This window comes from Chryseobacterium gambrini, assembly GCF_900156825.1.
GTDB lineage: Bacteria > Bacteroidota > Bacteroidia > Flavobacteriales > Weeksellaceae > Chryseobacterium > Chryseobacterium gambrini.
In genome coordinates this window covers 519,043-576,713 of sequence record NZ_FTOV01000002.1, presented here as the reverse complement: position 1 = coordinate 576,713, position 57,671 = coordinate 519,043, and the positions used below count along the sequence as shown (strand labels likewise).

Sequence of the window (57,671 nt, the reverse complement as noted above, 5' to 3'; positions counted from 1 at the left end):
AATAAAGAGGAATATTTACATTCGCTGAGCCTGAAGATAACGAAATAGGTTTATCAATATATTTTCCTAATGAAGCTACGTCAGGAGATTTAGGGATAAAATCAAATTTTTTATCCTTTATCTGTTGATTCTGGCTATAAGCATTGAAGCTTATCAACATTAAAACACTTAACGGCAATGCGCTAAGTATACTGTTTCTTTTAATTTTCATCTTGTGTTACTTTTTAATCAATTTGGCATTCGCCGTTTTGTCATTGGTTTTCACCACCACCAGATACGCCCCCTGAATCAAAGGCTGGGTATTGATTTTGGTGATCTTGTTTTTTGTTTTTACCGTTTCAAGCTTTCTTCCGCCCATATCATACACCGCAATTTCAGCCTCAAACGCGCCTTCTCTTAAGTCCTCAAACCCAAGTTCCACATATACATAATCCGTTACCGGGTTCGGATAGATCTTAATATCCTGCTTTTCGATCAGTTGGTCAACCTGTTTATCCCCAAGCTTCACGATCTTCCAGTTTTCTTTACCCAGTTCCTCTGCGCTGGTTCCTGCGAGTATGATTGATCCGTCACGGTTCAGCTTAATATCAGATAACCGTTCCTCTTTTTTTCGGGATTCTCCTTTTACGTGCTTTCTCCACTGCTCGTTTCCGTTCTGGTCGAGATACAGCATCCAGAAAGTCTCATCATCATTTTCAATCCTGCCTTCTGCCTGTGTGTAACCGCCTAAGAGAATTCCCTTAGACTTCCCGCCTCCGTCTTCCTGCTTCCCGGCAATGACACTCATCCCCATCAGAACATCCCTGTTTTTAAAGCTGTAGGACTTCTGCCAGATTTCTTCGCCTCTTTCATCAATGGAGATTAACCAGAGGTCTGTACCTTCTTCAATACCGACTGATTTATTTCCCGATCTTTCCGATCTAGACTCCCCACCGATCAGGTAGCCGGTTGAAGTCAGCGTCAGTGTTCTTACATGATCGTCGCCTTTTCCTCCGAAGTTCTTTTCCCATTCCACTTTTCCGTCTTTCGAAAGCTTAACGATCCAGTAATCGCCTTCACCAAAATTATTGCTTGTTTTTGGTTGATAGTTGATGGTTTTACTACTTCCAGCCTCCGTCTTCCCGCTTCCTGCCAAAGCTGCGCTTCTTGAGTAGATCCCTAACAAAGCTCCACCATCTTTGGTGGGAATCATCTTTTCCACTTCATCCAGACCTTTTCCGCCTAAAATCAATTGGGATAGTTCCTTCCCGTTTTTATCCAGTCGTACCACCAAAACATCTTTGGAGCCGTAGCCTTTCGGTGAGTTCTGCACATTACCCGCAACAAAAAATCCAAAATCTGTTGTTTGGATCACCGCCCTTGTTTCTTCATCTGCAGCACTGCCTATGGTTTTCTGCCATAATTCATCGCCGAATTCGTTGATTCTGATCAGCCAGAAATCACTGCCGCCTTTGGAATCGTCCTTTTTATCCAGTCCTTTTCCTGAATAGCTGGAACCCGCCAGAAGGAACCCTCCTTCCTGCGTATTAACTGTTGCCGACAAAAAATCATGGTTTTTCCCTGAGAAATATTTTTCCCAGACCTCTTCGCCCTGCTGGTTCAGCTTAACAAGATGGAAATCGTAACCGTTGTTCTGCTTTTTGTTGTCAGATGCTGGTTGATTGTTGTCAGGACGGATGCTGCTTCCGGTAATTAAATACTGTTGATCGATGGTGGTAGTGACCTGCGAAAGGAAATCCTGCGTTGAAGACCGGATGTCTTTCTGCCACACCACTTCTTGGGCGGAAACACCCAGAATGCTGCACAAGGTGAGCATACTCATGCCGAGTTTTTTCATGTGTCGTGTAATTTTAAAAGTTATTATAAGGTGAAAATTAAGAAAGGGAATGCTTAGAAAAATCTGGAAATCCGCATTCTTAAAGAATTGATACTGAATTTGACAGAATCTGTCCGAAATTTATTTGTTTTAATCATGGTTTTTTTAGTCTTTTTATGAGCTTTTAGCAGCTTGTTTTTATTAATTTTTTGTTCAGAATAATAAAAATAAACTCCTGTCTTTTTTACTTTTCTGCAAAATTACATTTCATTAACGACAAAACATGTCGCTTTATTTTAAAGGATGCATTTTTTTTCAAACAGGTTGGAAATCATGATGAAAAATATCTTTTATGGGTGTGTTTTAATGTACGCTTCGGCTCCGCTCAGCGCACGGTGATGGTTTGGCTTACAATGATTTGTTTAAAATGGAGTCTTATTGATGTGCGCTTCGGCTCCGCTCAGCGCACGGTGAATGTTTGGTTTACAATAATTTGTTTAAATGGAATCGCACTAAAGTACGCTGAGCGGAGCCGAAGCGTACAATGAAGCAGAAATACTTTCATAAAATTCTTCGGGAATCCTTCGGCTGTTGTTCGGTCATCCTTCGGAAAAAATCCCATTTTTCCGAAGCCGATCCGAAGAAGACCCGAACATGATCCGAAGAAATGGGTTTTCAAACCGGTCAAAACCGGTCAAAAGCAGTCAAAACCGGTCAGAATTTTTTATGGTGGTGGAAAATGGACATTTCTGTGGTAATTTTAACCCGTTCATCAAAAAACATCCTTCAAAAACAAGCAAAAAACAGATTTCATAAATTCAGTCATTCAAACAAATCAACCCAGCAGTACGCAAAGCGGAGCAGAAGCGTATGGTTACCTTAGAAATATCTTCATTAAAATTTTATCGGAGATAAAATCTTTGCGCCTTAAACAGATAGAGCATGTTAAAAAATATTGCGTCCTTGGCGGGTTTAAACAACTTTAGGAATAATTATTTACGATGATGTGCGCTTCGGCTTCGCTCAGCACCCATGGCGGATTTGTGTTATAATGATCTGTTTAAAATGGGATGGCAATGATGTGAGCTTCGACTCCGCTCAGCCCACGGTGGTGGTTGGGTTTACAATGATTTGTTTAAAATTTTATAAGAAAATAAATTTGAATCTGTTGCGCTTACATTACGTAAGTTCATTCACTTAAAAAAATAAAAATAACTATATTTATAAAAAACATGAAAAAAGTAAAAAGACGATGAGTGAACTGGTTAAATTCAAATTTTACGAAACGGCGCTTCAGGCGAACCGGGATAAACAGATTCTGGCTGAAAGCGGCATCAATAGCTTTATCGCCAATGAACAGTTGATTCAGTCGGACTGGCTGCTTTCTCAGGCGGTTGGCGGAATTCAGCTTCAGGTTTTTGAAGAGGATCTTGAAAAAGCAAATCAGGCATTGAAAGATTACAAGGAAAACGAAGAATTTTCTCTGGAAGTAGAACACACCATTGCAGATCCTGAATTTGATTTCGTTTGTCCGAAATGTGGTTCTAACCATATTTACAGGGACGACAGTGCCACAAGTTTTTTCGGAATTTCGATTTTAACGAGCCATAAATTTGTCTGTTATTATTGCGGGAATGAGTTTACGCATTAATGGTTTTAGAAAGTGACGTAATGTTTTTTTAACGCAATGATCGCAATATTTTTTTGAAGGTATTGTGGATATTTTCCGTTCGCAAGGGCGCTTCACTCAGCTAATGAGCTGTATATTTGTATTCCTTATTTATATAACAAAGAGGATATTGAAAGAAAAACAGTACAATTCCCCTTCTTCGGAGGGGTGGCGAAAATTCGGATGAATTTTTGACGGGGTGGTCTTTTAATATGATTGATAAATGATGAGAGATAAATGATGAGAGATAAATGATGATTGATAAAATACAGTTTACGCATTAAATTTAGAAAGTGAAATTGATATTCTTTTTAACGCAATGGTCGCAATGTCTTTTTTGAAGGTATTGTGAATATTTCCGTTCGCAAGGGCGCTTCACTCAGCTAATGAGCTGTATATTTGTATTCCTTATTTATATAACAAAAAGGATATTGAAAGAAAACAGTACAATTCCCTTCCTCCGGAGGGGTGGCGAAAATTCGAATGAATTTTTGACGGGGTGGTCTTTTAATATGAGTGATAAGTGATGAGTGATAAAATACGGTTTACGAATTAAATTTAGAAAGTGAAATTGATATTCTTTTTAACGCAATGGTCGCAATGTTTTTTTAAAAGTATTGTGGATATTTTCCGTTCGCAAGGGCGCTTCACTCAGCTAATGAGCTGTATATTTGTATTCCTTATTTATATAACAAAGAGGATATTGAAAGAAAACAGTACAATTCCCCTTCTTCGGAGGGGTGGCGAAAATTCAAATGAATTTTTGACGGGTGTTTTTTTATTATGATTGATAAATGATGAATGATAAAATACGGTTTACACATTAAATTTAGAAAGTGAAATTAATATTCTTTTTAACGCAATGGTCGCAATGTCTTTTTGAAAGTATTGTGGATATTTTCCGTTCGCAAGGGCGCTTCACTCAGCTAATGAGCTGTATATTTGTATTCCTTATTTATATAATAAAGAGGATATTGAAAGAAAACAGTACAATTCCCCTCCTCCGGAGGGGTGGCGAAAATTCGAATGAATTTTTGACGGGGTGGTCTTTAATTATGATTGATAAGTGATGACTGATAATTGATGATTTATAATCGATGAGGAATGAATTTTCTTTTACAAATAAAATATTATACATTGGAAAATTCATGATTAACTTGTAGAAATTAACCGTTTCACTTCACATAGCCACGATTGCAGCGGCATCCTTTTGTGAAGCGAAGCGGAACAAAAGATACAGCGGAAAGCGGGAAAAAGCTCCTAAAAAAGAAAGGAAGATTGAGGATGGAAGTTTACGATCGTTGAAAATAAAAATTTATTAAATAATGGGAGACTGAGATTGCTTTATCGCATTCGCTTCTCGCAAAGACAAAATAAAAGAGTATGAAAATAATCTGTATTGGAAGAAATTACAGCGAACACGCAAAAGAACTGGGCAACGAAATCCCGGAAAGACCGGTCATTTTTATGAAGCCGGACACAGCGGTTTTGAAGGGAAATGATTTTTACATTCCCGAATTTTCAGATGATGTGCATTACGAACTGGAAGTTGTTATTAAGATTTCGAAAGGCGGAAAATACATCCAGAAAGAAACGGCACACAAACATTATGAGGAAATCGGGCTGGGAATTGATTTTACCGCGAGAGATCTTCAGAGTGAATTAAAATCCAAAGGATTGCCCTGGGAACTGGCGAAAGGTTTTGACGGTTCTGCAGTAGTGGGAAATTTCTTTAAAAAAGATAATTTTAATCTGGATTGCCTGAATTTTTCTTTACTGAAGAACAAGGAAAAGGTACAGGACGGAAATACGAAGGACATGATGTTCACCATTGATGACATTATTGCTTTTGTGTCGCAGTATTTTACATTGAGAGTGGGAGATCTTATCTTTACAGGAACCCCGAAAGGCGTAGAAAAAGTGGAAGAAAATGATATTCTGGAAGCTTATCTTGAAGATAAAAAGGTTCTTGACATCCGAATATTATAAGTAATTTAACATAACTTTTGGCATAATTTTCCTATCTTTAGTAGACAAAATTAAAGGTTATGGTAAATATTGTATTACCCGTAGATTTTGGGGACAAGACAGAACAGCTTTTGGAAGGAGCTGTAAAATTCGCTAAGCAGGTAAACGGCAGAATTTATTTAATTCATGTGGCACCTTCGGATATCGGCTTTGCGATCGGAGATATGGGATTTCAGTATTTTCCGGAAGTAGAGGAAAACGAGATCCGGGAAGAACTTGTTCAGCTGAACAAAATTCAGCAGAGAATTCTCGCGCATGAGGTAGACTGCGAACATATTCTGAAACAGGGAATTGCAAAAGATATTATTTTGGAACACGCAGAAGATAAAAAAGCCGATTTCATAGTGATGGGATCTCACGGAAGAAGCGGAATTTATGATGTTTTCGTGGGAAGTTTAACAAAAGGGATCACGAAGGATTCTAAAGTTCCTGTTCTGGTGCTTCCGATACATGACTAAAAAGTGAAAATTTTAATCGTTAATAAAAAAGCCGACCAAATAAAAATTTGATCGGCTTTTTACTATATAACCAATTAATTAACCTTCATTTTTGTAGATTTTCGGATCGTAGTAAGGGTTCTTACCTTCTGTTGGAGAATAGTAGTCTTTATCTTTATCACCTCCTAAAGTAACTACCAAAACGTAGCACCAGTAAGTGAATAGTACGCAACAAACGATAAACAGAATCCAGTTCAAAACATTACCGAAAGTATCAAAGAAACCGAAAGACCATTTGAAAACTTTGCTTAAGAATAGAAAGAAAGACGTCATTATTTTCCTTTTTTAAATTAACTTTGTACAAATTTATAAAAAATGTTTAAATTACTTTCAAAAGAAAGCAATATTTTTTCAATTCCTGTTTATATTGGTTTTCTTCTTTTAATAGTAATAACTTTTAATTTATTGAATTTCAACACTTATGAGGGGATTATTGCCGGGATTACTTTTCTGGGAATTGCTCTGGGATATTTCTGTTTTCACAGTATTGCACTCAATTATCAGACGCATCTTCCATTATTCTTATATACATTTTTTGTTTTCGGGCTGTATCCCGGAAATTTAGACATCGGAATTGCTGTCGCGCTGCTTACCAATTCTTTTCTTTTGCTGCTTTTGACAAGTACCAATGAAGACATCCGAAAAAAATCTTATGTTCTGGTAGGCTCCATTGTTGCCCTGAATTTTATTTTTCTTCCGACAACATGGCCCATGGCGGTTTTTGTGATTATCCACGTAATTGCCACTTCCGAAAGAATCGGGCTGAATATTTTCAGGTTTTTACTGGGGATTATTTTAATTGTTTTCAGTTATTTTTCAGTGATGTTTTTTATTGATTTTAAAAGCTGGAATATCGATTATTTTCCGTTCGGAAAGATGAAACCGGTGACAGATTATACAGAACTTCTGCCTTTGATCCCTGTAATTGGTATGCTGATTTATGCTGTGTATGACCATTTCAGAAATTACAATAAAAAAAGCCCGATAAGCAGGTACAAATATACTTTCCTGCTTGTCTTTTCGATGGCACAGCTTATTACGATTATTCTTTACATGAATAAAAATTATGAATATTTACTTCTTCTTGCATTTCCCTCTACTATTATCATCAGCAGAATGCTCAGATTTCTGCCGAAATACTGGATGCAGGAAGTCGGTTTGTGGATGCTTATTTTCAGTTTAATCGGTTTTAAAGCCGGAACTTATTTTAATTTATTTTAAAGATTATGATTCAGATAGACGATAAATTGATCTCCGAGGATATTTTTTCTGAAGAGTTTGTGTGTAACCTTTCTAAATGTAAAGGTGCGTGTTGTGTGGAAGGAGATGTAGGTGCTCCTTTGGATAAGGACGAACTGGAAATTTTAGATTCTATTTTTGAGAAAGTGAAGCCTTATCTTACCGAAGAAGGCATTAAATCCATCGAAAAGATCGGAACATGGACAACCGATCCGATGGACGGAATGTACGTAACACCAATGGTAGAAAACCGCGAATGTGCATACGTAACTTTTGATGAAAAAGGAATTACGAAATGTGGTATTGAAAAGGCATATGAAGATGGCGCAGTAGACTGGCAGAAGCCGATCTCATGCCATCTCTACCCAATCCGTATTAAAGAATATTCTACTTTCAAAGCACTAAACTATGATGTTTGGAAGATCTGCAGCGATGCCTGTACTTTAGGCAAAGAATTGCAGGTTCCCGTGTATAAATTCCTGAAAACGCCTTTGATCCGAAAATACGGTGAAGAATTTTACGAAGTTCTGAGTGAAGTGGCTGAAGAATGGAAGAAGGAGTACGGATCTTAATTTTGGGTAAAAGGCTTAAAGAGTGATAGGGTTTGAGGATTTGAGGGTTTAGAGTTGTAAGATTTTTAGGTTTTAAGATTTTTTTCAACTTTAACTGAATTGCATTCAGCCTTATCAGTAAAGATGGACTTGATAGAAGGACAAGATAATTATGTCAACAGGAATTGGCTTTAGCCAAAACTAATCATCAATAATGTCTTAAGCTGATTTTTGTAGGTTTTACATCAGATTAAAACTTAGGTAATTGACAAAATGCAATAATTTGATGATCTAAATTATCTAAATCAACTTCACGTTAATAAAGCAAAACCGTTCTGTAAAATCTACAGAACGGTTTTTAATTGAACTTTATATCGAAAATTATTTTGCTGCTCCGGCTTTTATAACTGCTGTTTCTGCTTTAGCTTCCTCTTTTTTGGCTTTTTCCCAGCCGTCTTCCGGCATCAGAGTTGCCACGATTCTGCCTTTTGTAAGATATTTCTTAGCTACATCCTGAAGGTCTTTTACGGTTAAAGCTTTTACTTTTTCCTGATAGTTAAGGATTTCATATTTATCGCTTCCGTCAAGCTGATTTTTGGTAAGCGCGTTCATCCAATACATATTGTCTTTCATATTGGTTTTATCATCATTGTATTCCCCTTCCTTGTATTTATCAAGATCCTTTTGCTCTGGTCCTTTATCAATTAACTTCTGAAGCTCTGTAATCGCACTTTTCGTTAATTTCTCAGCATTTTCCGGTCCGCAAGGGAAATTGATGCTGAAACTGTAATTACTGAACGGTACTTTGTACATTCCACCTCTTGCTCCGCCACCGTAAATTCCGCTTTCATCTTCTCTCAGTTTTTCAATTACCTTAATGGTTGCCACTTCTCCAAGAGCCTCTAAAGCCAGTGCTTCTTTTTCGTTGTAAGGCGCTTCTCCGCTGTACGCGATAGTAACCATACTTTTAGGATCTTTTCCTTTTTTGTAAACCTTAGAATAATCTCCGGTTATCTGTCTGTATCCTGTATCTTTAAAAGTAGACGTTTTTCCGCTTGAAGGAAGACTTGCGATATACTGTAACACTTCATTTTTAAATGTTGCCTCATCAATATTTCCTACAAAATAAAACTGGAAGTTTCCGGCATTGGAGAATTTCTCTTTATAAATATCGTACGCTTTTTTATAATCTGTATTTGCCCAGTCTTTCTCCACCGGGATAATTCCTACAAATCTCGGGTTTTTCTGATTCATGAATTTCGCATGCTCACTGGAGAAATAAAACTGAGGATTGGACAACAGGTTATCCATCATCGCAGACTGCTTTGTTTTGTAAGCATTAAATGCATCAGGATTGTAATTCAAACCTGTAAAATAAGCATACATAAGCTCCATTGCTGTTCCGAGATCTTTTCTGGTCGTTCTTCCGGAAAGTCCTTCTGTTACATTTCCGATTGACGGATTTACGTTTACCTGCTTTCCTGCAAGATAATTGGTAAGGTCTGCTTTGGAGAAACCATTAACTCCGGCTTCCGATAAGGCAGGAAAAGCAAACTGGGTTTTAATAAAGTCGGCATCATTAATTACTGAGCTTCCTCCCAGACTTCTCGCTGCAAAAACAATTTCGTCATCTTTAAAATCTGTCTTCTTAAAGGTTACTTTTGCGCCATTGCTCAGCGTCCACGTTGTGGTTCCTAATTTGGCATCGTTTTCCGTTTTAGCAATTGCACCTTCAGATTTGAAAGGTTTTACTAAATTTTTAATGGTAGCTTTTTCCTGATACGGTTTAAGATCTGCCATCTTCACTCCTTCAAAAGTATTCAGTACCATGGCTTCAGTCGGCATCTGAATGTTGTCTTTTTTAGGACCGGTGATTACCACTACCCTGCTGTCGTCTTTTACCAGTTTTTTAAAAACTTCATTGGTCTGAGCCAACGTTACAGAAGGTAAGAATTTTTTGGTGTCTTCATATTCCCATGCAATTCCCGGCATTGGTTCCTGCTCAAGGAAATTTCTTACATATTCGTCTACAAGAACATCACTTTCCGTTTTATCTCTGTTGTTGTAGGTTCTTTCAATATTAGACATTACCTGAGCTTTAGCCCTGTCTAATTCTGTTTGTGTAAACCCGAATCTTTTCGCTCTTTCCGTTTCTTCCAGAAGAACTTTTAAAGCATTAAGCTGGTTTCCGTCTTTCACCATTGCCATTCCCTGAAAAGCTTCCTTACTTCTTGCATAGGTTCCGCCGTGATAAACATAACCGTACGTAAAAGGAGGATTATTTGAGTTTACCAGCTCTCCTAATCTGTTATTCAGCATGGTGGAAGCAATCTGTTCTACAAGACTCTGGTTGTACTGCTCTACTGTAACATCCGGCTGGTAAGATTCAGAATCTTTCATGATGAACTGTACCATAGATCTTGTAGCATCCGGATCTGTTTCGATAGCCACCAAAGTTTCCTTATGGTTCGGAAGATCGAAGCTCTTTCTTTCTCTTGGTTTGGAAGGATTTTTATATTTGCTGAAATTATCTTTAATTTTCTTTTCAACTTCATCCACATTAATATCTCCCACTACTACAATTGCCATCAGATCCGGTCTGTACCAGTCTTTATGAAACTGTCTGATAACATCCGGTTTGAAGTTTTCCAGAACATCTTTCTTCCCGATCGGAAGTCTGTTGGCATACTGAGAGTTGTACAGTAATTTCGGAAGGTATTTATCCGACATTCTTTTGTCTGCTCCCAAACCAAGTCTTAATTCTTCCAGAACAACGCCTCTTTCTTTGTTGATCTGCTCATCAGAAAGTGTTGCATTGAATGCCCAGTCTTCCATCACTTTAAGACCTGCATCCAGATTTCCCGGCTTGTCTAAAGGAACAGGAAGCATATAAACCGTTTCGTCAAAGCTGGTGTAAGCGTTTAAATGCTGTCCGAATTTCACCCCGATAGACTGTAGAAAGTCGACAAGTTTATTATCCGGGAAATTTTTTGTTCCGTTGAAGTTCATGTGCTCCATGAAGTGAGCCAGACCTCTCTGGTTTTCATCCTCAAGGATAGATCCTGCATTAATTGCAAGTCTGAAATCTACTTTCTTTTCGGGTAATGTATTTTTTCTGATATAGTACTTCATCCCGTTCGGAAGAGTACCGGTCTTTACAGAAGGATCCATAGGAATATTCTGTGCAAATGCATTGGCAGACATCAGAACGACTACTGCAAGCGACGAAAACATTTTTTTCATAGTTGTTTCGATTATTAATTTTTATGGTTCAAAAATATAATTTATTCACTTAACGAGGAAATGTTCAAATTATTATTTAAAGTTAAATTTGAGTTAATTATCGTTAATATTTTTTAAGAAAAAAGATTTGAATTTCAGAAAATGAGAACAGCTTTAAAAGGGAAAATCCCAAGCCAAAGTAATGCAATCTTTTCTCATCAGTATGTTTTTGTGTTATAATAAGCAAAATTAAAAATTCAGAATATAAAGAATCTATTTTTTTAGTTAAACTTTAGTTAAAAATATTATATCAGCAAAAAAGTCGGGCAAAACCCGACTTTATTATGTTAAATAACAATTATTTTATTTAAAATCCGCATCCGTAACTCCTGAATTAACTGTTACTTTTGTCGTTTTAATAGTCATGGTCTGTCCGCCACCCTGCGCTTCAATTAAGGAAGGGAATTTAATTCCGTCTACCGTTAAATAATCTTTTGTAAGCGCTGTTCCCTCTTTTGCATCCGCTTTATATAAAAGACCTGTAGAAGCATCGAAATAGAATTTTCCTTTATCGGAAGTTAATACATTATAATCTTTTCCGTCGATTTTTTCTGTGGTAACATCCTTGAATTTTGTATAATCGTATCCTAACGCATCAATAATTTTTCCTTTCTTTAAATCTCCCAGTTTATCTGCCGGAATTTCGCTTTTGTTCCCCATCTGCTCCATATATCCTTTTTCGCCGTCAAAATACTGAGAAGCCGCTTTCTGTCCCATAAAAAACTGCTCAGACTTGAATTTGTTGCCCAGTTTTTTCGTGGTCATCGTAATTTCTCCCGGAAGCGCAGCTCCCGAAATCGTATTTTCTATTACAATTGAATTTACAGCTTCAAGTTTATCTTTTCCTCCAAGTGCCGTAAGATATTTATCGATAACTTCTTTTGGAGTAAGTTTAGATTTTACAGCTTCCGTTTTAGCGGGAGCAGCAGTAGTTTTTTGTGCAGCTACCGAAGTGGAAAAAAGCACAGCGCAAAAAAACAGAATGATGATCTTTTTCATAAATAAAGTTTAGTGTCGTAAATATAGGAATATTAAACAAATAAATGCAGATGTTTACTCAATAAAAAAACCACTGCAAAAACAGTGGTTTTCAAATATTTATAGCAAAATAAATTACTTTTTAAGCTCTTCTAAAAACTCGTCGTGAGAAATTGCAGTTTCTTTTTTCGTTGCTTTTTCAAGGATTACATCCTTAAGCTTCGTCATCGCAACTTCAGAAGAAATCTGTCTTACCTGCTCCTGGTCTTTCAACATTTCAACCGCATATTTCTGGATCTCCTCATCTCCTAAGTGGTGGATTCCGTAGATAGCTAATTGATTTCTTACCAACTGTTCAGCCTGTCCTAAAACATCAGCATAGTCTAATTTAATGTCGTTATCCGTCATTAATTTACCTTCGATAATCTGATATTTCAACTGGTTTTTCTCAGATTCAAGGATTTCTTTTGCCTGCTCTTCAGACTGGATGTTCTGGTTAGAGAACATTAACCATTTTACAAGGAACGTTTCAGGAAGTTTTACTTCTTCTTTTTCAGAAACCTGCTCCAATACTTTATTCACAAAGTGAACATCAGCATTTTGCTGGAAGTATTCGTCTAATTCAGATTTTACTTTTTCTTTCAGTTCTTCTTCAGACTTGATGTTTCCTTCTCCGTAAACTTTATCGAATAATTCCTGATTAAGTTCAGCTAAGTTAAGACCGTAGAAATCTTTTACTTTTACTTCCACTTCGTTGTGGTGTAAATGCTCAACTTCTTCTTTAGAGAATCCTAATTCTTTAGCCAGTTCTTCGTTTTCAGCAAGCGTTTCTTTAGAAACTTTTACAGAACCGTCCATTTTCAAAGATTTTACCAGTTTGAAAGCTTCTTTGTTTTCAGCAGTAATGGTAACGTTCTTTGGATGATGGTGGTGCTCTCCTTCTGCATCTTCTTCCACAACCTGAGAAATTTCTAAAGCGATGTAAGAATCTTTATTGATTTTTTCTTGAGGAGCCTGCTCTGCAAAACGCTTCTGCATGTTCTCAATACTTTTGTTGATTTCTTTTTCAGAAGCCTCTACTTTGTAGTGAGGAGCTTCATATTTAGCCAGGTCAATAGTGAATTCAGGCTCAAATCCTACTTCAAAAGCAACTTCAAGCTGATCCGCATTGTAATCGAATTCGTTTACTGGCTGTGGAACCGGCTGACCAACTAATCTTAGTTTGTTTTCGTTTACGTAGTTGTTTAAAGCATCAGAAACCTGCTTGTTGATTTCTTCAAAAGCAATACCTGCTTCATATTGTTTTCTAACCATACTCAAAGGCACTTTCCCTTTTCTGAAACCAGGAACTTGCGCATTTTTAGCATAATTAATCAATTGCTTATCAACTTTTTCTTTATAGTCAGATTTTTCCAATGTCACTGTAAGCAATGCACTTACATCATCATGGTTTTTTGCAGTAACCTTCATTATTGATTAAAATTTTAGGTTGCAAAAATATGAAAATTTTATGAAAAAATATCAATTAAAATTAACTTAAAAAGCCAAATAGTGTTAAATAGAAAAACCACCGGAAAAATTCCGGTGGTTTTAGTAACAAGATTAAAGATATTAAAAGGTTATTTTAATTCGTGATGGTATAGTTTGCCTGTGCATCTGTTTCTCCTCCTACCTGCGTTCCGTAGATCACTCCGTTTCCGGTTGTCTGGGAATCTTCAGTTACACTTGCCGGTTCGTGGTATAAAGTAAAGATTAGCTGGCTTGTTGCAGAAGGGTTTTTAACGGCTTTGTTTACTACCCATTCTGTTTTTAGTCCTACACGTTTTCCGTCTGCTCTTGTAGAAGAAGCATCATCTGTACGTGTTAAAGTAATATCGGAATTCGGGAAATTGAAGATTAAAAAATGTTCGTCTTTTGCATCCTTAATTTCCTGAGTGGCATCTTCGTTTCCGTTTTTAAACTGTGCAGTTACCTGATAGGTTTTTCCGTCGGTTAATTTAATCGCCTGAGCTCCTCCCGCTCCCATGCTGTAATTGTACGTTTGGGTAGTTCCCGCCGCAACATCTTTCACATTCAAAATAATGTTGGTAAGATCTTCCTGAGGCAGGTCGTCTTCTGCCGCAGATCCGTCTCTCTGACAGGAAACTACGGTGATGGCGATGAATAAAACAGCTAATAATTTGATGATATTTTTAGTATTGAATAATTTCATTTTTTTAAATTTTAAAGTTGATATTTTGTCTGATGGTTTTAAAAATCTTTAGAATTTGTATCTAAAGTTGAGAATAAAGTTTCTTCCTGCCTCATCCGAGAAAAATCGCATCCTGTTCAGATAATCTCTATACGAAACATTGAAAAGATTGTTCACGATAAGTCCCGCAGAAAGATTTTTGCTGATGTTGATTCCTGTCTGGATATTCCAGAGAGAATAACCGTTTGGCGGAGTACTGAGATCCACCGTTTTTTCCACTTCATCTCCGTCTATATATATTGGTATGGTTGCATTGTACACCGGAAATCTGTTCTGCTTAAGAAAAGTCTGGTTTTCTACCGTAAAATAAAACTGCTTCCAGTTTTCCTTTTTAAACTGTAATGCATTGGAAAAATTAGGAGGCATCATTAAAATCAACGGAACATTGTTTGTATCGTCCTGTCCGTAAACATAACTTCCTTTTCCTACATAAGTAAGGTGATCCGTAAGTTTAAGATTAACATCCAGATCTACCCCATACATTTTGGCATCGATCTGCTGATAAGACCACACCGGAAATACTCCTCTGATCGTATTCTGAACTCCTGTAGGAACTTCGTTGATGAAATTCTTGGTGATAAAAAAGTAGGGATTTACAGAAACATTCAATCCTTTTAAAACATTGAATTTTGAATCAACGGTAAGATTAAACTGATGTCCCTGTTCATTTTTCAGTCCCATATCACCAATTTCGATCACAGAAGCAGAATGATGCAATCCGTCTGAAAACAATTCAGCAATATTCGGTGTTCTTCCTACTTTAGCATAATTGAATTTCAGATCAAAAGATGAATTCGGACGATATTCAAGACCAGCATTCAACGAGACATTGTTATAATTCAGTTGAGGACGCGTAAGAATCCTGTTCTGGTCTGTTTTTACATAAAACTGAGGATAAGAATCTGCATATCTCCTCTCCCAATCGCTTTTATCATACCATTTCGTAACATCGTAACGCGTAAAATCGTATCGCGCTCCTGCCTCCACATTGAAATTGCCGGAGATTTTATATTTAAAAATAGAATAAAAACCTGCCGCATACTTATCATAGTTCGGAATCAGACGTCTTGCTTTTGTCGCCGGATCCGAATAATTGTTCTGAAAACTCGCATCAATTCCCGTTTCCAGAGAAAACTTTCCTCTTTCCAGCAAATCATTAAGATTAAACTGATGCGTCATCAGTTCCAGATCCAGAGAAGGCGTATCTTTCAACTCTCCTCTTCTGATGTCATATTCCTGTCTGTGGTTGTACTGATAACTGTACGTTGCAGAAACTTTCCCGATGTTTTCAAATCTTTTGAAAGCCGAAACTTTCGCGATATGATGCTCGATCACCTGTCTCGGATTATCAATATCATAACTGAAAGTTCCTGTATAAATCGGAATTTTCGTGGTGGTTGCGTTGTAAAAATCTTCATTGTTTCCCACATGAGAACCTCTGTAGATTCCAATATTCTGGTTCGTTAAATAATAATCGAAAGAAATTCCCCTTTCATACGTATTATTCTGAACGGTAAAATTAAAGGAAGAAAAATCCATTCCCGTATTCATCAGGTTATAATCCGGAGCGTTCTGATCTCCCAATTTTTTGATGCTTCCTCCGGTTTTTACCGCCCATCCGTTTTTCCAGATTTTCGCAACATCCGCATCCAGAGCCATTCCTCTTCCATTGGAAATTCCGGTAAGACCTACTGATCCTTTTAAAGTATCTTTTTTAGGGAAAACTTCCGGCTCCATAATGACCACTCCGCCAATCGCATCACTTCCGTACTTCAATGCAGAAGCTCCTTTGATGACGTCGATATGCTGGAAATTATTAATATCCACATTCGGAGCGTGTTCCACTCCCCACTCCTGCTCAGCAAGCCTCACTCCATTGTTTAAGATAGAGATTCTGCTTCCGTAAAGCCCGTGAATAATAGGTTTTGAGATATTATTTCCCGTTTTCAAAGCACTGACTCCCGAAATCTTCGTCAGTAAATTCCCTAAATTATCTGTGGAATTTCTTTGAATTTCAGATTTATCAAGCGTTTTGACAACCAGAGATCCGTTGTTTTTATGATTTCCGTGAATGGTAACCGTTTCGATATCCTGAACGTGATGTTCAAGCGTAATTGTTAAATGCAAATCCTGTGTAACTCCTACATTTTCAGTATAATCATTACAATCAGGATGTTTAGCAATGAGTATATATTTTCCCGCAGGAATTTTATTGATTGAAAACTTACCGTTTTTATCGGTTTTTGCAGAAAAATCTCCAATTTTCACGGATGCATTTTCCAGCATGGTTTTGTCGTGAAAATCCTGAACTGTTCCTTCTACCGTGTAAGTCTGCTGTGCGTTTGTAAATGCAAATCCGCAAAGGATCAGCATAAAACTATAGATCAATTTCATTGTTAAATAGATTGATTGTGTACTTTTCAGGGTACTTTTTCGTTAAAATTTGAATTGGATTTTTTTAGCTTCAGACGATGAATCTCGATGCTCAATTTTGAACCGTTAAGATTTGTTTTAAGAATTTTAGTGTAATTAAGTTTAACCTTGCTTTTAAGGCACACAAAAAATCTATATGATTTTTCTTAATAAAACTTAATTCCTAAATTCATCTTAATGGTTTAAAAAAATAGATTAGTTTAATTAAATACATTATGTATCTAAAAATTATTTAGCAAAAATCCGAAAAAAATCTATGAATTATGAATTGCGGGCGGACCGCGAAGCTGAAAGGTAAATTTGGTCTGAGACCATATTTTTTCCTGAACGGTAATGATCTGCTTTACTTCATGCGTATAATGCGCAAAAGAAAAACTGAATTCTTGAGGAACTAAAGTATTTCCGGTAGCTAAGAAATGACAGGCAAGACAGTCTGCTGATTTTTCCTTCGCTATATTTTTAGTAACTGTATTTTCCGATTTTTTGAAGCTGAAGTTTTTAAAAACATCTTCGGAACTGTGACTGTGGAAATTCTGGGAAAACAGCGCAAGAAAATAGATTCCAAACAATAATTTGGAAATAAAATTCTTCAGATTTCTGTTTTCTTTAAAAATCATTCCTCAAAATTATAAAAATAATTTAAAAATTAAGATTAAAGTTTTCTTAAAATATTTTGATAGATGAGTAATTAGAAATGAGATTTTGTTACAAACTGTAATCAAACCTTATAGGTTTTAAAAACCTATAAGGTTTATTTTATGTATTTCTTAGAAATTAATCCAACTGAGTGCCCAAATATTCCCACTCCTGCAAAGCAAGATCCAGCTCTTCTTTGATACTGTTGTATTTTTCCAGTGTTTCTTCAGAAGGATTTGCTTTGGTGAAAGAAGCTTCAAATTCCTCAACTTTTGTTTCCAGTTCGGTAATTTTTTCTTCTACCTTTTTCAGTTTATTCTGAATATTTTTCTGCTCTTTGCTTACAATGGTTGATTGTTGAGTTTCTGTTGCAGGCTTGTCCTCTTTCTTTGCTTTTACTTCAACCTTCGTCTCTTCTCCATGAAGTTTTGCTTTTTCAGCAGAGATTTCTCTGATGGATTCTTTTTGTCTGAATTCAAGATATTCATTGATGTCTCCTAAGAATTCTTTCATTTTACCATCACGGAATTCGTAGATCTTGTCACAAAGTCCCTGTAAGAATTCCCTGTCGTGCGAAATCACAATTAATGTTCCTTCAAATTTCTGAAGAGCCAGCTTAATAATTTCCTTAGACTGAATATCCAAGTGGTTCGTAGGTTCGTCCATAATCAGCGTGTTGAAAGGACGAAGCAACAATTTACAAAGCGCCAAACGGTTTCTTTCCCCTCCGGAAAGTACTTTTGTTTTTTTGTTCACCGCTTCCCCCTGAAAAAGGAAAGATCCTAACAAATCGCGGACTCTTGGTCTCGTTTCTTCGGTTGCCGCATCTTCTGCTTCTTCCTGAACCGTTTTATTCGGAGTTAAAACTTCTTCCTGATTCTGTGCGAAATACCCGATGTTTACGTTATGTCCGAGATTCCATGTTCCTGAGTAATCTTTAATGTCTCCTGCAAGAATTTTCGCCAACGTTGTTTTTCCCTGTCCGTTTTGTCCAAGAAGTGCAATTCTGTCTCCTCGCTGAACGATAAAATCCACATCATCAAAAATCTGCTTTTCTCCGTAAGATTTTCCAAGATTTTCAGCTTCGAAGATAATTTTTCCGGGAACCTGCGACTGTACGAAACGGATATTGAATTTAGAAACGTCTTCATTATCTACTTCAATACGTTCAATTTTGTCTAATTTTTTAATCAAAGACTGTGCGAATGATGCTTTTGTAGCACTTGCACGGAACTTATTGATGTTATCTTCCATCTGCTTGATCTCCGCATCCTGATTCTTTTTAGCCTGAATCAGTTTTTCGCGGCGGTCTTCGCGCATCACAAGATATTTGGAATAATTGGCTTTATAATCGTCAACTTTTTTGTTGTTGATATCGAAAGTACGGTTACAAACCGCGGTCATGAACTGCTTATCGTGACTTACCAGAACAATTGCTCCGGGATAATCTTTCAAAAAGTTTTCCAGCCACATGATGGATTCCATATCCAGGTGGTTCGTAGGCTCATCGAGAAGCATGATGTCGTTCTTTTGCAGCAACAGTTTTGCCAGTTCGATTCTCATTCTCCAGCCTCCGGAAAATTCATCGGTAATTTTCTGGAAATCATCCGCTTTAAAACCAAGACCAAACAATACTTTTTCCATATCGCCTTCCAGATTGTAAGCGTCGTGGTTCATTAAAAGGTCGTTCAGTTCCGTCATTTTATTAATCAGATCTGTGTAAGAATCGCTTTCATAGTCGGTTCTTGTCGCCATCTGATGATTCACATCCTCAAGCTCATTTTTCCATGCGTTGATCTGTTCGAAAGCCTGCATTGTTTCTGCCCAGACCGTTCTTCCTTTTACGAAATCGAGATCCTGTTTTAAGAAACCAATGGTGATATTTCCTTCCGGAACCACGTTTCCTTCGTAGAAATTAATTTCTCCGGAAAGCATTTTCAATAAAGTGGATTTCCCCGCTCCATTTTTACCGACCAAACCAATTTTATCATCCTTTTTAATCGTGAAATTCACGTTTTGAAACAGATATGTTCCTGAATGATGTAATCCTAAACCTTGAACCGAAAGCATGTGTTAAATAATGATTAATAGTGAATAATGAATTTTCGGGTGCAAAAATACGGAAAATAAAGCAATTGCAAACTTGTTAAAACTTTAATAGAGATGAACATTAATTTTAATTTTTAAATTTGAAGGAAATTACACTCAAATTTCAGCACAGAAATTGCTGAATGAAACAAAACACAAACTTCATTAATGAATGATACTCAATTTCTTTGGATAAAAGCAGGCTATGAAACTTTTGCCACTCATGGTGAAAATGCACTGAAAATAGAGAAGCTTGCGAGAGAAACCGGAAAAAGTAAATCTTCCTTTTATCATCATTTTGCAGATACAGAAGGATTTATGGAAGAATTATTAAGTTTTCATTTAAATAGATCTGAAATTATTGCAGAAAAAGAAAAGAATGCCCAAAATATACATCCTGAACTTATTGAAATCTTGGCTGAACATAAAATCGACCTTCTTTTTAACCGTCAACTACGGTTTCAGCAGCAGAAGCAAAATTTCAAAACAACTTTGGAAAAATCTAACCAGATTGTCGGAAACCAGTTTGTAAAAATCTGGGCTAAAGATCTTCAGCTTAAACTTTCTCAACGGCAGTTGGAAAGTCTTTTTGAATTGGCACTGGAAAACTTTTTTCTCCAGATTAATCCTGAAAATATAACTAAAGAATGGCTTACTGCCTATTTTGAAAATTTAAAAAGAATTGCAAAAAACTTTGAATAAGAAATCCTTCTCAAATACTTTTTATAAATCTTTTTACATTGTACGGAAGCGTCTAACATTAACATTGTTTCCTGAGTAATTTTGCAAAAAAAATTATTCGTTCCATGACGCAAAAATTTCATCATTTCTATTTAAAAATAACCGCCATTGTCATAGGTTCTTTTGGTCCTGTTTTTTTCTTAGGAACAATGTTACCTACTTCCGAACCTGCAAGATGGTCTTTGGATCTTCTGAGTCTTCCTTTGGACGGATTGCAGACTTTTTATGATCCTACCACACGATTTTTGAGTGCTTTAACAGGAGGTTTTCTATTCGGTTGGGGAATTTGTATATGGTTTCTGCAAAAATGGGTTTATCCAAAAGCTCCCGATGAAGTCCGAAGGTCTGTTTTAGCCGGACTTTTAGCATGGTTTTTTCTAGACAGCGCAGGTTCTATAGCATCCGGAAATTCAAGCAATGCTTTTATCAATATTATTGTTTTACTCATTGCTGCAGGACCTCTGTGGAAAAAAGTTAAAAATTAAAATTTTTACCCATTTCTATCAAAAAATTCATCAATGAAAAATTCAAATTTTCTTAAAATTCTTTTAATTGTTCAATCTTTAACACTGTTTGTGTACACAATATTCTGTTTTCAAAAGGAAGGCGCAGATTTGCTAAGTGTTTTCGTTAATAACATTGCGGCTATTGGCTGGAGCGGACAATTTAATCTGGATTTTTCCTGTTATCTTATGCTTTCAGGATTATGGATCATGTGGCGAAACAATTTTACTTTGAAATCTATTTTCATTGCTATTACAGCAAGTATTGTGGGAATTATGGTTTTTGCTCCTTATTTTTTATTTCTGTTGATAAAAGAAAAAGGAGATCTGAAAAGAACATTAACAGGAAATCATTAAAAAAGAGCAAATACAAATGATAAAAAAACTGAGCTGCCTAACCAAGACAGCTCAACACCTAAATTTAAAACTGAAAATGTACTAACATTTATTATAAAAATTTTCTTTGATCAAAATGGTACGGCTCCAATTATCGTTATTGGGAATATTGGTTCCGTAGGCGTAATCCACGACAGAATCTTCAATATGATGGATCTCAGACTGTAATCGTGATTGGTTTTTATTGAACTGATCATCCGAATGGCTCGGAACATTCAGTCCGTTATTGATGAATTCTGTATTGGCTCCTGATTTCAAATCCATCGGCAAAGCCGGATGATATAAGCCGAAATTTGCCGAAATATGGGTATAATCTGCCAGTTTTTCATAACTGTAATCCGGCTTAAGGTCTGATGAAAGGTTTTTAATATAATTTTTAAGAGCCTCCGATAATTCCGTTAAATAAGGATGTTTTTCAGGATGAATTTTAAAGGTAGTTTCATCAAAATCCGTATTAAAGACTGCTTGTCCAGCATTGGTTTCCATCAGCATCAGTTTTCCGTAAATCTTTGAAAGCTCGCTGTACACCAGATCTCTTGCCACGTAAGCCTGAGAAAAAACATCGCCTTTATCTATTTTATAATCTTTTAAAACAGAACTCCAGATTTTATTTTTTTCTGAATCCAAAGCTGTTCCTTTGATGTTTTCTATATAGTAATACAGTTCCGTATTTTTAATAAAATTCGGTGAGATGTAAACCGATTGGGAACCTTCCAAATATCCTCCTCCGACATCTGCATGCGCTCCGGGAACAAAAATTTCTTTCCAGACCAAGTTTCCGCTCTCCCATTTTGCATCTGTTCTTTCTTTTGACTCTTCGAAAATGCCTGTTAAAGGAAAAAAATACCTGCATTCATTAATTGCGCAAATATGCAGAACCCTTTCCGTTTCGGGCAAAACCGCCACATCATAATCACTGAAAGCAGCAGATTCTACGGTATCAAAAACTCCCAGAAATTTAATTTTAACTGTTTTTTCTGAAAATTCTGACGTACGGTGTATTACTTTATTACAAAAATTCCTTGCGAGCATTGCTCCACGGCTGAAACCATAGACATACAAATGATATTCTTTGGTATCGTCTTCAATTGTTGTTTTAATGAAAGAAAAAGCCTCTTCCAGTTTATCATCTGAAGAATACCCGTGATATCCCGCAGGATTTTTACACGTAGCCATCGCAAAATCACTGTCTTCGTTTCCCGTAACAGTTCCGATTCCTCCTACATATTTTTTCTCATCACTTTTAAACAGCTTAAATAATTTATAGATATTGGTAACATTACCGTAATAGCTTTCGTTATTCCTAAGTGGTTTTTTATGAGAAGTGGCATTCATCCCGTTGTTTCCTGTTCCATCGAAGAAAATTCCGACAGAGATGATGTTGTTTTCCATTACACTTCGTGGTTTTATCTGGTCTTCATTCCTAAAAATGAAGCACTTATTATATGAACACTCCAAAGTAACGATGAAAAAAACCGGGATAATAGAGTAGAAAGTACCAAATAAAAAATTCCGTATTTCTACGGAATCAGATTCTTTCTAAGGGATGGATATTGTTGATAATGGCATAAATTACAATTCCCACTGTATTTTTAGCTCCTATTTTTTCGACGATTCGCTGTCTGTGACTTTCTACGGTTCTGGGACTAATAAATAATTTTTCGGCGATTTCGTTGTTGGTGCATTCCTGACAGATGAGTCTTACCACATCTTTTTCACGATCGGAAAGTTCATCGTCCATTTCAAAAAGTGTTCTTTTCTTGGTCGGGCTGTTCATGTACGAAAAAATCATCTGATGATCTTCCGGAGTGAAGAAAATTCCGTTTTTATACCCCATCGTAATGGCTTCGATAAAAGCATTTCTGTTTGAATTTTTCGGAAGAAATGCTGAAACACCCAGCTTCACCATATATCCCAGAATGGTTGTTTTGTAATGGGAAGAAAGGATAATGATTTTAAGATTGGGGTATTTTTCTTTTAGAATTTCCACCAGCTCAAATCCGTTCATGGGCTGCATCTGTACATCTACCAGTGCGATATCGGGAAAATCTTCTTCGGAGGTTTTTTCTAAAGTTTCTAAAAAATCCGGTCCGTTGGTAGAGGTAGATCCTACCGAGATGTTCGGTTCCGAAGACAATAACATTTTTACGCCTTCGAGAATCAGTTGTTCATCATCAATTAATGCTATTCTGATCTGGGAGTTCATTGTATGGAATTTTTATAATTAATCGGCTGCCTTTACCTAAAGTATTTTTCCATTTGTGCGCCGCGTTCATGGATTTTATTCTGGATTCGATATTTTTGATACCCATTCCTTTTTTCACCTCATCATATTCAAAGCTTTGTCCGTTATCGGAAATGATAACGGCAAGATTTGTTTTATTATCCTTAATATAGATCCAGACTCTTGATGCTTCCGAATGTTTAAGAACATTGGTGGTAAATTCCTGAATAATCCTGTACAGCTGAACTTCCACGAAGATTTCTTTTTTCTGAAACTTCGGACTCACGTTCAGTGAAATGTTTATTCTTCCCGATAAATTGGCAATCAGCTCTTCAATATAAAGAACGAGACCTACGGATTCCAGATTCACGGGATATAATGAATGAGAAATGCTTCTGGCTGAATCTATGAGAGAAGACATTTGTGTGGTTATATTTTTTTTGATGAGTTCATCGCCTTTCGTATCTAAGTTATTCAGCCATAAAGAAAGGATATTCAGACGGTTTCCGATGTCGTCGTGGATCATTACGGCAATCCTTTTCCGTTCCGATTCCTGCGCTTTTATATTTTCCAGGGCAAGATTTTTCTGGTGCTGAACTTCTGCTTCGTACTGTGCATTTTTCTCTTTAATGATTCTCTGGATGAAACTTCTGTAAGCCAACAAAATAAATGTCATGATGATCACCAGAACGGCAATCAACGCGACAAAAAAAGTGATATTTAAGGTTATTTCTTTAATCTTAAAAAGGTATAGATGATTGATATATATAAAAAGCTGCAGAGAACATTATTGATACTCCAGATCATCCCTGCCTGCTTTACTCCAAAATCCGCAAGCTGACGAAGAAGGAAGAATAAAAAGACCGACAATCCATAATACAGAAAAATAAGACTGTCTACCGCCATGAAACGGTCATTTACCTTGGTGTTTTTAATTTCCATAAGCAGTGCATAGCCGGCAAAGCAGATCACAATAATATTTGAAACCACCTTCTTTACCTCATTGGTTACAATTCCGAAATCCAGCCAAAAGCAAAGCGCCAGTAATCCTACCGGAATATAACAATACCACGGCAATGCTAATTTTTTCACGAAAAGAATTCCTAAGATGAGAAATTCTCCTGCCACATAATACGGAAACAGGAAATTAAGATCCTTTACATGAAAAAAACTTATAGAAACTCTTCCTATCGCCTCTATCAAAAAAAGAAAAATGATATAATATACATACCATTTTTCTGTGTTTCTAAGAATTTTGTACTTTAAAATTCCGATTAAAGCACAAATAACAAGTAAACTGTTATTAAGATAAAGTATTACCTGGTAAATATCCACAATATATTTTAGTTAAAAATTACGTAAGCTGGCAGACAGGCGGACAGGCATTTGACCAATCGTATGTATTGGAGATTTTTTCAACGCTTACACCGTTTTCACTGCCTTCCAGATCTGTATAAAAAGAAATGAAAATAAGTGTAGGCAAAACTCTCTGATACACCTGAGAAAACTTCAGTCCGAATGAGCAAACCATATGGGAAAGCCCTGCTTTCGGCGGATTAAGATTTTCTGCAGGTACATAAAACTGTCTGAAAATTCTTGCTCCCTGAAATTCTGTACATTCTCTGTAGAACCACATCATCGCATCGTTTCTCCACGACTCGATTGCCTCGATTGCTTTATCCTGCTCCATCATCGGCTTGTTTGCAATGGGCCAGAACATATCCGAACTGTTATCCACTGTTTTAAGATCTTTGGAAAGAACCGCATTTTTTACAAGCGTATATTCTTCCGTTTCTACCAGATTAAGGTCTTCCTTCAGTTCAGCTAAAAAGCTGTAAGGATAGTCCTGTACTTCTTTTTTATGTCCTCCTTCATCCATCGGGCAAAGAACAGCAACCATTTTATTCTCGTAAATACCGATCTGAGCACAAAACTCAGTACATTTATTTTCGGTCTTCATCCAGTTGATCTGTTCAGCATCAAAATCAAAAACATAATTGGTAGGAATCAGATCTTTAATGGCATTGTAATTTCCACGGCAGTTATCCCACTCTGCAAATGCTATCTCGCATTGTTCTCTGTTGAATGTATTCATATTTTCACGGTTTTTCTAAGGCATAAAATTATAGAAACTAAATTATCTATGCAAGTATCTCACGCATAATTGAAAATTAGTTAATAATTCTTTACCGTAATATGATAACAGCTCTGTTGTTTTTCTTTGATGTAATAGATCCTTCCCAGATCAAAATAATACTTCAGAACCTTCTCCAAAGCAGCTTCCATCTTAGGATTATGCTTCAGAACACCGTTAAAGCGGACATAGGAAATATCAAAAGAATTTCCGTAATTATGAGAGCTTATTCCCAGTGCCGCGTTAGAATTCACCCTTCTCAGTCTGCACTGGTCTTCCAGTGTTCTGGTAATGGAAGAAACCGTAAAAACATTTCCTTTCGTTTCTTTACTGAAACGCGCCCCTATTTTCTCCAGCATCGACTTTCCTTTGGAAACCATATAGGCTCTGCTGTAATCAAGCTTTTCAACACGATATCCGGTTCCCGTTTTTTTTATTTTGTGAAATTTTCCTTTGTTGATGTAATTCTGAACAGTCTTTGAGTCCTTCAAAAGCTTTACCCCAAAACTTTTTGAGGCATCCAGATGCGGCTTATAAATAAAAGTGGGTTCTACTCTTAAAACTTCTGTAAGATCATAGCATGGTAATGTTTTTTGAGCCGCCTGTGAAGAAAATATGCCATGAAGAAGAGAAGCAAAGATCACACACAAAAACTTTTTCATGAAAGAAATTTTAAAAATTATAAACTAAAATAATCATTTATGAAATAAATATAAACTCTAATAAACATATATGTGAAAATAATTAACTATTATTTTTATTTTAAATTATTAAATCAACAATAAAATTAAAATTTAATTTACAATAAGTTTAAAATTATACTTTTTAATTCAATATATTAATGATAAATTTGAAATACTTTTTAAAAATAAACAATATGATAAAAAAACTTTTTGCTGAATTTTTCGGCACATTCTGGCTTGTTTTCGGAGGTTGCGGAAGTGCAATTTTCGCCTCGCAGATTGCATCGGCATCTAATGGACAATTAGGGATTCTTCTTCTTGGGGTTTCTTTAGCTTTCGGGCTTACCGTTCTTACGATGGCGTATGCTGTAGGACATATTTCCGGAGGACATTTCAATCCGGCTGTTTCTGTAGGACTTCTTGCAGGAGGGAGATTTTCTGCTAAAGATCTTGTTCCTTACGTAGCCGCACAGTGTGTTGGAGCGATTGCAGCCGCAGGAGCATTGTATACAATTCTGAGCGGTTCCGGAACTCCGGATTTTTCAGGACCGGGAGCTTTTGCCACCAATTTCTACGGTGAAGCGGTCTATTTCGGAAAAAGCTACTCGATGAGCGCTGCATTTTTAACGGAATTTTTATTGACGGCTTTCTTCCTGATCATCATTCTTGGTGCGACAGATAAATTTGCCAACGGAAAATTTGCAGGTATTGCGATTGGTTTGGGATTAACGTTAATCCATTTGATTTCTATCCCGATTACGAATACTTCCGTGAATCCTGCGAGATCACTTTCTCAGGCAGTTTTTGTAGGCGGAAACGCAATGTCTCAGCTTTGGCTGTTCTGGGTTGCTCCGATTTTGGGAGGAATTGCGGGAGGATTGATTTACAGATTCCTGCTGCAGCGAAACGGCATGGAAGAATTAGATAGTTAACCACAAAATCCTGTCAGCCGACAGGATTTTTTTATGTTTAATATTTAAAGTAAATTATTTCAACTTTTTGAGATCAAAAGGATTTTTGAAGATAAGTTCTTCATGCTTTCCTTTGATCTCCATTTTCTTATATAATAGATTTAAAGCCATTTTCCGGATGAAAAGATCTTTATCATTCAGTTTCCAGTAAGAATCTTCGTGTACTTTTCTGGGTTTTCTTACGATATAAAATTCCGTTTCCCAAGAGTCTACGTTGTGGTAAAATTCGATAATTCCGCAATGTTCGGGAATCATTTCATGATCTACCATTCCCATCGGAAGCAGAAAGCTGAACGCATTGCAAATATAATCTCCGCAGGAAATCTTATCATGTTTCAAAAATTTTTCGCCGGTATTAGAGTTGGTGTAAGATTTTTTAAAATCATTTTTAAAATCGCTTTTCGAAAGCTTGATTTCAATTTCGTGGCTGAATCCTTCGGAATCAACAATCAGAATATCGGCTTCCCAGTCTGCCTGAAAATGATTGGTCAAAACAATTTCCTTCTCAAAATTGCATTGAGAATGAATAAATGCGTGAACCAATTCTTCTATTTTTAACACTTTTTGTTTTTTTGTTTTTTTAACGCGGAAGTCGCAAAGATTTTATTTATTATTTGCTCTGCATAGTTCGTTCGCAAAGGCGTTTTCACTAAGCTAATGATAGCAGAATTTTAAATTTAAACAAAAATCCTGTTTTGATAAAACTCTTTGTTTTTAACGCGGAAGTCGCAAAGATTTTATTTATTATTTGCTCTGCATAGTTCGTTCGCAAAGGCGTTTTTACTAAGCTAATGATAGCAGAATTTTAAATTTAAACAAAAATCCTGTTTTGATAAAACTCTTTGTTTTTAACGCGGAAGTCGTAAAGGTTTTATTTATTATTTGTTCTGTATATTTTCGCTCGCAAAGGCGTTTTTACTAAGCAAATGATAGCAGAATTTTAAATTTAAACAAAAATCCTGTTTTGATAAAACTCTTTGTTTTTAACGCGGAATTCGTAAAGGTTTTATTTATTATTTGTTCTGTATATTTTCGCTCGCAAAGGCGTTTTTACTAAGCAAATGATAGCAGAATTTTAATTTTGAGCCTGAAAATTCTACGATTCTAAAATACTTCAACTACAAAATCAATCAACTTACAAGCAAACTGCATCCACGAATATCTGAATGGTCGATTCTGCCTAAAACCTGAAATTTATCGCCGACAATCTTTCCTAAATCTTGTGTTGCGATGAATGCACAGGAATGTACATTTGCTAAGTCTATAATATTAATCGCTCCTGTTCTTCCCTCTTTTTCATAATTAAAGGGATCTTCTGCATTTCTGATCATGATGCGCATCCAGTTCGGACATTGATATTCGTTATTTCCTAAAGAATATGCCTGTGAAAGAAGCTCCGTCATCGAATACTCTGAATAAATTTTATCAGTTTTAAAACCTTCCTTCAAAATCTTCAACAGCTCATCTTTGGTCACTTCTTCTTTTCTGCCTTTCATTCCTCCGGTTTCGATTACGGTTAATGAATCGGAGAACTGAAGAGTTTTTGAACTGCTGTCACAGAAGTCTAAAAAATCCAGCAATGCAAAGGAAACACCGAACAGAATAACTTTTTTACTTTGCAATTCATTTAAAAGTGTAAATAAATCTTCATTATTGTACAAGAAATATCCGTTTTCAGGTTTTCCGGATTTTTTCATCAGGTAATCTACCATGTAAATCAGCGAAGAGTTTTGTCTTTCCAGATAACTTGGCAAAAGTCCGAGAAAAATGAAATCTTCCGGTTTTCCGATAAACTGTTCAAAGCTTTTATAGATGCTTTCTTCGTACAGTTGAGGATTGGAAATGAAATGTTTCGATAAATTCATCTGTGTGGTTCCGGAACTTTGAAAAAAAAGATCAGTAGCTGCATTTTTATCCAAAACCTGATGGTTTTTAAACATTTCAATGGGCAGAAAAGGAATTTTTATCAGTTCATCCACATGATCAAGGTTGATATTGAGATAATCTACAAAACGTCTGTAAACTTCAATATTTTCATACTGATAACGGAAGGTTTCCAGTGATGCAGCCAAAAAATCCTGCTCTGTCTGTATGCCGAATATATTTTTCACTTCTAAAAATATTTTTATTCTTTCAACCTCATTTATAATTACTTATCATAAAAAAGATTGCTTTTTAATCATTTTTAATCTTAAAATTAAAAAATTGGTCAGGTTATTGCAATGAGTAATGTGGAATATGGATTAAAACATGAATGAATTTCGGTTCATTCTGAAATTACCTCAGCTTTTGGGGTAATTTTTTTTGTACTGTCTCCAAAGGTTTTCAGTTCAAAATCATGCTCAAAAACACCATAGGTAAAATAAGAGATCCAGTCTCCCAGATTGATGTATTTTGCTTTTCCTTCAAGATCCAGAATCATCGGAAGGTGACGGTGTCCGTAAATAAAATAATCGATTGGCTGAGTTTTAAGCTTTTCTTTTGAATAAATGATCAGAAATTCTTTATCCTCTCCCAGAAATTCTTTATCCTCATCTCCCGAAATCATTTTATTTTTCTGAGACATATACAATGCAATCTTCATCGCAATATCGGGATGCAGCCATTTGAAGAACCATTGCGCGACAGGATTGGTAAAGACTTTTTTCATTCTTTTATATCCTTTATCTCCCGGTCCCAAACCGTCGCCATGAGCAAGCAAAAACTGCTTTCCGCCCATCTCAAAATACTGCTTTTTATAGAAAACCGTGCATCCGATTTCTTCTTCAAGATAATCTTTCATCCAAAGGTCATGGTTTCCCACAAAGAAGTAAATGTGGATTCCACGGTCTTTCAGTTCGGCAATTTTTCCCAAAACCCGAACATATCCCTTCGGAATTACGTGCTTCCACTCGTGCCAGAAATCAAAAAGATCCCCCATTAAAAAAAGAACCTGTGCATCATGCTTTATTTCGTCCATCCAACGGATAAACCGCTCTTCGCGCAGTTTACTTTCCTTTGGATTCGGTGCGCCAAAATGCTGGTCTGAAGCGAAATATACTTTTTTACCGGGTTCTAAATTAATGGTTGTTTTTAACACCGTTCTGAGTTTTTCTGAATAAAAAAATTACTGATTATCTTCCGCAAACCATTCTCCGTAAGAGTTTTCGGTTTCATGAAGTTTAAGATATGCCAAAGAAATTCCTTCCAGAAGTTTCGATTTTATTTTCGCTGCGATGGCATACAGCATATTCTCGCAGGTCGGCTGAAATGTACAGTAGATCACTTTATGACCTTTTTCCTCAAGATCTTCCCCAAGTTCTCTGTGCGGCGAAAGTCCGTTGATGAGAACCGCATGATCCCAGACATCTACAATTTCAGACTTTACGATACTTTTAATATCACCAAAATCCACCACCATCCCATTCTTAGGGTTTTCCAAATCATTAACAGGCTTTCCTTTCACTGTTACAAACAGCTTGTAGGAATGTCCGTGCATATTTTTACATTTCCCGTCGTAATTGTATAAAACGTGAGCGGTTTCGAATGTAAAAATTTTTGTAATACGTATCATCCTGCAAAGATAAGGAATTTGGTTTGTTCCGTTCATGTTCTTTGAGTACAAGAAAATAATCTTCATGAAATAATATTGAAGATGAACCGTTACTTCATCATGAAAACAATAACCTTATTATTAATCTTTTTCAGCGTAATCTTTAATGCTCAAAAGAGACAGTTTTGGACTTACCCCGATCTGGAAAATAAAATAGGAACCCATTTCCCGATTGAAAACTATAAAAATTCTGAAGGAAAAAATTTCAATTCCAATGATTTAAAGGGGAAAATCTCTTTTATCAATTTTTGGTCAACTCACTGCGAACCCTGTCTTGAAGAGCTTCCCTATCTTAATAAACTGAAAGAACTTTCAGGAGAAAAAGTCAATTTTATAGCCATTACGTATGACAGTAAAGAAAAAGTTGATCAATTTTTAACCAAAAAACCTTTCAATTTTCAGCACATTACAGATTCCGGACAGGAGCTAAAATCCTACTTTACACTGCTGAGAAATCCAATGACTTTTTTGGTTGACAAAAACGGAAATATTCAGGAAATCACTGGAACCATCGAAGAAACAAAGTTTGAAATCCTGCAAAAAATTGTAAAGGAATCATTTTAGCTTTTCCAGCCAGTCACTTTCCAGTCTTTTGATTTTCTGCGTTTCGGCATCTACCAAAACCCACAATGTGGTAGAATCCACCACCAACTGATCGTTACAGTAAAACTCCACTTTTCTGGGCTGACGAATTCCTTCAGGAGCTTTCGGATAGGTTTTTACGGTAATGATGTCGTTAAGATAGACCTGCTTTTTGTATTGAATATGATGATCCAGAAGCATCCAGATATCTTTCGGATATTCGGTTTTATGTTTTACAAAATCCCAGTGCGCTGCTGCAATTTCTTCCACCCAATGCACATACTGAACATTATTTACATGATTATTTCCATCAATATGCTGCTCTGTAACCTGTATCTGTTTTTCAAAAATCAAACTCATCTCCTTCAAATATAAATTCAAAATTAGCACATAAAAAACAAAACCTTCCCAAAATCGAGAAGGTTCTAACAATTAAATTTAATTAAAACGAAACTTTTTAGTGAAATTGTGCGGTCTCGGTAGAATCTTTCATGGCAACCGTTGCAGAAGAGCCGTTGGTAACAATATTCTGTACCTCATCAAAATAGCCTGTTCCTACAAACGACTGATGTTTTACTGCTCTGAAACCTTTTTGCTGCAACGCAAATTCCCGCTCCTGCAATTCAGAATATCCTGCCATTCCTTTTTCTTTATAAGCTAAAGCCAGCTCGAACATCGCCGTATTTAATGCGTGGAAACCTGCTAAAGTAATAAACTGGAATTTGTACCCTAATTTTGCCAGTTCTTCACGGAAATTCTGCATTTCTTCCACAGAAAGCCTTGCTGCCCAGTTGAAGGATGGAGAACAGTTGTACGCCAACATTTTATCAGGAAATTTCGCATGAATACCTTCTGCAAATCTTCTTGCCTGTTCCAGATCCGGATTAGAGGTTTCCATCCAGATCAGGTCTGCGTAAGGAGCGTAAGATAAACCCCTGTCGATTCCCTGCTCCACTCCGTTTTTTACGACATAAAAACCTTCGGAAGTTCTTTCGCCTGTTACAAATTTTTTATCTCTGTCATCAATATCAGAAGTCAGCAAATCTGCTGCATCTGCATCTGTTCTTGCAATAATTAAACTTGGAACTCCCAAAACATCCGCCGCCAAACGAGCAGAAATTAATTTATTGATGGCTTCCTGTGTAGGAACCAAAACTTTACCTCCCAAATGACCGCACTTTTTAGCAGAAGAAAGCTGGTCTTCAAAATGCACTGCTGCAGCTCCGGCTTCAATCATCTGTTTCATCAGTTCATAGGCATTTAAATTTCCGCCAAAACCTGCTTCTGCATCGGCAATAATCGGAACCAGATATTCTTTTTCTCCGCCTCCGTTCACAGACTGGATCTGATCTGCTCTCAATAAAGCATTGTTAATTTTCTTTACCACAGAAGGAACTGAATTGGCGGGGTATAATGACTGATCCGGATACATTTCACCCGATAAATTGGCATCTGCTGCAACCTGCCATCCGGAAAGATAAATTGCCTGCAAACCTGCGTCCACTTCCTGAACCGCCTGATTTCCGGTTAACGCGCCAAGTCCTGCAACGAAATCCTGAGTGTTCAGTAAATTCCAGAATTTTTTAGACATTTCCGTTGCAATGGTGTAATCCAGTTTGTAAGAACCGCGAAGTTTTAAAACATCTTCCGCTGTGTAAGGACGTTTAACACCGTTCCAGCGTGGGTTTTCCAGCCAGTCTTTTTCGATTTCCTGAATTTGGTCTTGTTTTGTTTTCATACTATTTTTTGTTTAGTTAATTGTTATTTGTTGACGGTTGATAGATAATTGATAGCTGATAATTGATATTTGATGATTTATGATTGCAATCACTAAAACTCTCCCACTATCATTACTCTCTCACTTAAATAAAAGGATACGCTTTCAGAGTTAAAAATTCATCAAATTTCTCACTGAAAATCAGTTCATTGAAAAGTTCTTTGGCAAGATTGAATTTCCCTTTACGGAAACGTTCTTCACCAACATACTTTTCAATTCTTTCCAGTTCCTCAAATTCCCACTGAAGAATCATTTCTCTGGTTAAAGTGCGGTCGTCATTTAAAACCGCATCATTTTTCAGCCATTGCCAGATCTGGGTTCTGGATATTTCTGCGGTTGCCGCATCTTCCATTAAATGATAAATGGCAGCAGCTCCCGTTCCCATTAACCACGATTCGATGTAAAGAATTCCGACGTTGATGTTTTTTCGGACCCCTTTTTCGGTGATTTCACCTTTCGGAACTTCCAGTAAATCTTTTTCGGTGATATGGTATTGAACTTTTTTATCGATCTGATTTTTGGAAGGCATATATTTATCAAAAATATCTTTAGCCACAGAAACCAACGCAGGATGAGCCACCCATGTTCCGTCGTGTCCGTTTTTTACTTCCCGTTCTTTATCGCTTCTTACTTTTCCGAAAGCAATGCTGTTCGCTTCATAATCATTTTTAACAGGAATCTGTGCCGCCATTCCTCCAATTGCATGAACATTTCTTTTGTGACAAATTTCAATAACACGTTTAGAATACGCACTCATAAAAGGAGAAGTCATGGTTACCTGATCTCTGTCGGGAACGATAAACCGGGGAAGATTTCTGAATTTTTTAATGAAAGAGAAAATATAATCCCATCTTCCGCAATTGAGCCCGGAACTGTGGTCTTTCAATTCAAATAAAATTTCATCAATCTGAAAAGAAGCGGTAATTGTTTCGATTAAAACCGTTGCTTTAATGGTTCCCTGCGGAATTTCTAAGTAATTCTGTGCAAACACAAACACATCGTTCCACCATCTTGCTTCCTGATAATGCTCTAATTTCGGGAGATAAAAATACGGTCCGCTCACATTTTCAAGTAATTGTTTAGCATTTCTGAAAAAATAAATTCCGAAATCGATTAATGACGCTGAAGCCTGTTCCCCATTAATTTCAATATGTTTTTCATTTAAATGTAAACCTCGCGGACGAACCAATAAAACAGCCGTTTTTTTATTTAGCTGATAAGATTTTCCCTGTTCAGTCGTAAAATCTATTCTCCGGTTCACCGCATCAGAAAGATTTAACTGACCTTCCATACAGTTCTTCCAGGTCGGAGAATTGCTGTCCTCAAAATCTGCCATAAAAGTGGAAGCTCCGGAATTTAATGCATTGATGATCATTTTCCGGTCTACCGGTCCTGTAATTTCCACTCTCCGATCCAGTAAATCTTTCGGAAGCGGAGCGCAGATCCAGTTTCCGTTTCTTATTTCCTTGGTTTCTTCTAAAAATTCCGGAAGAATTCCTTTATCAAATTCATTTTGTCTGATTTCTCTTTCTTCTAAAAGTTTTATTCTTTTCGGATTAAAATTCTGATGAAGCTCAACCAAAAAATCGATTAAATCATTGGTAAAAACTTCTTCAAAATTTTGTTGTTCCTTGATTTTCAACTGAATCTTGGTTTCCATATTGTTTTAATTTTGTAATTGAACATTGCAAACATAAATAAAAATTTTCACAAATAGCGAACGTTCGCTAAATTATTTTAAAAATTATTATGCGAATAATCGCTTCTAAATATTATATTTGAATTATGAATTCGGACAGTGACTTTATTAAAACGGTTTTCGGGCTGAAACTGAAACAGCAGAGACAGAAGAAAAACTGGTCTTTACAGGATCTTGCGGTAAAGACCGGTTTATCGAAATCCTACCTTAACGAAATTGAAAACGGAAAAAAATATCCGAAGCATGATAAGATCATTCAGCTTTCAGAAGCGCTGAACTGTACTTTTGACGATCTGGTTTCCACAAAACTGGATAAGAGCCTCACTCCTTTTAATGAAATTCTTCAGTCAGATTTTTTTAAAGAGATTCCTTTGGATCTTTTCGGGATCAATAAAAATAACCTGATCAGTATCATTAGTGATGCGCCAAAGAAAGTCACCGCTTTTATCAATGCCCTGATCGAAATTTCACAAAATTATAATTTAGGAAAGGAAAGATTTTACTTCGCCGTTTTACGTTCTTTTCAGGAGCTTTATGATAATTATTTTCCTGAAATTGAGGAAAAAGTTCAGCTTTTTGCTCAGGAAAACGGATTGCAGATCGACAAAAATTTACAGTCTGATGTTCTGGAGACTATTCTGAATGAAAAATTTAATTACCATATTCAGTCGGAAGATTTTGAGAAGTACGGGACTTTGGATAATTTACGCTCATTGTTTGTCCCTGAAAAAAAGCTGTTGCTTTTAAACCGGAAATTAGAAAAAGATCAGAAAACCTTTATTCTCGCGAAAGAGATCGGATTTAATGTTCTGGAGCTGAAAAACCGACCGAATACGTATTCGTGGCTGGATTTCGGAAGTTTTGAAGAAATTTTAAATAATTTTTATGCTTCGTATTTTGCGGGAGCTTTGTTAATATCAAAACAGAAAACAATTGAAAAAACTTCAGATTTTTTCCTTCAAAACGAATGGAATCCCCAGAATTTTGAAAGTTTGATCGATAATTTCACCAATTCTCCCGAAACATTTTACTATCGCCTGACGAATCTTCTTTCTTCTGAACTGGGAATAAAAGATTTGTTTTATTTATGTTTAGTCAAAAAGAAAAATTCAGATAAAATACAGATTTTAAAAGAGTTACATCTCAATCATCAACAGGCTCCTCATGCGAATGCAACCAACGAGCATTACTGCAGAAGATGGATTGCCGTGAAAAACCTTCATCATTTAAAAGAAAATGAAACATTAACGGAAGCCCAGATTTCTCATTACAAAGATCAGGGAATCAGCTATCTTGTGATTTCCACCTCACAGAAAAATCCTTTTTCCGACGGAAGCAACAGAAGTTATTGTTTGGGAATTTTATTGAATTCTCAGACCATCAAAAAAATCAATTTTATTAAATCTCCGACTTTGAAAACCATCAATGTAGGAGTTACCTGCGAATCGTGCAGCATTGCCGACTGTGAAGTAAGACAGTCGCCGCCAATCCGTCTGGAAAAGGAGTATTTTAATTCCGGTATGAAAAACGCAATTGAAAAGATCAGGAAAGATATTTTGTAAATTTTTCCATTTTTTTTAATTATTCATCTCATTTTCGGGTGAAATGATTATTTTTACACCAGTTAGGGATATAAAAAACAATTTAATTATTCGAGGATATTCAGTCCGTCGAATAAGAGATCTGTCTATTCCTGCAACAAAAAAATTAATAATCATTTTAGTTATTCATCCGCAAATGATGCTCGATATTTTTTTTCCGAATCGCTGTATTCGGTGCAACCGGATTATTGATGCCGATTTTCCGGTCTGTAATCTTTGCTTTGACCAGATTCACTTCACCCACAACGATTATTCTGAACATAATTTTGTTAAAGAAAAATGCAATCTTCTTTTTCCTATCGAAAATGCTTTTGCACTCATGCAGTTTGAAAAAGAAAATGTGAGCCGAAAATTAATTCATGAACTGAAGTACCGGAATCGGGAGAAAATAGGGAAAATTTTGGCTGAATGGACGACGGAAAGACTGGATTTTCGAAATCAGAAGCCTGACCTTTTGGTGACGGTTCCGCTTCATCCGAGAAAATTAAAAGAAAGAGGATATAACCAACTGCATTGGTTCGCCGAAACGCTTTCAGAATTTTATGCTATTCCGTTTGATCATGATGTGATGAAAAGAAATCATTATTCCAAAGCTCAGGCTTTGAAGGATAAACAGAACCGGCTGAAAACTGAAAGTACATTTTCAATGACTAAAAATATTTCAGGTAAGCATATTTTGCTAATTGATGATGTTTTTACAACGGGAAATACGCTGGCTTCTATTGCATGGGAGATTCTGAAATCGGGAGATAATAAAGTGAGTGTTTTGGTTATGGCGATTGATGAATAAAAAAAGCTGCTCCACAAAGAACAGCTTTAAGAAATTGTAATTATTTAAAAGGATTGCTCCATTTTTTATTGGTATATACGTCGGTTCCGGAAAGCGTTTTCAGAAATGCGATCACCGCATTTACTTCCGTGGCTGTAAGGTTTAGCTTTTGCCCGTTTCCGTTAGGTGCCAAACGCTGATCCAGATTGGTATTTCCCGGTGCAATATTGATATTTCCGTAATGACCAATCACCTGCTGAAGCGTTGTCAGGTTTCCGGTGTGCATAAACTGTCCGTTTTCTATTCCGCTGCTGTTGGTAATGTTTCTTAAACTTGGAGCTTTGGTATTAAAAACATCGATTCCGGTTCCGCTGATTTTGCCAATAATTCCATTGTTTCTGGAATTCGGATCAATATCAAATTCCGGAGCGGCGTGACAGGCTGCACAACCCAATCCGCCACCGGTACGGTTTCCTGTCGCATCAAAAACAGGAGGAGCAAGAAATAGATTTTTTCCCTGATTTTCCTGTGCCGTAAAGTTTGCAAACGGCTGCTGATCATTTGCGCTTGCGGCTCTTCCAACATCATATTTAGAATCAAAAGACTGAATACTTCGGATAAACTGCGCCAACGCATTCTGAATTCTTGTTTGATTAACGGTAGCATCTCCGTAAACAAATTTGAACATTTCCTGATAGTATTTAATGTTCTGAAGTTTTGCAATCAAATCCTGAAGTGTTCCGTCACCGTTTGTTCCGCTGAAGCCCATTTCGTTATGATCCTGAATCGGGAACGTAGTCTGTGCTTCCAGATTAGCCGCTCTTTCGTCCCAGAAAAATTTCATTTCATTGCCGAATCTTGCATTGACCAGTCTCATGGAATGTCTGCCAGTTGTTCCGTTCACTCCTGTACTCGCAACTGCATTGTCTCCAAAAGCAAGCTCCTGCTTGTGACAGCTTGAACATGAAATGGTGTTGTTTTTGGAAAGATTTTTGTCGTAAAACAGCATTCTTCCCAATGTAGCGCCCTTATCCGTAATCGGATTTCCTGCGGTATTATCTCTTGTAATATAAGCCGGTTTGGGCTGATTTGCGTAATTTTCAAGACTACTGAGATTGATATTGGAACCAAAAGCAGCCAGAATTCCGGGATATTCTTCCTGTGTAACCGGAGTTGCTTCATAGGTATCGCTGCCCGAACAGGAATATAAGGCTACTGCTATGAAGAATGCAGGAACAAGCCATGATGTAAGTTTTTTCATAAGAGGTTTTTAGAATGTTTAGTTTAAAAGTTTTACCAAGATATTTTGGATTAAATATCTGTGAGGTATTTTTTTGTGAAGATTTTTTAATGTTTTACAACTACTTTCTTTGAGATTGTATTTTTACCGTTGGAAATTTTAACCATATAGTTTCCGCTGTATAAAGTCTGGGTATCGAAATAAGCAATTGTGCTTCCTTTGATCATCTGGGTTTTCATAAGCAGCTTTCCGGACATATCATACAGATCAATATTAAGATCATATTTTAGTAAATGGTCCACCTGAATCAGCAATAAATCGCTTACCGGATTGGGATATAAAACCGTACTGATATTTTTAAATTCAGCTTCAGATACCGCAAGATTTGAAGTGTAGGTTGTAGTGGTTTCCGTTACCGAGGTCACTTTTCTGTTTGCATAAACACCGTAGTAGGTTGGTCCTATCAAATAAGGATAAGCCGAATTGTGATTGGCATCTACCGTTGCAAAATAGCAATACGTTCCGTTGGGATATTCTGGAGTTTTACAGAATCTTCCGTTATGTTCATCCAGATAATCGCCCTGTCCTGTGTGAGCTACCCATTCGTAATCCTGAATGCACGATCCCAAAGGATATGTAGAGTTTACCGGAGGTCCCGCTGTAACAGAAACGCCGTTAATCGTATTTCTTGTTGTGATATTTCTTAGCTGATAACCGGATTTCATTCGGGTAATCCCTCCTATTCCGTCGGCATTTTTGTAAGCGTAAGCTCCGTAGATCGGAAATCCGTCGTAGGCGAAACCGATAAGCGGAGAATGCTGTGAAGTATTAATGGTGTATAATCCGTTCGCATCATAAGGATTACATACCGTGGAAATTAAATTCAGATCATATTTAAAAGCAGATGGATTCTGATGATGGTGATAATTTGTTCCTGCAGGATGTCCTTTGGAGCAGTCGAACCCTAATTTTTCATAAACAATTGCATCGCGCTGCCAGACTCCGTCGCCTGTTCCACCTGTGGGACCTCCTGCCCAAGCATTGGTGGAAGATTTCCAGGAAACGCCGTCTTTAGGATCAAAACCTGCGACCCCATTGATAAAAACAGCAATATTTCCGAGTGAAGTCGCTGTTGGTGTTCCTGTATTTTGAACCGGAGTTAATGGAAATTTAAAAATGGCATTCTGATTTCCTGCCTGATTGGGATTTCCATCCTGAAAAGGACCTGTAGGATAAGCCGGAATTCCTTTGGTAGAAATATAAACATTGCTTGCAGAATATTGTACCGCCTGACAATTTACGAGAATGCTGTTCCCCTGTGGAATAGAGTTTCCGTTCGGGTAGTAAGTTCCTGTTGCCGTTGTGTTTTGCAGCCATGAAGTTACTGCGGGACCTTGAGCATTAGCCAAAGTTCCCAATAAAGATAAAAACAAGTAGGTAATTTTTTTTCTCATGCCGATATTTTGAGGTTTTCACTTTAAAATATTAAAGTCTCATTACTTTCTTAGACGACAATACATTTATTTTCCTTCGGAGGGCAGTAAAATTTCTTTCGGAAACTGAAAATTCTGGTTTTTCACAAATTCTCTATCGTTAAGAGTAAGCAGAAATGCGATGAGATCAACTTTTTCATGATCTGTAAGGATGATTTTTTTTCTGAATTCTTTTGAAACTTTTGAATTCTGCTGTATTCCGTTGGTGTAATGGTTAATTACCTGACTTAATCTGGTGAATCTTCCATCGTGCATATAAGGATAAGAATAGCTTAGATTTCTTAAAGAAGGGATTTTAAACATCAAACTGTCTTTCTTTTGTCGGGTAACTCCCATTCTTCCAACATCTTTCAGATATGAATCCATCGGCAATCCGTTAGCTGCAAATTGGTAGGATGAAAAAAGAGGTTCCTGATGACAGGAATGGCAGTTTTGTTTAAAAATCTCATAGCCTTTCTGTTCCTGCTCCGTGAAGCTCTCTTTTCCTTTTTTTACCTGATCGTATTTGGAATCTGCGGAAATTAAGGTAAGCTGAAATTGGGCAATAGCCTTCAAAAGATGCTGTCCTGTAACGGTGCTGTCTGAAAAAGCTTTGTAAAAAAGGGTTCTGTACAATTTTTTAGCCTGAAGTTTTTTAACAACATTTTCAATAGATTCTGCCATTTCCTTTTTATCGCTTATCGGAGCTAAAGCCTGAACTTCAATATGATTAACCGCACCATCCCACATAAAATCTTTCTGCCACGCCAGATTAAACAGCGCCGGAGCATTTCTTTTTCCGATAGAATCTCCGATTCCATGACTTAAGGCGTGATCCGTATGTGCAAAGGCGTTGTACGAAGTATGGCAGGAAGCGCAGGAAACCGTTCCGTCTTTTGATAAAACAGGATCGTAGAACAAGACTCTTCCCAACTCTACTTTTTCTTTGGTTAACGGTTCTTTTTTAAAATCGTAAACAGGTTTTGGAAAATATTCGGGGATGTAAAGTGTGTAGAGATCTTTGAAGGTAAAAGCCAATAACGGAATCAGAAATAAAAAAGCAAGAATGTATTTCTGCATTCCTCTCATAAGATGAAATTTACCTTTATCATTATTCATAATAATATTTTTATCGGAACATCATTTAGAATCTGTAGAAAATATTTTCTGAAACTGACGGGCAAGAACGACTGCTTTTTCTCCCGTTGACATTACGGAATGAGTTTTACTTAAATCAATTTCTGATAAAAACCGTAAAATATCTACAAAAATTACATTTTGGTTTCTTTTCAAGGGCAAAATAACTGTTTGTAATGTTTCAAAAGGTTTTAAATATCTTCCAACATGAAACTGAAAATCTTTATGAACAGCACCTGATTTTTCAGAATTTCCTTCTATCTTAAAGTTAATATATCCGCTTTGCCACGACCAGTACATTCCGTTCACCGGGTCAAGATCTCCACCCATTGCTCCGGAAACATTGGTAAGACTGTCAATTCCGATATTGAATTGAATTTCGTCGAAATCATCTGGAGTATTTTTATCAAAATCTATTTTCAATCTGTTTTCAGAATCAATTAAATAAGATTTTTCCGGTGTTTTGTAAACGATTTTTTCTGATTTTTTAAGACAGACATCCGAAACGTAAAATTTTAATTTAGATAGGGAAATTACATCATCTTTTAATGCATATTTTTTCTCTATTTTCAGTTTTTCAGAACCCCAAACCGGACTGAACTGTATTCCGGTAAAGATGTTCTGCGAAAAGAGAAAATTCACCGAAGCCAGGAAAATAAAAACGAAATAATTTTTTTTCATCGCTCGTGTGGAGGTTTCGGTCCCGGAGCAAAAAGAGATTCAAATTCATCAATAAGATGATCAAAATCCTGCAACTGGTCGGGACGGCAGATTTTTCTGATGTCCTGAAAATGTTTAAAATTAATTTTCTCGGTTTCCATGCTTATTGTTCCGATATGCTGCACCAAAGAATCTCCGTTTATCTGATCTTTATTTTTTAATAATGAATAATACTGCGTTTTCGCATCCATCATTTCGTGTTCTTTTTCTCTGATCTGCATTCTGTGCTGCTGAATCAGCACGTCATATTGCTGTATCTGTTTTTCATCCAAATGCAGCCGTTCAATAATGAGATTTCTCGGCCCCGAATGATGCGGAGGTTTTCGCGTGAGCATGAAGATTACCAATAAGAGATTGGAAATCAGCAGACCAACGATAATAAAAATGTAAAATCTGTTTTTAGTCATACGAAAAAGTATTTTGTGATTTCATCATAAATAAGATATCAAAATCCGATCTGGAAGAATCTTTTGTATTTTGAATAACTTTTACGTTCAAACTGATCAGAATAACAATCACGGCTGCCGCGGCGAAAATCCATTTTGGGGAAACAACATCTTTCTTCTGATTCTCAATTTTACTGAGAATCTTTCCGTACAATTCTGAAGGAGTCTCCACACTCTGAATTTTTTCTAATATCTGCAACTGATCTTCCATTACATACTTAGACGATTTATTTTTCATATTCCTTCTGTTGATTTAGTTTTTGGATAAGATTTTTTTTGGCACGCTGAAAAAGAGATTCCACTGCTTTCTGACTGATATTCATGATTTCAGCGGTTTCCTGTTGGGAATTCCCTTCAATTTTCAGTAAAATAACGACTGTTTTCTGATCATTCGGAAGCATATTGATGAAGCTGAAAATTTTTATGACTTCTTCTTTCTGCTCGAGAACCACACCGGGATGATTGAAATCTACCGGTTCATTCTGTCTGTTTTCAGCATCCGAATCTCTGAAAAGACCGAAAAAGAATCTTTTCCTGGAATTTTTATGTTTAAGAAAATCTAAAGACGTATTGATTGCGATGCGGTAAATCCATGTCTTTAAGGATGACTCATTTTTAAAGCCATCAATCTTTTGTGATATTTTTACAAAAACATCCTGAGTTATTTCTTCTGCATCTTCGGTATTCTGGGTATACTGCAAGGCAAGATTATACACCATCTTCTGATGCTGATAGAAAATAAACTCGAAATTCATATTCCGGTTTTCATTACGGTCACTTTTTGTATTAGACGAGAAAAAATATTTTTTCCTTCGGCTTTTTCGGTTTCCGTAAAAATAAAAGAAATTCAGATGTAAAAATGATTTCGAAAAAAATTGCTCAGAGAAATTTTATCGCTGTAGTTTTTCGCCATAGCTTAAGTCTCCCGCATCACCCAATCCAGGAGTAATGTAGCCTTTTGAGGTAAGGTTTTCATCAATGGCTCCTACCCAGATTTTGGCATCGGGATACGCTTTTTCTATGGTTTCTACTCCCTGTCTTGAAGCAATTGCTGCAACAATATGAAGTTCTGTAGGCTTTCCGTTTGTTAATAAATCTTTGATGGCTTCGATAAGAGAAGCTCCGGTTGCCAACATCGGATCGGCAACAATTAAGGGTCTTCCTTCGATATTGGGACACGTTAAATAGTCCTGTTTAATAGAAAAATAATCGTTGGCATCGTGTTTTCTGTAAGCTGCAACAAATCCGCAGTCTGCTTTATCAAGATAATTCAAAATTCCTTCAAACAAAGGAACTCCGGCTCTCAAAATGGTTGTAATGACGGGCTGAACAGCAATTTCTTTCACTTTAATCGTATCCAGAGGAGTCTGAATTTCAATTTCTCTCTGCTCCAGTGTTTTGCTGATCTCGAAAGCAGCAATTTCGCCGATTCTTTCCATATTTCTGCGGAATCTCATACGGTCGTTCTGGATTTCAACATTTCGAAGCTCATTGATCCATGAATTAACTAAAGAAAATTGTTCTGATAAAACGATTGTATTCATTATTTTGAAAAGCTTTTATCTAAAAATATATATTTAATGAAGAATAAAATCCCTCTCAGAAAAATCTGAAAGGGATTACAATTTATTTTTGTCTGAAATACACTTCGATAGGAACTCCGGTAAACCCGAATTCTTTTCTCAATTGGTTTTCAGTAAATCTTTTATATGGTTCTTTTACGTATTGCGGTAAGTTACAGAAGAATACAAATTGTGGTGACGGCGTCGGAAGCTGTACACAGTATTTGATTTTAATGTATTTTCCTTTGTTTGCAGGAGGCGGTGTCTGTTCAAAAATAGGAAGCATCACTTCATTAAGTTTTGAAGTTTTGATCTTTTTCTTACGGTCTTCATACACCTGCATTGCCATGTCTACCGCTTTCAGGATTCTCTGCTTCGTTAATGCAGAAACGAATAAAATAGGAATATCCTGAAACTGCCCGATCTTGTCTTTAATCTGTTTTTCGAAATCACGCATGGTGTTGGTCTCCTTACCTTCAATCAAATCCCATTTATTAACAAGAATCACAATTCCTTTTCTGTTTTTCTGAGCCAGACCAAAGATGTTCATATCCTGAGATTCCCATCCCTGAGTAGCATCCACCATAATAATCACAACATCAGAGTATTCGATGGAACGGATAGAACGCATTACAGAATAGAATTCCAAGTCTTCGCTTACTTTAGATTTTCTTCTCATTCCGGCTGTATCTACCAATACAAACTCGTGTCCGAATTTGTTATAAAGGGTCTGGATACTGTCTCTTGTTGTTCCTGCCACATCTGTTACGATATTTCTGTCGGCATCAAGCAAAGCATTTGTCATAGTAGATTTTCCTACGTTCGGACGACCTGCGATGGTAATTTTCGGTAATCCTTCGAAAGGATCTTTGTATTCGGTAGTCGGGAAATCCTTTACCACATCGTCCAGTAAATCTCCTGTTCCTGAACCTGTTGCAGAGGACAAAGTGTAATATTTTTCAATTCCCAACTGATAAAATTCTGTAGCTGCCAATTCTTCTTTGGAAGAATCTACTTTATTGATAACCACATATACCGGCTTATTGGATCTTCTCAACATTTCATGGATTTCGTAATCCGTATCTGTAAGTCCTTCTTCTACATTCAACATAAAAATGATAGAAGTTGCCTCATCAATCGCCAACTGAACCTGCTTTGAAATTTCTCCCTGGAAAACATCGTCATTATTTACATCGTACCCTCCTGTATCAATTACAGTGAAGTCTACCCCGTTCCAGTCGGATTTTCCGTAATGACGGTCTCTGGTAACACCGGCGGTAGAGTCTACGATAGCCTCTCTTCTTTCCAGTAAACGATTAAAAAGCGTTGATTTTCCTACGTTGGGACGTCCAACGATTGCGACAATATTCGACATAAAAATGTTTAATAAATAATTATTAATGGGTTTCTCCAACTTTTGGAGCCCAATTTTTTGCAAAGGTAAGCTTTTTATTTTATTTGAAATTCTTCATGTTTAAAGCCGATTAAAGAGATCAAAAAATCAGAATATTAGCTGCCGAAACATATTTTAAGAATTAAAACGCAGTATCGGATTTAAATTTCAATAAAAAAGCAGAAAATAAATCTTTGTAAATCAATTAATAATCGAGAAACACGCATTTTTTCTTTCAATATGATTTTTATTTTTAAAATAATTTATATAATTTCGCGTCATAGAAATACAGACCCATGGTGTAGCGGTAACACTACTGATTTTGGTTCAGTCATCTGGGGTTCGAATCCCTGTGGGTCTACGAAAACCGTTAATTTTCAAATTAACGGTTTTTTTGTATATAAAAATGTTTTGTGCTATTGATATTAATTATGACTGCTTTTCATCAAAAAGGTATTGATCTTTAAAGAATTTTAATTTATATAAATTAGCTGCCCAACTCCAGCTGGTTTTTTACCAGATTATAGTAATCTGCTTTATTATCAACCAATGTCTGATGATTTCCATGCTCTACAATTCTTCCATTTTTTAAGACAATAATTTGATCGGCATTTTTCACTGTACTTAAACGGTGTGCGATTATTAAAACTGTTTTTCCTTTGAAAAACTGTTGTAAATTGTCATGGATGATTTTTTCATTTTCGGCATCAAGTGCAGAAGTAGCTTCATCAAAAAAAATGTAATGAGGGTTTTTATAAACTGCTCTTGCAATAAGTATTCTTTGTTTTTGCCCACCAGAAATACCATTTCCTGATGCTCCGATTTTGGTATTATATCCTAAAGGAAGTTCATCTATAAACTCTTCTATATTTGCAATTTTTACTGCGTTTTGAAGTTTTTCTCTGTTTACCTCCTCATCACCAGTGGCAATATTTCTTTCAATAGTATCTGAAAATATAAAGCCATCCTGCATTACGACACCACAATTTTCCCGTAAACTTTTTGGGGAAATTTTTGATATATTTTCAGAATTATAGAAAAGTTCCCCTCTTGTTGGTTCGTAAAATCTCAGAAGCAGTTTCATTAAAGTAGTTTTTCCACTACCGCTTGCGCCGACAATTGCCGTTATTTTTCCTTCCGGAATTTTAAAACTAATATCTTTAAGAACAAATGGAGATTTAGGACCTTCATATTGAAATGAAACATCATTAATATTGATCCCTTGATTATTTAATAAAGATGTTTTTGGAAGAGGGATTAAATTTTCATTTTCTTCATCTTCATGATACTGAACTTCAGAGAGTCTTTCCAAACTAAGCTTGGCATCCTGTAGAGAATAAAAAAATGTTGTAATACTGTTAAGAGGAGAGATCATTTGTCCCAATATAAAAGAAATTGCCATAAGCTCACCTAATGACATTTCTCCTTTTATCACACAAACAGCTGATATATAGGTTACAATAATGTTCTTAATCTGGTTGATTATTTCAAAACCGCCGATCTGAAATTGAGTTAACCTCAGAACTCTTGCATTTATTTGTAATAATTTATCCTGAATTTTCTGCCATTCTTTATTCTTAAAATCCTGAAACTGATTTAGCTTCATCTCTGTTACACCATTTATAATCTCATAGATGGCATTTTGATTTTCACTTTTTAATTTAAATTTATAAAAATCGAGTATGCTTCTTTTCTTTAGAAAATATGCAGACCAACAAACAGCTAAAACAGTAAGAAGCAAATAAATGAACAGTATTGTGTAGTTGTAATATCCCAAAATCACAAAAAATACACAAAATGAAATAATGGAAAAAATAGTGATTAAACTCTGTGAAGTTAAAAAATTTTCGATTCTTTCATTATCCTGAATTCTTTGAGTGAAATCGCCCATCATTTTAGTATCAAAGAATTTTATTTTTAACTGTAATAATTTTCTTAGAAAGTCTGAAATAATTGTTATGCTGATTTTTGTTCCTACTTTTAAAACCAGCCAGTTTCTAATGATTTCAACAGTCATAGCTCCCAGAAACAAGCTGATCTGCGCAAAAAGTATCAATTGAACAATTGACAGATTTTTGTCCGTAATTCCTTTGTCTATAAGATTTTGCGTTAAAAACGGGAAAGCGATGTTTACTAAATTGCCTAAAAGCAAAGATAATAACATCCACAAAAACTGTTTTTTATGCTGAAATAAAATTCCTGCTAAATATTTGATATTTATTTTATTTTCCGCAGGTGGAGAATATTCATAGAAAGCATCTGTAGGATTGAGAAATAATGCAACACCTTTGTTGTCGCTGCTAATCCAATGCTTTAAAAATTCAGTTTCCTTAAGGTATAATATACCATAGGAAGGATCAACAATTTTAAACAATAAGCCTCTTTTAAAAAAAGACTTATTGCCTTTTTTGGATCCTTTTATTTTTTCTAAAACTATAAAATGGTTTTGATCCCAATGTAATATACAGGGTGTAGGTAAATCTAAAAGCTGGTCTAAATTTATTCTGGTTGTTACTGTTTCAAATCCTATGCTTTGCGCCGCTTCGCTGATTCCTAATAAAGATACTCCATCTCTTGTAAGAAATGATTTTTCTCTTAAATATTTCAGAGTATATTTTTTTCCATACTCATTGGCAATCATAGCCAGACAAGCCGGACCACAGTCCATGATATTATACTGAGGAATAAATTTCATTTATTTGTTGGTTGATTCAATAAAATCAGATATTTTTTTCAGTTTTTTCAATATAAGGGGATTCAATAAATCGTTTTTACTTTGATAATTTAATTCAATTTCATTACCTTCTAGTTTAACAAACGTTTTGTCATTTTTAGTTTCAAGATCACTAATCTTCGACCATACTAACTTCTGGTTCGTTGTTTTATACTCTTTGCCTAGCTCTTTTTTTAAATAGTTCAGTATCGACTCTTTTTGCTTTGCATCAAAAGAAGTCGAATAACTATAGCTTTCGGAAGACTTTGTACTACTGGTAGTTTTTGTCTGGGCTGTTCCTAAATTTGATAATGCAGTCATAAGTATTAAAAGTATTATTTTTTTCATTTTTTATTTTGCTATTCGATGATATTAATTGCTCTTTTATCATAAAGTAATGATAAAAAGTATAAGCCGGCTTCTACAGGCCAATCTTGCGTTAAAGTACTTAATAAATCCGTTACTTCCTCCTCTTTATTTCTATTTAATTTATCAATAATTCCGGGTAATTCATCATGATATTTAATTTTTACTTTATAACCTCGCACAAACATGACTAACTCATCTCCAATTTTTTCATAATATGTTTTAAATGGATAAGGAGTAATTATTTTTTTATTCTCAAGTACTTCATAATTATCTACATCATATTTTATTTTATCATTTAAGGTTATTGGGATATTTGCCCATCCGCCATTACTTAAAATTGCTAATTTAAATTCTTTGTGTAAGTACTTCATCAAATCCAGGAAAGATAGGTGTCTAAGATTTTCATCTAAATTAATTACTGATTCAATGGCATTAAATGAATCTTCAACTTCTACGTTTTTATCCGGACTTAATATTTGTTTGTTATCATTCAAATATTGCTGAGAAATAGAATTTAAAATTGCAGATGTAAAACCTTTTCTTGTAGGATTGTTAAATCCAACTATAAATCCGATAGACAATTCATCAGAAAATCCTATATGATACTTATTCCATGGCATAAAATAAAAATCTCCAGTTTCGAAAGGATATGCATCCGAATAAGGCAGAAGTGGTTCTATATCTGTATTATTTTCTTTTTTGCCAGTTAACCCCTTATATGTATCTTCTTCCCAATTATACATTATTTTTGGACCGGGTCCAAGATGAAAATGCATTATATTCTCGCCCTTAATATCAATATGAATTCCCAAAGGTGTCCATCCGTAATTTCCTACAAACAGAGTCATTTCCAGTCCTGTTAAAGGTATTCCTACTTTATCCAGTAAAGGCTGTAATTTTAATAAAATATTCTGTGAAACTTTCTCTGAAAATTTTTCAGTTCTATTAATAATCATTCCGAATTTTTGTTTTTCAAAAACTCTTTCGGCATAACTTTCCAAAGTTTCTTTTTCAGTTGGTGGAGCATCAAAAAGTTTGGATATATAGTTTATATCCTGTTCTTCACCTTTTATGTACACTCTAAACCCATACTGATTAGTTCTATGAGTATAAATCTCCTGTAAAATCTTTACTGCTTCGTTCTTTAATATATCAATATCATCATTAGAAATTACATTTTTGTATACTTTTGTTTTAGTAAAATTCCCACTATCTTCTAAAAAATGATCCCACCACTCCGCAGAAAAAGATTCTACTTTTTCGATAATTGCCTGTTCCATCTTATTTCAACTGATTAGTTTCAACAATATTAATAGCTCTCTTGTCATAAAGGAGCGATAAAAAGTATAAACCTGCTTCTACAGGCCAATCAACTATCAAATTACTGAGTAAATCCGTTACCAGTTCTTCTTTATTCTGGTTTAACTTATCAATTATATTTATTAGCTCATCATGATATCTAATTTTCACCTTATATCCTCTTGCAAAAATCACCAATTCATCATCTATTTTTTCGTAAAATGTTTTAAAGGGATATGGAGTGATAATTTTCTTATTATCCAGTATTTCATAATTATCAATCTCATACTTGATTTTATCACTTAAGGTCACAGGAATACTCGCCCATCCCCCGTTGCTTAAAATCGCTAATTTATACTCTTTGTGGAGATACTTTAATAAATCAATAAAAGTCAGTCCTTTTAGATTTTCATTGAGATTTAGTACGGATTTAATATTTTCAAACGTTAAATCAATATCTTTGTCCTTATTTGGGCTTAAAATTTCGTCATCCTCATTAAGATGCTGCAAATGAAGGGCATCAAGAATTGCGGTAGTAAAACTCCTCTTTGTAGGATTGTTAAACCAAATGGTAAGGCCTACAGAAAATTGGTCTGAGAAGCCGATATGATATTTATTCCAAGGCATATAATAAAGATCTCCCGTTTCAAAGGGATAACTTTCTGCGTATGGTAAAAGTGGTTCGACATCTTTATTATTATCTTTTTTACCGGTCAGTTCCTTATAATCTTCCTCGTTCCAGTTGTACATAATTTTAGGACCAGGCCCCAAATGAAAATGAATAACATTTTCGCCTCTGGTATCCTGATGAATCCCTAAAGGAGTCCATCCGTAGTTTCCAATTAGTATGTGAGCACTTAATCCTGTTAGGGGAATACCTACTTTATCGAGTAATGGCTGTATTTTTAATAATACATTACGAGCTAATTCTTCAGAAAATTTTTCAGTATGATTAATGATCATTCCAAATTTCTTATCTGAAAACACTCTATTAAAATATTCTGTAATATTTTCATTATCAAAAGGCGCATGGTTTTCGAATAAATTAGTCATAAAAGTATTATCCTGTTCCTTCCCATCTAAGTATATTCTAAAACCATACTTATTTGTTTTTAATAAATATAATTCTTGTAGAATTTTAACTATTTCTTCATTTAAAAGAACAACATCCGCATCGCTTATTACACCTTTAAATACTTTGGTCTCTGTAAAGTTTCCATTTTCTTTTAGGAAAAAATCCCACCATTCTGAAGAAAATGGTTTTATTTCTGCTAATATCTCTGTATTCATAGTTATATGTTTTTAAATTTTATAAGGCGGTGGATTTTCCACCGCCTTTAGCTGTAAAAACTTTAGTTTTTAGTTTGTTACTGTTGTTACTACATCTACAACAGTTTTAACTGTTCTTACAGTTTTAATAGTGTCAGCCATACCTCCTTTGATCTCTGCAGATTCAAGCGGTGATAAAGTGCTAACATTCAAAAAATCTTTGGCATTGAATTTTTTCTTTTCCATGTTATTAATTTTTTAATGGGTTAAACAATCGGCAAACTTTTAAAGACACCAGAACTTTAACGTTCTGTTTTATACCCTCGTTGGTCTTTATTTATGCGTTTATTTTTTAAGTCTGTTTTTTTCTTCTTCGTTACTTCCTTCTATCTGAGTACTTTTGATATCTTTATTACCAAATTTGTAAACTAATGACAGCCTTAAAAACCTTATATCCTCATAGTTTTTGTATATAATCTGATAATTATTGGTTATTGAAGTCTGGGTTATGATACTGCTTTTTAAAATGTCATTTCCAATAATTGCAAGACTCAGATTTTTATTTAAAAACAAAAATTTTAATGATACATCAAGCTGGCTGTATGCGGAAATTCTGTCTACTCCCGAAACTCCCTTAAAATTGTAAGAATAATTCAGTCCGAATAAAACGGTCTTTTCCTTATTAAGACTAAAAGTATTATTGGTAGTCAGGTTATAATTAAATCCGTCCACATTAGAGTTTATATATGGCACTGTTGATTTTGAATTAGAATAATACACATCAAAACTGTTATAACTTTGAAACCATTTTTTTAAGTTTAATGTATACGATTCTGAAAGACCTATGATTTGTGAGTTCAAATAATTTAAAATTATATTTGCCTGTAAATTATTATTCACTGGATCTATCAAAATAATACCGCCTGAACCATCTGTTATTTTAGAGTAGTAAAGCTTACTTGTCCAGTTATTTTTAAGAGTATAACTCAACTCCATGTTATGACTGTAACTTGGCTGAAGAAAGGGATTGCCTTCAGAATACTGGTATTTGTTATTGTATATTCTGAATGGATTTAAATCCTCAAAATTGGGTCTGTTTAATCTTCTGCTGTAGTTAATTGAGAAAATATTATTTTCATCAGGAGTATATGTCAGATAAAATGTTGGAAATAATTTCGAGTAATTATTCTTATTTATTCTATCTAAAGAAATTGAATTCCCCTCAGTTTGTGTAGTTTCAAATCTTAGACCCAGCTGGGTTTCCCATTTCTCGGATAATTTTTTGCTGGCAGAAAAATACAGTGCTTCTGTATTTTCTTTATAAACAAACCGATTACTCTGTGCAGCATCATATATTGAACTTCCTGAACTAAGATTGTACAAAGCCAGATCTGTTTTATTCTTTGTAAAAGAAACTTTCCCACCAAAAGTAAAATCTGCGAACTTAGTCGGAAAATCCACATCAACATTTGCCGAATAATTTTCAATATCCTGTTTTGAAATATTATTGGCAGAATAATATGAATTGGGAATTACCACATTGTTTGCCAACAAATTATTTGAGCTAAAAATCCTGTCTTGTGTATCTTTAAATTTCAAATAGTTAAAATTTGCTGAAATTTTTCTACCCAGAGTATCTAATTTATAAACGGAATAAAAATCTACAGTATTAAATCTATTTCTTATTCTATTTTCAGCTTTATTAACGATTAAGGAGTCAATAGAATTACTAATATTATCTGTTATGGTTGAATGATCATTTTCTAAATTTCTTTTCTTGTTATTACTGGACATATACTGTACGCCAATATTAAACTTGTCAGAAAATCTGTAATTTACGCCCAATTTTCCACGAACCAAATCGTAATAGTTTCTGTTTGTATTTACTTCTCTCCATATCTGATTGGGATAAAAGAAAGTTGTATTATAGCTGGGAGCAATCGATCCGTTTGTATATCCCAAATCAGATTCAATAGAAATTTTATCTTTATTATAATTAAAACTTCCTCCTATAGTTCCCGCAGGATAAGTGGTTTGTGTATAAGTACTTCTCACTGAACTGTTCCAACTATTTTGTTTTACTTTATTAAGCTTTATATTAATGATCCCGCTATTTCCTTGTGCTTCATATTTGGACGGTGGCACTGTAATTACTTCAATACTTTTAATATTGTCTGATGGTATTGTTTTTAAAAAACTTATAAGATCATCTCCTGAGAGTTTTATTACTTTATCATCCACCATCACAATCATTCCGCTTTTACCTATCATCGAAATTTTGTCATTGAGCACGCGTATTCCAGGTGTTACTTTTAAGGCATCAAGTGCATCTCCCCCCGTTGCAGAAATTGAATTTTCAACATTAAATACCAATCTGTCGATTTTTCTTTCAATCAATTTTTTCTTTGTAACAATTTCTATTTGCTCTATTTGCTTTTCTACAATCTTATTGATCGAGTCCTGAGCAAAAGAAAAGACAGATATTAATAAAAAAAGTAATGTATATTTTTTCATTCTATTTTTCAGCGGAACCTACACTTTGAGTTTTCCAGTGAGTTCCTTTTATTGGAGGATCCTTTTGGTTTTCACTAGAGTCTTTTTCTTTTTTACTATCCTTTTGTAAAGTAATATTATCTGAAACAGTATTTGGATAATTTAGATCTTCAGTTTCCCTGCAAGAATTTAACAACACACAAAAAAGCCCAAGTAAGATTATAGTGATTTTGAATTTCATACTTTTTCAATATTTTTTTGGTTGATAATTTCCGGCCGAAAGTCATCGATTATTTTTAGCAATATTAAAAGAGTACACCCTGTTTCACAAATAGTTGTGGGTAAGATTATAAAAATTATTACGTAAAAATTTTTATAATTTTTACATTTCCTCTGTTTATTACTCTAATCATCAGTGATTTATTATCATCAGTAAAAAACATTTTTATATCTATGTAAACTTTTATTATATTAAAATAATTACATTTGAAGTGAAAAAAGAATTCCATGAAAAACAAATTAAAAAAGGAATGAATAAAACTATTTTCAGCTTTTTTGTTTTTTTTACAATCTGTCAACTGTCAGCACAGGATTATTATTCTGCGTTAAGAAATAAATATTGGATATATGAAGAGAATGATCAAAAAGCTTTTCATTATCTCAACATCTACATATCGAAAGCAAAAAAAGAAAAAAATTATGCAGAATTGTTTCAGGCTTATGATGATGCTATAAGATATTCACCAAACAAAAAAATAGAATATGCAGACAGTGCTATTTCTGCTGCAAAATTATCTGGAAATTCTGATCTTATTGGCAGTTCATATATAAGTAAAGGAGCTGTATATTATTTTACCTACAGAAAATTTCAACCAGCTCTGAATGAATATTTGAAGGCATATGAGTATACAAAAAATACAGATGATGAATTTCTAAAATACCAAAATCTATACCATATTGGTGTTGTAAAAAGCTATCTGGGGTATTATGAAGAAGCATTACAATTATTTAAGTCATGTAATGTCTATTTTAAATCAAAAATAAAAGCAAATATACACCCTAATCTTATCAAGAATCATCAAAAAGGCTATCTCAATTGCTTACATCAAATGATTGTCTGTTACCAGCAACTGGGAAATTATACTGAATCTGAAAAACTTATAAAAGAAGGATTAGATGCTCTTCCAAAAGATTCTTTTTTCAATCTCGAAAAAAGTTATTTCTATAAAAGTGAAGCCATTACAGAATTTAATAAAAAATCTTATCTAAATTCCATTCAAATATTTAACAAAGCACTGCCTGAATTCATAAAAATTAATGATTACACCTTTGCATCTGTCATTTACTACTATCGGGGATCTGCTTATGATGAACTAAAAAATACTGAAAAAGCTCTTTCTGATTATAAGAAAGTAGATTCTATCTTCAATAAATACCAGTTTATTCTTCCTGAATTAAGAAACAATTACGAAAAACTTATTACATTTTACAGAAATAAAAACCAACCAAAAGAAGAATTATATTATACCAAGCAACTGCTAAAAGCAGACAGCATCATCTCCACAGATTTTAAATATCTTTCCAATCGTATACACCGGGACTACGATACAAAATCTTTACTTGAAGCTCAATCAAATCTTGAAAAAACCAATTCTTTCGGAAAGTTTTTACTCATATTCAGCTTCGTCGTAATTTTAGTTCTTATATTATTTTTAGCATATTGGCTGAGAAAGAAAAAAGAAATTCAGATTAAATATGAGGAGCTGTTAGAAAAAATCAGTTCAAAGAATACAAAAATAAAAGAAAATGCAGATCTTAATAAACTTACCGAAAAGAACTCAAAGATAGAAATAAAAACAGTTCAGCTTCTTAAAAGTAAATTCTCTGATTTTGAAAAAAATAATGGCTTTCTTGAAAAAGGAATTACTGCTGGAAAACTTGCAATAGAGTTTGGAACCAATGCAACTTATATTTCACAATTTATGAATGAATATCAGGGCTGTAATTTCAATACTTATATCAATAAATTAAGAATAGATTACGCAACAGAAAAAATATACAATAATAAACTTTGGCAAAAATACTCTGTAGAAGATATAGCACTTGCCTGTGGTTTTAGCAATCGGCAAAGTTTTTCAAATTTATTTTATGAACAAAATGGCATTCGACCTGCTGATTTTCTCAAAAAACGAAAAGAGGAAATAAGACTAAAAAGAGTATCGTAAATATTTTAAGATTAAGTTGTAGCGACTAAAGCTTATACAATATCAGATTTTTAAAAATCTTCAGTAATCATAAAAATAAAGCCGGAAAATTAAACCGGCTTTTTTCACAGACAAAATAAAGATACTAATATCTTGAAGTAATTACCCAAGCCGATCCCGTACTCTGCACTACAATTCCTCTTCCCAGATTGCTGTTATTTAATCCATAGTTAGAAAAATTGCCTCCGTTGATTCTGAATAAACCATTTACCGTTACATTTCCTGCAGTATCGTTGATGAGTTGATAGACCTTTCCTCTGTTCGACGAAGTTGCAGATGGTAAAGTAACATCTCCAGATATTAAAACGGTATAATCGTCGTCTGCAACAGTTCCGGTTGATAATGTCCTGATTTTTTGTGAAGCTGCAGCAGAGATCAGCTTGATCCATTTCCCAGAATTTCCGTCAAAATAGTAATATCCGGAAGCCGTAACATCTATGGTCTGTCCTGCAGGAGCTGTATCTTCCTGTGTAACGAAAACAATTGCTCCGTTTTGTGATGCAGTATAATTTTTTGCTCTCAATTGATCTCCTGTAATTCTCGGGGCAATAATCCCGTCAAATTTGAATGGATCTCCCGGATTGCCAATAACATCCAATGTGGCATTTGGATTTTCACCGTTGATACCGATTTGAGCGTAACTAAAAGAACCTACCAATAGTAAGGCAGGAAATAATTTTCTTATCATATTAGAATTTGTTTTTTTAACAAAAATATATCTTTATTACACAAATCCTAATTTTAAACCAATAAAAATACATTTAAAACACAAAAAGACAACCAAATTGGCTGTCTTTTTAAATATTATGTTAAATAATTAAATTATTTTAAATCAAACCGATCAAGATTCATCACTTTTACCCATGCTGAAACAAAATCTTTCACAAATTTTTCTTTAGCATCAGAGCTTGCGTATACTTCTGAAATAGCTCTCAGTTCGGAATTCGATCCGAAAACAAGATCTGCTCTCGTGGCTGTCCATTTTTTATCTCCTGTTTTTCGGTCTGTTCCTTCGTAAAGTTCATTATCTTCCGAAGCCGATTTCCACTGGGTACTCATATCCAATAAATTAACAAAGAAATCATTGGAAAGCACTCCCGGATTCTGTGTAAAAATACCGTGAGAAGATCCGTCGAAATTTGCATTAAGAGATCTCATTCCTCCGATCAGTACGGTAAGTTCAGGAGCTGTAAGATTTAATAATTGTGCTTTATCAATCAGTAATGATTCTGTGGAAACCGAGAATTTTTTCTTTAAATAATTTCTGAATCCATCTGCTGCAGGCTCAAGATATCCCATAGATTCTACATCCGTCTGTTCCTGTGAAGCATCCATTCTTCCCGGCGCAAAAGGAACGATTACCGGATAACCTCCGTCTTTTGCCGCTTTTTCAACAGCAGCACTTCCTGCAAGAACAATAAGGTCTGCTAAAGAAACTCTTTTACCGCCTGTCTGATTTTCATTAAATTCTTTCTGAATATTTTCAAGAATGTTTAAAACTTTCTGAAGCTGTGCCGGATTATTTACTTCCCAGTCTTTTTGTGGAGCCAGACGAATTCTCGCCCCGTTTGCACCTCCTCTTTTGTCACTTCCTCTGAATGTAGAAGCCGATGCCCAGGCTGTAGAAACCAATTCGCAAACACTTAAACCTGAATCTAAAATTTTTGATTTTAAAGCTTCAACGTCTGAATTATTGATTAACGCGTGATCCACTTCCGGAATCGGATCCTGCCATATTAATTCTTCCGCAGGAACATCCGGTCCTAAATAACGGGCTTTTGGTCCCATATCTCTGTGTGTCAGTTTATACCACGCTCTTGCAAATGCGTCTGCAAAAGCATCCGGATTTTCATAAAATCTTCTTGAAATTTTCTCATAAACAGGATCAAACCTCAACGAAAGATCCGTTGTAAGCATTGTCGGTCTGTGTTTTTTATCAGGATCAAAAGCATCCGGAATAATTTCTTCACCATTTTTGGCAACCCACTGATGCGCTCCTGCAGGACTTTTGGTAAGTTCCCATTCGTTTTCGAAAAGATTTTTAAAGAAATAATTGCTCCATTCCGTCGGAGTTTCCGTCCAGGTTACTTCCAGTCCGCTGGAAATAGAATCCGGTCCTTTTCCGGATTTGTAGGTACTGTTCCACCCGAATCC

The 57,671-nt window shown here is 35.4% G+C and carries 54 protein-coding genes, 1 tRNA gene and 1 pseudogene (2 of these 56 only partly in view); 15 read left to right on the top strand and 41 right to left on the bottom strand.

The features are described 5' to 3' along the window. On the bottom strand, positions 1-211 hold part of the coding region annotated (locus BW951_RS06210; RefSeq protein ID WP_139326110.1) for a hypothetical protein (this coding region is incomplete at its 3' end). The annotated region extends 2,689 nt beyond the left edge of the window; 211 of 2,900 annotated nt are visible. Between the two features lie 6 nt (positions 212-217). Further along, positions 218-1,837, bottom strand: coding sequence for a T9SS type A sorting domain-containing protein (locus BW951_RS23325; protein ID WP_076390987.1), 1,620 nt, complete (start codon positions 1,835-1,837; stop codon positions 218-220). Positions 1,838-3,068: 1,231 nt separating this feature from the next. On the opposite strand from BW951_RS23325, the gene BW951_RS06195 reads away from it, so the two are divergent. The 3 genes from BW951_RS06195 to BW951_RS06185 all read left to right on the top strand — a co-directional run bounded on the left by BW951_RS06195 (position 3,069) and on the right by BW951_RS06185 (position 5,971). Next, entirely contained in the window at positions 3,069-3,467 is a 399-nt protein-coding gene (locus BW951_RS06195) for a putative signal transducing protein (RefSeq protein WP_076390985.1), read from the top strand. Between the two features lie 1,401 nt (positions 3,468-4,868). After that, the gene (locus BW951_RS06190; RefSeq protein ID WP_076390984.1) at positions 4,869-5,474 is read left to right on the top strand and encodes a fumarylacetoacetate hydrolase family protein; all 606 of its coding nucleotides are present in this window, start codon (positions 4,869-4,871) and stop codon (positions 5,472-5,474) included. Positions 5,475-5,533: 59 nt separating this feature from the next. Beyond that, positions 5,534-5,971 (top strand): universal stress protein, encoded by a 438-nt coding sequence (locus BW951_RS06185; protein WP_076390983.1) that lies wholly within the window; start codon positions 5,534-5,536, stop codon positions 5,969-5,971. Between the two features lie 78 nt (positions 5,972-6,049). Here BW951_RS06185 and BW951_RS06180 read toward each other — a convergent pair whose 3' ends face one another. Beyond that, complete coding sequence (locus BW951_RS06180; protein WP_076390982.1) at positions 6,050-6,283, bottom strand: DUF6341 family protein; 234 nt, start codon at positions 6,281-6,283, stop codon at positions 6,050-6,052. A gap of 42 nt (positions 6,284-6,325) precedes the next feature. Here BW951_RS06180 and BW951_RS06175 point away from each other — a divergent pair, with 42 nt between their 5' ends. Beyond that, a complete protein-coding gene (locus BW951_RS06175; protein ID WP_076390981.1) occupies positions 6,326-7,231 on the top strand; it encodes a DUF6427 family protein in 906 nt (301 codons plus the stop codon). Positions 7,232-7,236: 5 nt separating this feature from the next. Then, entirely contained in the window at positions 7,237-7,821 is a 585-nt protein-coding gene (locus tag BW951_RS06170; RefSeq protein WP_076390980.1) for a DUF3109 family protein, read from the top strand. Positions 7,822-8,181: 360 nt separating this feature from the next. On the opposite strand, the gene BW951_RS06165 is transcribed toward BW951_RS06170, so the two are convergent. The 7 genes from BW951_RS06165 to BW951_RS06135 form a co-directional block, all read right to left on the bottom strand. After that, on the bottom strand, positions 8,182-11,043 hold the full coding sequence (locus BW951_RS06165; protein WP_076390979.1) for a M16 family metallopeptidase: 2,862 nt from the start codon (positions 11,041-11,043) through the stop codon (positions 8,182-8,184). Positions 11,044-11,385: 342 nt separating this feature from the next. Next, entirely contained in the window at positions 11,386-12,081 is a 696-nt protein-coding gene (locus BW951_RS06160) for a hypothetical protein (protein WP_076390978.1), read from the bottom strand. Positions 12,082-12,195: 114 nt separating this feature from the next. Further along, positions 12,196-13,530, bottom strand: coding sequence for a trigger factor (locus tag BW951_RS06155; protein ID WP_076390977.1), 1,335 nt, complete (start codon positions 13,528-13,530; stop codon positions 12,196-12,198). 154 nt (positions 13,531-13,684) lie between these two features. Next, complete coding sequence (locus BW951_RS06150; RefSeq protein WP_076390976.1) at positions 13,685-14,272, bottom strand: hypothetical protein; 588 nt, start codon at positions 14,270-14,272, stop codon at positions 13,685-13,687. A gap of 48 nt (positions 14,273-14,320) precedes the next feature. Then, a complete protein-coding gene (locus BW951_RS06145; protein WP_076390975.1) occupies positions 14,321-16,705 on the bottom strand; it encodes a TonB-dependent receptor in 2,385 nt (794 codons plus the stop codon). Between the two features lie 293 nt (positions 16,706-16,998). Further along, complete coding sequence (locus BW951_RS06140; RefSeq protein ID WP_076390974.1) at positions 16,999-17,361, bottom strand: hypothetical protein; 363 nt, start codon at positions 17,359-17,361, stop codon at positions 16,999-17,001. A gap of 157 nt (positions 17,362-17,518) precedes the next feature. Beyond that, entirely contained in the window at positions 17,519-19,450 is a 1,932-nt protein-coding gene (locus tag BW951_RS06135; protein ID WP_076390973.1) for an ABC-F family ATP-binding cassette domain-containing protein, read from the bottom strand. 186 nt (positions 19,451-19,636) lie between these two features. Between BW951_RS06135 and BW951_RS06130 the strand changes: the two genes are divergently transcribed. From BW951_RS06130 to BW951_RS06120, 3 genes are all read left to right on the top strand, one after another. After that, the gene (locus BW951_RS06130; RefSeq protein ID WP_076390972.1) at positions 19,637-20,170 is read left to right on the top strand and encodes a TetR/AcrR family transcriptional regulator; all 534 of its coding nucleotides are present in this window, start codon (positions 19,637-19,639) and stop codon (positions 20,168-20,170) included. A gap of 104 nt (positions 20,171-20,274) precedes the next feature. Next, positions 20,275-20,694 (top strand): hypothetical protein, encoded by a 420-nt coding sequence (locus tag BW951_RS06125; RefSeq protein ID WP_076390971.1) that lies wholly within the window; start codon positions 20,275-20,277, stop codon positions 20,692-20,694. Positions 20,695-20,727: 33 nt separating this feature from the next. After that, positions 20,728-21,069, top strand: coding sequence for a hypothetical protein (locus tag BW951_RS06120; protein WP_076390970.1), 342 nt, complete (start codon positions 20,728-20,730; stop codon positions 21,067-21,069). A gap of 81 nt (positions 21,070-21,150) precedes the next feature. Here BW951_RS06120 and BW951_RS06115 read toward each other — a convergent pair whose 3' ends face one another. The 6 genes from BW951_RS06115 to BW951_RS06090 all read right to left on the bottom strand — a co-directional run bounded on the left by BW951_RS06115 (position 21,151) and on the right by BW951_RS06090 (position 26,128). Further along, complete coding sequence (locus BW951_RS06115; protein ID WP_076390969.1) at positions 21,151-22,500, bottom strand: T6SS phospholipase effector Tle1-like catalytic domain-containing protein; 1,350 nt, start codon at positions 22,498-22,500, stop codon at positions 21,151-21,153. 136 nt (positions 22,501-22,636) lie between these two features. Beyond that, complete coding sequence (locus BW951_RS06110; RefSeq protein ID WP_076390968.1) at positions 22,637-23,314, bottom strand: response regulator transcription factor; 678 nt, start codon at positions 23,312-23,314, stop codon at positions 22,637-22,639. Beyond that, complete coding sequence (locus BW951_RS06105) at positions 23,283-24,008, bottom strand: sensor histidine kinase (RefSeq protein ID WP_165762926.1); 726 nt, start codon at positions 24,006-24,008, stop codon at positions 23,283-23,285. The genes BW951_RS06110 and BW951_RS06105 overlap by 32 nt, the downstream gene beginning before the upstream one ends. 50 nt (positions 24,009-24,058) lie before the next feature. Further along, the gene (locus tag BW951_RS06100) at positions 24,059-24,667 is read right to left on the bottom strand and encodes a hypothetical protein (protein WP_084196364.1); all 609 of its coding nucleotides are present in this window, start codon (positions 24,665-24,667) and stop codon (positions 24,059-24,061) included. A 19-nt stretch (positions 24,668-24,686) separates the two neighbouring features. Then, positions 24,687-25,427: a hypothetical protein gene (locus BW951_RS06095; RefSeq protein WP_076390965.1), complete on the bottom strand. Its 741-nt coding sequence runs from the start codon at positions 25,425-25,427 to the stop codon at positions 24,687-24,689. A gap of 80 nt (positions 25,428-25,507) precedes the next feature. Further along, positions 25,508-26,128 carry a DUF5715 family protein gene (locus tag BW951_RS06090; RefSeq protein ID WP_076390964.1) on the bottom strand — a complete coding sequence of 207 codons (621 nt, stop codon included), beginning with the start codon at positions 26,126-26,128 and terminating at the stop codon, positions 25,508-25,510. Between the two features lie 218 nt (positions 26,129-26,346). Here BW951_RS06090 and aqpZ point away from each other — a divergent pair, with 218 nt between their 5' ends. Beyond that, positions 26,347-27,081, top strand: a complete 735-nt coding sequence (aqpZ, locus tag BW951_RS06085) for an aquaporin Z (protein ID WP_076391017.1) — start codon at positions 26,347-26,349, stop codon at positions 27,079-27,081. A gap of 54 nt (positions 27,082-27,135) precedes the next feature. On the opposite strand, the gene BW951_RS06080 is transcribed toward aqpZ, so the two are convergent. The 4 genes from BW951_RS06080 to BW951_RS06065 all read right to left on the bottom strand — a co-directional run bounded on the left by BW951_RS06080 (position 27,136) and on the right by BW951_RS06065 (position 30,673). After that, the gene (locus BW951_RS06080; protein WP_076390963.1) at positions 27,136-27,681 is read right to left on the bottom strand and encodes a hypothetical protein; all 546 of its coding nucleotides are present in this window, start codon (positions 27,679-27,681) and stop codon (positions 27,136-27,138) included. Positions 27,682-28,250: 569 nt separating this feature from the next. Then, positions 28,251-29,231: a LuxE/PaaK family acyltransferase gene (locus BW951_RS06075; RefSeq protein WP_076390962.1), complete on the bottom strand. Its 981-nt coding sequence runs from the start codon at positions 29,229-29,231 to the stop codon at positions 28,251-28,253. A 155-nt stretch (positions 29,232-29,386) separates the two neighbouring features. Beyond that, the gene (locus BW951_RS06070; RefSeq protein ID WP_076390961.1) at positions 29,387-30,199 is read right to left on the bottom strand and encodes a UDP-2,3-diacylglucosamine diphosphatase; all 813 of its coding nucleotides are present in this window, start codon (positions 30,197-30,199) and stop codon (positions 29,387-29,389) included. A gap of 27 nt (positions 30,200-30,226) precedes the next feature. After that, on the bottom strand, positions 30,227-30,673 hold the full coding sequence (locus BW951_RS06065) for a 6-pyruvoyl trahydropterin synthase family protein (protein WP_076391016.1): 447 nt from the start codon (positions 30,671-30,673) through the stop codon (positions 30,227-30,229). A 99-nt stretch (positions 30,674-30,772) separates the two neighbouring features. Here BW951_RS06065 and BW951_RS06060 point away from each other — a divergent pair, with 99 nt between their 5' ends. Continuing rightward, positions 30,773-31,276: a TlpA family protein disulfide reductase gene (locus BW951_RS06060; RefSeq protein ID WP_175608793.1), complete on the top strand. Its 504-nt coding sequence runs from the start codon at positions 30,773-30,775 to the stop codon at positions 31,274-31,276. Here the strand turns inward: BW951_RS06060 and BW951_RS06055 are convergent. From BW951_RS06055 to aceB, 3 genes are all read right to left on the bottom strand, one after another. Further along, entirely contained in the window at positions 31,268-31,654 is a 387-nt protein-coding gene (locus BW951_RS06055; protein WP_076390959.1) for an acyl-CoA thioesterase, read from the bottom strand. The two genes, BW951_RS06060 and BW951_RS06055, sit on opposite strands and share 9 nt — an antisense overlap. Positions 31,655-31,751: 97 nt before the next feature. Further along, positions 31,752-33,032 (bottom strand): isocitrate lyase, encoded by a 1,281-nt coding sequence (gene aceA, locus BW951_RS06050; RefSeq protein ID WP_076390958.1) that lies wholly within the window; start codon positions 33,030-33,032, stop codon positions 31,752-31,754. Between the two features lie 124 nt (positions 33,033-33,156). Next, entirely contained in the window at positions 33,157-34,731 is a 1,575-nt protein-coding gene (aceB, locus tag BW951_RS06045; protein WP_076390957.1) for a malate synthase A, read from the bottom strand. A 125-nt stretch (positions 34,732-34,856) separates the two neighbouring features. Here aceB and BW951_RS06040 point away from each other — a divergent pair, with 125 nt between their 5' ends. From BW951_RS06040 to BW951_RS06035, 3 genes and pseudogenes are all read left to right on the top strand, one after another. Beyond that, on the top strand, positions 34,857-36,332 hold the full coding sequence (locus BW951_RS06040) for a helix-turn-helix domain-containing protein (RefSeq protein ID WP_076390956.1): 1,476 nt from the start codon (positions 34,857-34,859) through the stop codon (positions 36,330-36,332). A 43-nt stretch (positions 36,333-36,375) separates the two neighbouring features. After that, positions 36,376-36,564: pseudogene (locus BW951_RS23320) on the top strand (hypothetical protein); the annotation flags it as partial. 126 nt (positions 36,565-36,690) lie between these two features. Next, complete coding sequence (locus BW951_RS06035; protein WP_338076376.1) at positions 36,691-37,161, top strand: ComF family protein; 471 nt, start codon at positions 36,691-36,693, stop codon at positions 37,159-37,161. Positions 37,162-37,201: 40 nt separating this feature from the next. Here BW951_RS06035 and BW951_RS06030 read toward each other — a convergent pair whose 3' ends face one another. From BW951_RS06030 to der, 9 genes are all read right to left on the bottom strand, one after another. Further along, a complete protein-coding gene (locus BW951_RS06030) occupies positions 37,202-38,401 on the bottom strand; it encodes a cytochrome-c peroxidase (protein WP_076390955.1) in 1,200 nt (399 codons plus the stop codon). 86 nt (positions 38,402-38,487) lie between these two features. Continuing rightward, positions 38,488-39,834 (bottom strand): T9SS type A sorting domain-containing protein, encoded by a 1,347-nt coding sequence (locus BW951_RS06025; protein WP_076390954.1) that lies wholly within the window; start codon positions 39,832-39,834, stop codon positions 38,488-38,490. A gap of 66 nt (positions 39,835-39,900) precedes the next feature. Then, entirely contained in the window at positions 39,901-40,971 is a 1,071-nt protein-coding gene (locus BW951_RS06020) for a cytochrome-c peroxidase (RefSeq protein ID WP_228427506.1), read from the bottom strand. 21 nt (positions 40,972-40,992) lie between these two features. Beyond that, complete coding sequence (locus BW951_RS06015) at positions 40,993-41,670, bottom strand: MbnP family protein (RefSeq protein ID WP_076390953.1); 678 nt, start codon at positions 41,668-41,670, stop codon at positions 40,993-40,995. After that, entirely contained in the window at positions 41,667-42,116 is a 450-nt protein-coding gene (locus BW951_RS06010) for a Spy/CpxP family protein refolding chaperone (RefSeq protein ID WP_076390952.1), read from the bottom strand. The genes BW951_RS06015 and BW951_RS06010 overlap by 4 nt, the downstream gene beginning before the upstream one ends. Then, positions 42,109-42,393, bottom strand: coding sequence for a hypothetical protein (locus tag BW951_RS06005; protein WP_076390951.1), 285 nt, complete (start codon positions 42,391-42,393; stop codon positions 42,109-42,111). Before BW951_RS06005 ends, BW951_RS06010 begins: the two co-directional genes overlap by 8 nt. Continuing rightward, a complete protein-coding gene (locus tag BW951_RS06000) occupies positions 42,383-42,910 on the bottom strand; it encodes an RNA polymerase sigma factor (RefSeq protein ID WP_076390950.1) in 528 nt (175 codons plus the stop codon). The genes BW951_RS06005 and BW951_RS06000 overlap by 11 nt, the downstream gene beginning before the upstream one ends. A 135-nt stretch (positions 42,911-43,045) precedes the next feature. Next, entirely contained in the window at positions 43,046-43,699 is a 654-nt protein-coding gene (gene upp, locus BW951_RS05995) for a uracil phosphoribosyltransferase (protein WP_076390949.1), read from the bottom strand. Positions 43,700-43,781: 82 nt separating this feature from the next. Continuing rightward, positions 43,782-45,092 carry a ribosome biogenesis GTPase Der gene (gene der / locus BW951_RS05990; RefSeq protein WP_076391013.1) on the bottom strand — a complete coding sequence of 437 codons (1,311 nt, stop codon included), beginning with the start codon at positions 45,090-45,092 and terminating at the stop codon, positions 43,782-43,784. Between the two features lie 308 nt (positions 45,093-45,400). Here der and BW951_RS05985 point away from each other — a divergent pair. Beyond that, positions 45,401-45,471, top strand: a tRNA-Gln gene (locus BW951_RS05985). Positions 45,472-45,597: 126 nt separating this feature from the next. Here the strand turns inward: BW951_RS05985 and BW951_RS05980 are convergent. The 7 genes from BW951_RS05980 to BW951_RS05955 all read right to left on the bottom strand — a co-directional run bounded on the left by BW951_RS05980 (position 45,598) and on the right by BW951_RS05955 (position 53,494). Then, positions 45,598-47,805, bottom strand: coding sequence for a peptidase domain-containing ABC transporter (locus BW951_RS05980; protein ID WP_076390948.1), 2,208 nt, complete (start codon positions 47,803-47,805; stop codon positions 45,598-45,600). Continuing rightward, positions 47,806-48,171: a hypothetical protein gene (locus BW951_RS05975; RefSeq protein ID WP_076390947.1), complete on the bottom strand. Its 366-nt coding sequence runs from the start codon at positions 48,169-48,171 to the stop codon at positions 47,806-47,808. It lies immediately after the preceding gene. Positions 48,172-48,182: 11 nt separating this feature from the next. After that, the gene (locus tag BW951_RS05970) at positions 48,183-49,472 is read right to left on the bottom strand and encodes a hypothetical protein (protein ID WP_076390946.1); all 1,290 of its coding nucleotides are present in this window, start codon (positions 49,470-49,472) and stop codon (positions 48,183-48,185) included. 1 nt (position 49,473) lies between these two features. Further along, positions 49,474-50,781, bottom strand: coding sequence for a hypothetical protein (locus tag BW951_RS05965; RefSeq protein WP_076390945.1), 1,308 nt, complete (start codon positions 50,779-50,781; stop codon positions 49,474-49,476). A 69-nt stretch (positions 50,782-50,850) separates the two neighbouring features. After that, on the bottom strand, positions 50,851-51,006 hold the full coding sequence (locus BW951_RS22665) for a hypothetical protein (protein WP_165796729.1): 156 nt from the start codon (positions 51,004-51,006) through the stop codon (positions 50,851-50,853). A 99-nt stretch (positions 51,007-51,105) separates the two neighbouring features. Next, positions 51,106-53,274: an outer membrane beta-barrel family protein gene (locus BW951_RS05960; RefSeq protein ID WP_076390944.1), complete on the bottom strand. Its 2,169-nt coding sequence runs from the start codon at positions 53,272-53,274 to the stop codon at positions 51,106-51,108. Position 53,275: 1 nt separating this feature from the next. Beyond that, a complete protein-coding gene (locus tag BW951_RS05955) occupies positions 53,276-53,494 on the bottom strand; it encodes a hypothetical protein (protein ID WP_076390943.1) in 219 nt (72 codons plus the stop codon). A 250-nt stretch (positions 53,495-53,744) separates the two neighbouring features. Here BW951_RS05955 and BW951_RS05950 point away from each other — a divergent pair, with 250 nt between their 5' ends. Continuing rightward, positions 53,745-55,478, top strand: a complete 1,734-nt coding sequence (locus BW951_RS05950) for a helix-turn-helix domain-containing protein (RefSeq protein ID WP_084196363.1) — start codon at positions 53,745-53,747, stop codon at positions 55,476-55,478. 124 nt (positions 55,479-55,602) lie between these two features. On the opposite strand, the gene BW951_RS05945 is transcribed toward BW951_RS05950, so the two are convergent. Together BW951_RS05945 and katG are read right to left on the bottom strand one after the other, a co-directional pair. Beyond that, entirely contained in the window at positions 55,603-56,205 is a 603-nt protein-coding gene (locus BW951_RS05945; protein WP_076390942.1) for a hypothetical protein, read from the bottom strand. Between the two features lie 134 nt (positions 56,206-56,339). After that, positions 56,340-57,671, bottom strand: the 3' portion of a protein-coding gene (gene katG / locus BW951_RS05940) for a catalase/peroxidase HPI (protein ID WP_076390941.1). Its footprint extends 948 nt past the window's final position; only the last 1,332 of its 2,280 coding nucleotides appear in the window; its start codon lies off the right edge, out of view; it ends in the stop codon at positions 56,340-56,342.

Excerpts from the sequence above, each read along its gene's own strand:
- BW951_RS06000 (WP_076390950.1), bottom strand. The coding sequence starts at position 42,910 with ATGAATTTCGAGTTTATTTTCTATCAGCATCAGAAGATGGTGTATAAT.
- BW951_RS06155 (WP_076390977.1), bottom strand. The coding sequence starts at position 13,530 with ATGAAGGTTACTGCAAAAAACCATGATGATGTAAGTGCATTGCTTACA.
- BW951_RS06145 (WP_076390975.1), bottom strand. The coding sequence starts at position 16,705 with ATGAAATTGATCTATAGTTTTATGCTGATCCTTTGCGGATTTGCATTT.
- BW951_RS06185 (WP_076390983.1), top strand. The coding sequence starts at position 5,534 with ATGGTAAATATTGTATTACCCGTAGATTTTGGGGACAAGACAGAACAG.
- BW951_RS06140 (WP_076390974.1), bottom strand. The coding sequence starts at position 17,361 with ATGATTTTTAAAGAAAACAGAAATCTGAAGAATTTTATTTCCAAATTA.
- aceA (WP_076390958.1), bottom strand. The coding sequence starts at position 33,032 with ATGAAAACAAAACAAGACCAAATTCAGGAAATCGAAAAAGACTGGCTG.
- BW951_RS23325 (WP_076390987.1), bottom strand. The coding sequence starts at position 1,837 with ATGAAAAAACTCGGCATGAGTATGCTCACCTTGTGCAGCATTCTGGGT.
- der (WP_076391013.1), bottom strand. The coding sequence starts at position 45,092 with ATGTCGAATATTGTCGCAATCGTTGGACGTCCCAACGTAGGAAAATCA.
- BW951_RS06170 (WP_076390980.1), top strand. The coding sequence starts at position 7,237 with ATGATTCAGATAGACGATAAATTGATCTCCGAGGATATTTTTTCTGAA.
- BW951_RS06005 (WP_076390951.1), bottom strand. The coding sequence starts at position 42,393 with ATGAAAAATAAATCGTCTAAGTATGTAATGGAAGATCAGTTGCAGATA.
- BW951_RS06010 (WP_076390952.1), bottom strand. The coding sequence starts at position 42,116 with ATGACTAAAAACAGATTTTACATTTTTATTATCGTTGGTCTGCTGATT.
- BW951_RS06195 (WP_076390985.1), top strand. The coding sequence starts at position 3,069 with ATGAGTGAACTGGTTAAATTCAAATTTTACGAAACGGCGCTTCAGGCG.
- BW951_RS06060 (WP_175608793.1), top strand. The coding sequence starts at position 30,773 with ATGAAAACAATAACCTTATTATTAATCTTTTTCAGCGTAATCTTTAAT.
- BW951_RS05980 (WP_076390948.1), bottom strand. The coding sequence starts at position 47,805 with ATGAAATTTATTCCTCAGTATAATATCATGGACTGTGGTCCGGCTTGT.
- BW951_RS06065 (WP_076391016.1), bottom strand. The coding sequence starts at position 30,673 with ATGATACGTATTACAAAAATTTTTACATTCGAAACCGCTCACGTTTTA.
- BW951_RS06125 (WP_076390971.1), top strand. The coding sequence starts at position 20,275 with ATGACGCAAAAATTTCATCATTTCTATTTAAAAATAACCGCCATTGTC.
- BW951_RS06015 (WP_076390953.1), bottom strand. The coding sequence starts at position 41,670 with ATGAAAAAAAATTATTTCGTTTTTATTTTCCTGGCTTCGGTGAATTTT.
- BW951_RS06175 (WP_076390981.1), top strand. The coding sequence starts at position 6,326 with ATGTTTAAATTACTTTCAAAAGAAAGCAATATTTTTTCAATTCCTGTT.
- BW951_RS06135 (WP_076390973.1), bottom strand. The coding sequence starts at position 19,450 with ATGCTTTCGGTTCAAGGTTTAGGATTACATCATTCAGGAACATATCTG.
- BW951_RS06110 (WP_076390968.1), bottom strand. The coding sequence starts at position 23,314 with ATGAACTCCCAGATCAGAATAGCATTAATTGATGATGAACAACTGATT.
- BW951_RS06105 (WP_165762926.1), bottom strand. The coding sequence starts at position 24,008 with ATGACATTTATTTTGTTGGCTTACAGAAGTTTCATCCAGAGAATCATT.
- BW951_RS06115 (WP_076390969.1), bottom strand. The coding sequence starts at position 22,500 with ATGGAAAACAACATCATCTCTGTCGGAATTTTCTTCGATGGAACAGGA.
- BW951_RS06055 (WP_076390959.1), bottom strand. The coding sequence starts at position 31,654 with ATGAGTTTGATTTTTGAAAAACAGATACAGGTTACAGAGCAGCATATT.
- BW951_RS06040 (WP_076390956.1), top strand. The coding sequence starts at position 34,857 with ATGAATTCGGACAGTGACTTTATTAAAACGGTTTTCGGGCTGAAACTG.
- BW951_RS05945 (WP_076390942.1), bottom strand. The coding sequence starts at position 56,205 with ATGATAAGAAAATTATTTCCTGCCTTACTATTGGTAGGTTCTTTTAGT.
- BW951_RS06020 (WP_228427506.1), bottom strand. The coding sequence starts at position 40,971 with ATGAATAATGATAAAGGTAAATTTCATCTTATGAGAGGAATGCAGAAA.
- BW951_RS05975 (WP_076390947.1), bottom strand. The coding sequence starts at position 48,171 with ATGAAAAAAATAATACTTTTAATACTTATGACTGCATTATCAAATTTA.
- BW951_RS06095 (WP_076390965.1), bottom strand. The coding sequence starts at position 25,427 with ATGAATACATTCAACAGAGAACAATGCGAGATAGCATTTGCAGAGTGG.
- BW951_RS06130 (WP_076390972.1), top strand. The coding sequence starts at position 19,637 with ATGAATGATACTCAATTTCTTTGGATAAAAGCAGGCTATGAAACTTTT.
- BW951_RS05965 (WP_076390945.1), bottom strand. The coding sequence starts at position 50,781 with ATGAATACAGAGATATTAGCAGAAATAAAACCATTTTCTTCAGAATGG.
- upp (WP_076390949.1), bottom strand. The coding sequence starts at position 43,699 with ATGAATACAATCGTTTTATCAGAACAATTTTCTTTAGTTAATTCATGG.
- aceB (WP_076390957.1), bottom strand. The coding sequence starts at position 34,731 with ATGGAAACCAAGATTCAGTTGAAAATCAAGGAACAACAAAATTTTGAA.
- BW951_RS06090 (WP_076390964.1), bottom strand. The coding sequence starts at position 26,128 with ATGAAAAAGTTTTTGTGTGTGATCTTTGCTTCTCTTCTTCATGGCATA.
- BW951_RS22665 (WP_165796729.1), bottom strand. The coding sequence starts at position 51,006 with ATGGAAAAGAAAAAATTCAATGCCAAAGATTTTTTGAATGTTAGCACT.
- BW951_RS06190 (WP_076390984.1), top strand. The coding sequence starts at position 4,869 with ATGAAAATAATCTGTATTGGAAGAAATTACAGCGAACACGCAAAAGAA.
- BW951_RS05970 (WP_076390946.1), bottom strand. The coding sequence starts at position 49,472 with ATGGAACAGGCAATTATCGAAAAAGTAGAATCTTTTTCTGCGGAGTGG.
- BW951_RS05960 (WP_076390944.1), bottom strand. The coding sequence starts at position 53,274 with ATGAAAAAATATACATTACTTTTTTTATTAATATCTGTCTTTTCTTTT.
- BW951_RS06030 (WP_076390955.1), bottom strand. The coding sequence starts at position 38,401 with ATGAAAAAACTTACATCATGGCTTGTTCCTGCATTCTTCATAGCAGTA.
- BW951_RS06150 (WP_076390976.1), bottom strand. The coding sequence starts at position 14,272 with ATGAAATTATTCAATACTAAAAATATCATCAAATTATTAGCTGTTTTA.
- BW951_RS06120 (WP_076390970.1), top strand. The coding sequence starts at position 20,728 with ATGAAAAATTCAAATTTTCTTAAAATTCTTTTAATTGTTCAATCTTTA.
- BW951_RS06160 (WP_076390978.1), bottom strand. The coding sequence starts at position 12,081 with ATGAAAAAGATCATCATTCTGTTTTTTTGCGCTGTGCTTTTTTCCACT.
- BW951_RS06025 (WP_076390954.1), bottom strand. The coding sequence starts at position 39,834 with ATGAGAAAAAAAATTACCTACTTGTTTTTATCTTTATTGGGAACTTTG.
- BW951_RS06035 (WP_338076376.1), top strand. The coding sequence starts at position 36,691 with ATGCAGTTTGAAAAAGAAAATGTGAGCCGAAAATTAATTCATGAACTG.
- BW951_RS05955 (WP_076390943.1), bottom strand. The coding sequence starts at position 53,494 with ATGAAATTCAAAATCACTATAATCTTACTTGGGCTTTTTTGTGTGTTG.
- BW951_RS06165 (WP_076390979.1), bottom strand. The coding sequence starts at position 11,043 with ATGAAAAAAATGTTTTCGTCGCTTGCAGTAGTCGTTCTGATGTCTGCC.
- BW951_RS06180 (WP_076390982.1), bottom strand. The coding sequence starts at position 6,283 with ATGACGTCTTTCTTTCTATTCTTAAGCAAAGTTTTCAAATGGTCTTTC.